The 57,671-nt window shown below is 50.9% G+C and carries 51 protein-coding genes and 6 pseudogenes (2 of these 57 running past the window's edge); 25 read left to right on the top strand and 32 right to left on the bottom strand.

Features of this window, described 5'->3' with window-relative positions; genetic code table 11:
* Together nagK and cobB are read left to right on the top strand one after the other, a co-directional pair.
* On the top strand, positions 1-65 hold the final stretch of the coding sequence (nagK, locus tag ROR01S_RS12900) for an N-acetylglucosamine kinase (RefSeq protein WP_004860559.1). 847 nt of this gene lie to the left of the window's left edge; only the last 65 of its 912 coding nucleotides appear in the window; its start codon lies beyond the left edge, outside the window; the stop codon is at positions 63-65.
* A 14-nt stretch (positions 66-79) separates the two neighbouring features.
* Entirely contained in the window at positions 80-904 is an 825-nt protein-coding gene (gene cobB / locus ROR01S_RS12895) for a Sir2 family NAD+-dependent deacetylase (RefSeq protein ID WP_004860561.1), read from the top strand.
* Positions 905-1,086: 182 nt separating this feature from the next.
* Here the strand turns inward: cobB and ROR01S_RS12890 are convergent, their stop codons facing one another.
* Together ROR01S_RS12890 and ROR01S_RS12885 are read right to left on the bottom strand one after the other, a co-directional pair.
* Positions 1,087-2,049: a sugar-binding transcriptional regulator gene (locus tag ROR01S_RS12890; RefSeq protein WP_004860563.1), complete on the bottom strand. Its 963-nt coding sequence runs from the start codon at positions 2,047-2,049 to the stop codon at positions 1,087-1,089.
* Positions 2,050-2,084: 35 nt separating this feature from the next.
* Positions 2,085-2,879: a triose-phosphate isomerase gene (locus tag ROR01S_RS12885; RefSeq protein WP_004860565.1), complete on the bottom strand. Its 795-nt coding sequence runs from the start codon at positions 2,877-2,879 to the stop codon at positions 2,085-2,087.
* A 245-nt stretch (positions 2,880-3,124) separates the two neighbouring features.
* On the opposite strand from ROR01S_RS12885, the gene pdxA reads away from it, so the two are divergent.
* The 7 genes from pdxA (at position 3,125) to tkt (ending at position 10,864) form a co-directional block, all read left to right on the top strand.
* Positions 3,125-4,132 (top strand): 4-hydroxythreonine-4-phosphate dehydrogenase PdxA, encoded by a 1,008-nt coding sequence (gene pdxA, locus ROR01S_RS12880; protein WP_064359566.1) that lies wholly within the window; start codon positions 3,125-3,127, stop codon positions 4,130-4,132.
* Between the two features lie 36 nt (positions 4,133-4,168).
* A complete protein-coding gene (locus ROR01S_RS12875) occupies positions 4,169-5,887 on the top strand; it encodes a four-carbon acid sugar kinase family protein (protein ID WP_004860572.1) in 1,719 nt (572 codons plus the stop codon).
* 92 nt (positions 5,888-5,979) lie between these two features.
* Complete coding sequence (locus tag ROR01S_RS12870; protein ID WP_004860575.1) at positions 5,980-6,999, top strand: 2-keto-3-deoxygluconate permease; 1,020 nt, start codon at positions 5,980-5,982, stop codon at positions 6,997-6,999.
* 1 nt (position 7,000) lies between these two features.
* Positions 7,001-7,375: a PTS glucitol/sorbitol transporter subunit IIA gene (locus ROR01S_RS12865; protein ID WP_032717213.1), complete on the top strand. Its 375-nt coding sequence runs from the start codon at positions 7,001-7,003 to the stop codon at positions 7,373-7,375.
* 28 nt (positions 7,376-7,403) lie between these two features.
* A complete protein-coding gene (rpiB, locus tag ROR01S_RS12860; protein ID WP_004860583.1) occupies positions 7,404-7,862 on the top strand; it encodes a ribose 5-phosphate isomerase B in 459 nt (152 codons plus the stop codon).
* 30 nt (positions 7,863-7,892) lie between these two features.
* Positions 7,893-8,843 carry a transaldolase gene (gene tal / locus ROR01S_RS12855; protein ID WP_004860586.1) on the top strand — a complete coding sequence of 317 codons (951 nt, stop codon included), beginning with the start codon at positions 7,893-7,895 and terminating at the stop codon, positions 8,841-8,843.
* A 74-nt stretch (positions 8,844-8,917) separates the two neighbouring features.
* A complete protein-coding gene (gene tkt / locus ROR01S_RS12850; RefSeq protein WP_064359556.1) occupies positions 8,918-10,864 on the top strand; it encodes a transketolase in 1,947 nt (648 codons plus the stop codon).
* Positions 10,865-10,968: 104 nt separating this feature from the next.
* Here tkt and ROR01S_RS12845 read toward each other — a convergent pair whose 3' ends face one another.
* From ROR01S_RS12845 to ROR01S_RS12835, 3 genes are read right to left on the bottom strand one after another with little or no spacing between them, the layout of a single operon-like run.
* The gene (locus ROR01S_RS12845) at positions 10,969-11,259 is read right to left on the bottom strand and encodes a pentapeptide MXKDX repeat protein (protein ID WP_064359555.1); all 291 of its coding nucleotides are present in this window, start codon (positions 11,257-11,259) and stop codon (positions 10,969-10,971) included.
* Positions 11,260-11,308: 49 nt separating this feature from the next.
* Positions 11,309-12,055 (bottom strand): molybdopterin-dependent oxidoreductase, encoded by a 747-nt coding sequence (locus ROR01S_RS12840; RefSeq protein WP_439951161.1) that lies wholly within the window; start codon positions 12,053-12,055, stop codon positions 11,309-11,311.
* Between the two features lie 52 nt (positions 12,056-12,107).
* Complete coding sequence (locus tag ROR01S_RS12835) at positions 12,108-12,719, bottom strand: cytochrome b/b6 domain-containing protein (protein ID WP_064359553.1); 612 nt, start codon at positions 12,717-12,719, stop codon at positions 12,108-12,110.
* Positions 12,720-12,863: 144 nt separating this feature from the next.
* Between ROR01S_RS12835 and ROR01S_RS12830 the strand changes: the two genes are divergently transcribed.
* Positions 12,864-13,583, top strand: a complete 720-nt coding sequence (locus ROR01S_RS12830; RefSeq protein WP_064359552.1) for a response regulator transcription factor — start codon at positions 12,864-12,866, stop codon at positions 13,581-13,583.
* A gap of 305 nt (positions 13,584-13,888) precedes the next feature.
* Complete coding sequence (locus ROR01S_RS12825; protein WP_064359551.1) at positions 13,889-15,526, top strand: long-chain fatty acid--CoA ligase; 1,638 nt, start codon at positions 13,889-13,891, stop codon at positions 15,524-15,526.
* Positions 15,527-15,550: 24 nt separating this feature from the next.
* Here the strand turns inward: ROR01S_RS12825 and ROR01S_RS12820 are convergent, their stop codons facing one another.
* The 5 genes from ROR01S_RS12820 to potA all read right to left on the bottom strand — a co-directional run bounded on the left by ROR01S_RS12820 (position 15,551) and on the right by potA (position 19,963).
* On the bottom strand, positions 15,551-16,072 hold the full coding sequence (locus tag ROR01S_RS12820) for a methyltransferase (protein WP_080636359.1): 522 nt from the start codon (positions 16,070-16,072) through the stop codon (positions 15,551-15,553).
* 106 nt (positions 16,073-16,178) lie between these two features.
* Complete coding sequence (potD, locus tag ROR01S_RS12815; protein WP_004860611.1) at positions 16,179-17,225, bottom strand: spermidine/putrescine ABC transporter substrate-binding protein PotD; 1,047 nt, start codon at positions 17,223-17,225, stop codon at positions 16,179-16,181.
* Complete coding sequence (gene potC / locus ROR01S_RS12810) at positions 17,222-18,007, bottom strand: spermidine/putrescine ABC transporter permease PotC (RefSeq protein WP_004860615.1); 786 nt, start codon at positions 18,005-18,007, stop codon at positions 17,222-17,224. Before potC ends, potD begins: the two co-directional genes overlap by 4 nt.
* Positions 18,004-18,861, bottom strand: coding sequence for a spermidine/putrescine ABC transporter permease PotB (gene potB, locus ROR01S_RS12805; RefSeq protein ID WP_004860619.1), 858 nt, complete (start codon positions 18,859-18,861; stop codon positions 18,004-18,006). The genes potC and potB overlap by 4 nt, the downstream gene beginning before the upstream one ends.
* A complete protein-coding gene (gene potA / locus ROR01S_RS12800; protein ID WP_064357164.1) occupies positions 18,845-19,963 on the bottom strand; it encodes a spermidine/putrescine ABC transporter ATP-binding protein PotA in 1,119 nt (372 codons plus the stop codon). The genes potB and potA overlap by 17 nt, the downstream gene beginning before the upstream one ends.
* 274 nt (positions 19,964-20,237) lie before the next feature.
* Between potA and pepT the strand changes: the two genes are divergently transcribed.
* A complete protein-coding gene (pepT, locus tag ROR01S_RS12795; RefSeq protein ID WP_004860623.1) occupies positions 20,238-21,467 on the top strand; it encodes a peptidase T in 1,230 nt (409 codons plus the stop codon).
* A gap of 299 nt (positions 21,468-21,766) precedes the next feature.
* Here pepT and ROR01S_RS12790 read toward each other — a convergent pair whose 3' ends face one another.
* From ROR01S_RS12790 to rluE, 8 genes are all read right to left on the bottom strand, one after another.
* A complete protein-coding gene (locus ROR01S_RS12790; protein WP_004860624.1) occupies positions 21,767-22,888 on the bottom strand; it encodes a ribosomal protein uL16 3-hydroxylase in 1,122 nt (373 codons plus the stop codon).
* Positions 22,889-23,012: 124 nt separating this feature from the next.
* Positions 23,013-24,479 (bottom strand): two-component system sensor histidine kinase PhoQ, encoded by a 1,467-nt coding sequence (phoQ, locus tag ROR01S_RS12785; protein ID WP_032717229.1) that lies wholly within the window; start codon positions 24,477-24,479, stop codon positions 23,013-23,015.
* Entirely contained in the window at positions 24,476-25,150 is a 675-nt protein-coding gene (gene phoP / locus ROR01S_RS12780) for a two-component system response regulator PhoP (protein WP_004860631.1), read from the bottom strand. Before phoP ends, phoQ begins: the two co-directional genes overlap by 4 nt.
* 692 nt (positions 25,151-25,842) lie before the next feature.
* Positions 25,843-27,213 carry an adenylosuccinate lyase gene (gene purB / locus ROR01S_RS12775; RefSeq protein WP_004860634.1) on the bottom strand — a complete coding sequence of 457 codons (1,371 nt, stop codon included), beginning with the start codon at positions 27,211-27,213 and terminating at the stop codon, positions 25,843-25,845.
* Between the two features lie 3 nt (positions 27,214-27,216).
* Positions 27,217-27,858 (bottom strand): high frequency lysogenization protein HflD, encoded by a 642-nt coding sequence (hflD, locus tag ROR01S_RS12770; RefSeq protein WP_004860640.1) that lies wholly within the window; start codon positions 27,856-27,858, stop codon positions 27,217-27,219.
* Positions 27,859-27,917: 59 nt separating this feature from the next.
* Complete coding sequence (gene mnmA / locus ROR01S_RS12765) at positions 27,918-29,024, bottom strand: tRNA 2-thiouridine(34) synthase MnmA (protein ID WP_015584630.1); 1,107 nt, start codon at positions 29,022-29,024, stop codon at positions 27,918-27,920.
* A gap of 56 nt (positions 29,025-29,080) precedes the next feature.
* Complete coding sequence (locus tag ROR01S_RS12760; RefSeq protein ID WP_004860645.1) at positions 29,081-29,539, bottom strand: NUDIX hydrolase; 459 nt, start codon at positions 29,537-29,539, stop codon at positions 29,081-29,083.
* Positions 29,540-29,559: 20 nt separating this feature from the next.
* The gene (gene rluE, locus ROR01S_RS12755) at positions 29,560-30,210 is read right to left on the bottom strand and encodes a 23S rRNA pseudouridine(2457) synthase RluE (protein ID WP_064359550.1); all 651 of its coding nucleotides are present in this window, start codon (positions 30,208-30,210) and stop codon (positions 29,560-29,562) included.
* Between the two features lie 233 nt (positions 30,211-30,443).
* Between rluE and icd the strand changes: the two genes are divergently transcribed.
* Positions 30,444-31,694: an NADP-dependent isocitrate dehydrogenase gene (gene icd / locus ROR01S_RS12750; protein WP_004860652.1), complete on the top strand. Its 1,251-nt coding sequence runs from the start codon at positions 30,444-30,446 to the stop codon at positions 31,692-31,694.
* 100 nt (positions 31,695-31,794) lie between these two features.
* On the opposite strand, the pseudogene ROR01S_RS26165 reads toward icd, so the two are convergent.
* The 3 genes and pseudogenes from ROR01S_RS26165 to ROR01S_RS12740 all read right to left on the bottom strand — a co-directional run.
* Positions 31,795-31,914: pseudogene (locus ROR01S_RS26165) on the bottom strand (integrase); the annotation flags it as partial.
* A 53-nt stretch (positions 31,915-31,967) separates the two neighbouring features.
* Positions 31,968-33,965, bottom strand: a complete 1,998-nt coding sequence (locus ROR01S_RS12745) for a GDSL-type esterase/lipase family protein (protein ID WP_155728887.1) — start codon at positions 33,963-33,965, stop codon at positions 31,968-31,970.
* A 251-nt stretch (positions 33,966-34,216) separates the two neighbouring features.
* Positions 34,217-34,600, bottom strand: a pseudogene (locus ROR01S_RS12740) (hypothetical protein); the annotation flags it as partial.
* 89 nt (positions 34,601-34,689) lie between these two features.
* On the opposite strand from ROR01S_RS12740, the pseudogene ROR01S_RS12735 reads away from it, so the two are divergent.
* From ROR01S_RS12735 to ROR01S_RS26160, 3 genes and pseudogenes are all read left to right on the top strand, one after another.
* Positions 34,690-35,238: pseudogene (locus tag ROR01S_RS12735) on the top strand (recombinase family protein).
* 158 nt (positions 35,239-35,396) lie between these two features.
* Positions 35,397-36,014 (top strand): hypothetical protein, encoded by a 618-nt coding sequence (locus ROR01S_RS27085; RefSeq protein ID WP_088884049.1) that lies wholly within the window; start codon positions 35,397-35,399, stop codon positions 36,012-36,014.
* Positions 36,007-36,486, top strand: coding sequence for an NUDIX hydrolase (locus tag ROR01S_RS26160; RefSeq protein WP_073972301.1), 480 nt, complete (start codon positions 36,007-36,009; stop codon positions 36,484-36,486). The genes ROR01S_RS27085 and ROR01S_RS26160 overlap by 8 nt, the downstream gene beginning before the upstream one ends.
* Positions 36,487-37,028: 542 nt before the next feature.
* Here ROR01S_RS26160 and ROR01S_RS12725 read toward each other — a convergent pair.
* Both ROR01S_RS12725 and ROR01S_RS27080 read right to left on the bottom strand, forming a co-directional pair.
* Positions 37,029-37,646, bottom strand: a complete 618-nt coding sequence (locus ROR01S_RS12725) for a helix-turn-helix transcriptional regulator (RefSeq protein ID WP_064359547.1) — start codon at positions 37,644-37,646, stop codon at positions 37,029-37,031.
* Between the two features lie 85 nt (positions 37,647-37,731).
* Positions 37,732-37,977 (bottom strand): hypothetical protein, encoded by a 246-nt coding sequence (locus ROR01S_RS27080; RefSeq protein ID WP_126509804.1) that lies wholly within the window; start codon positions 37,975-37,977, stop codon positions 37,732-37,734.
* A 586-nt stretch (positions 37,978-38,563) separates the two neighbouring features.
* Between ROR01S_RS27080 and ROR01S_RS12715 the strand changes: the two genes are divergently transcribed.
* Positions 38,564-39,829: a Y-family DNA polymerase gene (locus ROR01S_RS12715; protein WP_064359546.1), complete on the top strand. Its 1,266-nt coding sequence runs from the start codon at positions 38,564-38,566 to the stop codon at positions 39,827-39,829.
* Between the two features lie 231 nt (positions 39,830-40,060).
* Here ROR01S_RS12715 and ROR01S_RS27250 read toward each other — a convergent pair whose 3' ends face one another.
* Together ROR01S_RS27250 and ROR01S_RS12705 are read right to left on the bottom strand one after the other, a co-directional pair.
* Entirely contained in the window at positions 40,061-41,173 is a 1,113-nt protein-coding gene (locus ROR01S_RS27250) for a PIN domain-containing protein (protein ID WP_162268836.1), read from the bottom strand.
* A gap of 131 nt (positions 41,174-41,304) precedes the next feature.
* Complete coding sequence (locus ROR01S_RS12705; RefSeq protein WP_064359545.1) at positions 41,305-41,976, bottom strand: SOS response-associated peptidase; 672 nt, start codon at positions 41,974-41,976, stop codon at positions 41,305-41,307.
* Positions 41,977-42,708: 732 nt separating this feature from the next.
* Here ROR01S_RS12705 and ROR01S_RS12700 point away from each other — a divergent pair.
* Positions 42,709-44,412 carry a DUF1761 domain-containing protein gene (locus tag ROR01S_RS12700; RefSeq protein ID WP_064359544.1) on the top strand — a complete coding sequence of 568 codons (1,704 nt, stop codon included), beginning with the start codon at positions 42,709-42,711 and terminating at the stop codon, positions 44,410-44,412.
* 109 nt (positions 44,413-44,521) lie between these two features.
* Here the strand turns inward: ROR01S_RS12700 and ROR01S_RS27545 are convergent.
* Positions 44,522-44,824, bottom strand: a pseudogene (locus ROR01S_RS27545) (site-specific integrase); the annotation flags it as partial.
* Between the two features lie 119 nt (positions 44,825-44,943).
* Between ROR01S_RS27545 and ROR01S_RS26145 the strand changes: the two are divergent.
* From ROR01S_RS26145 to ROR01S_RS12695, 3 genes and pseudogenes are all read left to right on the top strand, one after another.
* A complete protein-coding gene (locus tag ROR01S_RS26145; protein WP_073972300.1) occupies positions 44,944-45,255 on the top strand; it encodes a hypothetical protein in 312 nt (103 codons plus the stop codon).
* Between the two features lie 499 nt (positions 45,256-45,754).
* A pseudogene (locus tag ROR01S_RS26140) lies at positions 45,755-45,919 on the top strand (NADP-dependent isocitrate dehydrogenase); the annotation flags it as partial.
* A gap of 101 nt (positions 45,920-46,020) precedes the next feature.
* The gene (locus ROR01S_RS12695; RefSeq protein WP_143520422.1) at positions 46,021-46,989 is read left to right on the top strand and encodes a hypothetical protein; all 969 of its coding nucleotides are present in this window, start codon (positions 46,021-46,023) and stop codon (positions 46,987-46,989) included.
* Here ROR01S_RS12695 and ROR01S_RS12690 read toward each other — a convergent pair.
* The 3 genes and pseudogenes from ROR01S_RS12690 to ROR01S_RS12680 form a co-directional block, all read right to left on the bottom strand.
* A pseudogene (locus ROR01S_RS12690) lies at positions 46,979-47,702 on the bottom strand (tyrosine-type recombinase/integrase); the annotation flags it as partial. The gene ROR01S_RS12695 and the pseudogene ROR01S_RS12690 sit on opposite strands and share 11 nt — an antisense overlap.
* Positions 47,703-47,856: 154 nt before the next feature.
* Complete coding sequence (locus ROR01S_RS12685; RefSeq protein WP_064359542.1) at positions 47,857-48,540, bottom strand: class I SAM-dependent methyltransferase; 684 nt, start codon at positions 48,538-48,540, stop codon at positions 47,857-47,859.
* Between the two features lie 365 nt (positions 48,541-48,905).
* Complete coding sequence (locus tag ROR01S_RS12680) at positions 48,906-50,132, bottom strand: MFS transporter (RefSeq protein ID WP_048024552.1); 1,227 nt, start codon at positions 50,130-50,132, stop codon at positions 48,906-48,908.
* Positions 50,133-51,425: 1,293 nt separating this feature from the next.
* On the opposite strand from ROR01S_RS12680, the gene ROR01S_RS12675 reads away from it, so the two are divergent.
* Complete coding sequence (locus tag ROR01S_RS12675) at positions 51,426-52,064, top strand: LysE family translocator (protein ID WP_004860693.1); 639 nt, start codon at positions 51,426-51,428, stop codon at positions 52,062-52,064.
* On the opposite strand, the gene ROR01S_RS12670 is transcribed toward ROR01S_RS12675, so the two are convergent.
* Positions 52,055-52,252, bottom strand: a complete 198-nt coding sequence (locus ROR01S_RS12670; RefSeq protein ID WP_015584626.1) for a hypothetical protein — start codon at positions 52,250-52,252, stop codon at positions 52,055-52,057. The genes ROR01S_RS12675 and ROR01S_RS12670 overlap by 10 nt on opposite strands.
* A gap of 323 nt (positions 52,253-52,575) precedes the next feature.
* Here ROR01S_RS12670 and ROR01S_RS12665 point away from each other — a divergent pair, with 323 nt between their 5' ends.
* The 3 genes from ROR01S_RS12665 to ROR01S_RS12655 all read left to right on the top strand — a co-directional run bounded on the left by ROR01S_RS12665 (position 52,576) and on the right by ROR01S_RS12655 (position 55,648).
* Positions 52,576-54,120 carry a sensor domain-containing diguanylate cyclase gene (locus ROR01S_RS12665; protein WP_004860698.1) on the top strand — a complete coding sequence of 515 codons (1,545 nt, stop codon included), beginning with the start codon at positions 52,576-52,578 and terminating at the stop codon, positions 54,118-54,120.
* A gap of 406 nt (positions 54,121-54,526) precedes the next feature.
* Positions 54,527-55,066, top strand: coding sequence for a DUF2058 domain-containing protein (locus tag ROR01S_RS12660; RefSeq protein ID WP_004860702.1), 540 nt, complete (start codon positions 54,527-54,529; stop codon positions 55,064-55,066).
* Between the two features lie 105 nt (positions 55,067-55,171).
* Positions 55,172-55,648 carry a GNAT family N-acetyltransferase gene (locus ROR01S_RS12655; protein WP_064359541.1) on the top strand — a complete coding sequence of 159 codons (477 nt, stop codon included), beginning with the start codon at positions 55,172-55,174 and terminating at the stop codon, positions 55,646-55,648.
* Between the two features lie 172 nt (positions 55,649-55,820).
* On the opposite strand, the gene ROR01S_RS12650 is transcribed toward ROR01S_RS12655, so the two are convergent.
* Complete coding sequence (locus tag ROR01S_RS12650; RefSeq protein WP_004860708.1) at positions 55,821-56,852, bottom strand: methionine synthase; 1,032 nt, start codon at positions 56,850-56,852, stop codon at positions 55,821-55,823.
* Between the two features lie 27 nt (positions 56,853-56,879).
* Positions 56,880-57,671, bottom strand: partial view of a DUF1852 domain-containing protein gene (locus ROR01S_RS12645; protein WP_004860711.1) — the 3' portion only. Its footprint extends 192 nt past the window's final position; 792 of the gene's 984 nt are visible here — the last part of the coding sequence; its start codon lies off the right edge, out of view; it ends in the stop codon at positions 56,880-56,882.

The raw sequence follows: 57,671 nt of genomic DNA, 5'->3' as shown, positions 1-57,671 counted from the left end.
AACGTGCGCGCCATGGCGATGCCGGAGGTATGCGCGGTGCGGCCTTCCTTCATTTGACTCATTAACCACAGGGGGAGCTATGTTGTCGCGCCGCTTACACCGATTGAGCCGTTTTCGTCGCAATAAACGTCGCTTGCGTGAACGTCTGCGCCAGCGGATTTTTTTTAAAGAGGATAAGGCGGCTGTGGAAACAGTAGATAAACCCAGGGTTGTGGTGCTGACCGGGGCCGGCATTTCGGCGGAGTCAGGTATTAAAACGTTTCGCGCGGCCGATGGTTTGTGGGAAGAGCACCGGGTGGAAGATGTGGCGACGCCGGAAGGCTTCGCCCGCGATCCTGCGCTGGTGCAGGCATTTTATAACGCCCGTCGCCGGCAGCTGCAGAGCCCCGAGATAGCGCCGAATGCGGCACATCAGGCGCTGGCGCGGCTGGAAGCGGCGTTGGGCGATCGATTTGTGCTGGTCACCCAGAACATTGATAACCTGCACGAACGCGCGGGAAACCGCCGGGTGATTCATATGCACGGCGAGCTGTTGAAGGTGCGCTGTTCGTGGAGCGGACAGGTGCTGGAGTGGACCGGAGACGTCACGGCGGAAGATAAGTGCCACTGCTGTCAGTTCCCGGCGCCGCTGCGCCCGCACGTGGTCTGGTTTGGGGAGATGCCGCTGGGGATGGATGACATTTACAACGCGCTGGCCGATGCCGATATCTTCATCGCCATTGGCACTTCCGGGCACGTTTACCCGGCGGCAGGTTTCGTGCACGAAGCCCGTCTGCAGGGAGCGCATACCGTGGAGCTCAACCTCGAACCCAGCCAGGTCGGCAGCGAATTTGCCGAAAAACACTACGGTCTGGCGAGCGAGGTTGTACCGGCATTCGTCGACCGGCTGTTGAAAGATCTCTGATTCCGTCGCGCGATGGCGTTGATTGCCGGGCGCGAAAGACACCAGGCCGCTCTATGTTTTTCATAGGCGGCCTGTTTCATATCGGCCCGATCGTTCCCGCCGGGTATGACAGCAGAGCAGGCGGCAAACCGGAGCAACGGCCAGCGCTCCCCGGTTATGCAGGCCGCGCCACGCGCCACGTTTTATAACGCTTTGTGCATATTGATGACCGCGCGGGCGTTGGACGCGCTGGTGGCGAGGACATCGATGACGCCAGTGCGCAGGGCGCCGAGTATCGCCGTTGCTTTGGTACTTTCCGAGGCGATGGCAATGACGCAGGGGATGGACCGCAGTTGTTCAAGACTCAGGCCGATAACCCGATCGTTCATAACGGTATCGACCGGTTTCCCCTGGATATTGAAAAAACTGTATCCGGCGATATCTCCCACCACTCCCTGATCCTGCCGGGCTGTCGCAATCTCTTTGGGGGAAAACCAGCCGAGCTGAACCATAAAGCTGTTCTCATTCATATCGCCGAGACCAATTATCGCAACGTCAGCTTTGCTGGCCTGCTCAAGGGTCGCTTTGATGAGGCGGTTTTGCATAAATGCCGCTCGCAACTCCGGAGTTTCAACATATGCAGGGGCGTAGAGCGTTTCACTGAAGCCGTTAAACTTACGTGCCAGGTTACGGCTGATGTGATCGGCATCTATGAGCTGGTTGTCGCGTTTGGTTCCGCCGATTCCACAGATAAAACGGCAGTGCCGCTCCGGGAAGATCCCAACGTGGTTGGCGACGGCAGCCACATTGCGCCCTTGTCCGACGGTCACCGTCATATCATTCTTTAAGATGCCGGCAAGGTAGTTACTGACCAACGCCGCCACCTGCTGACGCTGTTCGTCTTCATCATGGTGGTCCAGGGCGATTAAGGCGCGTTTGATGCCGAAATGGGAAATAAACTGCTGCTCTATCTGCGAGCTAAAGACCGGGTGATATTTCACGCTGATCTCCACAATCCCTTCCTGTCGGGCTTTTTTCAGCAGCCGACCGACTTTAATCCGTGAAATGCCGAATCGCTGGGCAATCTCTTCCTGAGTTTGTTCCTGGTCATAATAGGCCACGGCAATTTCGGTCAGCAGTGCATAATCTGGGTCTTGTTCAGTCATCGTTTGGTGTTTCCATCTCTGATGTCCGCCTAATATTACTGCGACTTAAGAATAAATTCCTGTGTAACGCGTTGAACGATTTCACAATAGCCAGTGGCGTCCCAGGCCGCCCGGCCAATGAAGAGACCGTCGACATCCTCTTGTTGCAGTAATTCCACCGCATTTTGCTTGTTAACGCTGCCGCCGTAGAGCAGGGGGATTTGCAGCCCGGTTTCCTGACCAAAAAGTTCACATAGCCCCTGGCGTAGCGCCCGATGGATCTCTCCTGCTTGCTCCGGACGGGCCGGCGTACCCTGTTCGCCAATCGCCCAGATTGGTTCATAGGCAACAAGCGTGTCTACAACCTGCTGCCGGCTTAAGCCATGAAGGGCGATTTTCATCTGACGGACGACCGTTTCGCGCGAGACCTGCCAGCTTTTCTCTTCGGCGCTGTCGCCAATACATATCAGCGGACGCAAGCCATGACGCAACGCGCTATGGACCTTTCTGTTAATGGCGGCGTCGGTTTCGTTGAAGGCACCGCGTCGTTCGGAATGACCGAGCTCAACAAGCGTCGCTCCCGCTTCCAGCAGCATGTCTGCGGATATTTCACCTGTCCATGGACCGCTGTCGGCTTCATGCATATTTTGCGCGCCGGTCAGACAGCGAATATGTCGCTCCTGCAAATAGCGGCTGACCGGATGAATGGCCGTAAAAGGAGGGATGACAAAAGGCTGAATATCCGGATGAACAACCTGCCCCAGACGCTGCGCCAAAATCTCGCACCATTGCATCGCTTCGGAAAGCGGCTTGTTCATCTTCCAACTGGTGCCTAACCAAATTGTCTTCATCTTTCGTTCTCCATCGTAAGTAAATCAATGCGTTGTGAACATGGTTTATTCACCGCTGTGAAAGATTGAACTTTTTATCACTGTGTGAACATATGTTAGATCACATTTTTTTATTAAATAATTCGGTTGATTTTTTTATGTGACAAAGATCACCAATATCTTCTTAATCCTCAGGTAATGTTTTGCTCATATGATTAGCAAGTGAACATATGAACAAAATGACGTTCAACTACGAGAGGCCCACGATGTCACAAGAAAAAAAACCTGTTGTCGCAATCACTATCGGCGATCCTGCTGGGATCGGCCCGGAGATCACCGTTGCCACCATGATGGATAAAAGCGTGTATGACGAGTGCCAACCTTTTCTGATTGGATCGATCCCCATTGTCGCCCGGGCGATGAAGATCATGGGATGTGATTTTGCGTTGAACAAAATCACACACCCGGAGGAAGCGCTGTATCGCTGGGGAACCATCGATGTGATGGAAACCGGCGATTACGATTGCGACAGCATTGAATGGGGAAAAGTGCAGCAGTTGGCGGGAAAAATGTCGCTAGATTATGTGATGAAATCCATCGAATTAGGTAAAGCAGGCCTGATTGATGTGGTCTCGACGGCGCCGATTCATAAAGAAGCGATTAAGCTGGCAGGCTGTAAATTACCGGGTCATACCGAGATCTATCAGGTTGAAACGCAGTCAGATTATGGCCTGACGATGTTTCATGTTCAAAAATTGCGGGTGTTCTTCGTCAGTCGCCATATGGCGTTGAAAGCGGCGTGTGATTATGCCAACAAAGAACGCGTGCTGGCCTGCGTACAGCAAATTCACCATGAGTTCACCACCCTCAAAATTGCCAATCCGCGTATCGCGGTTGCGGCGCTTAACCCGCACGCTTCTGATAACGGCCTGTTTGGTCACGAGGAAGCGGACAACCTGATTCCGGCGGTGAAGGCGGCGCAGGAGATGGGAATCAATGCGATTGGCCCGGTTCCGGCGGATTCGGTATTCCATCTTGGCAAGCAGGGACGTTATGACGCGATCCTTTCCCTGTACCACGACCAGGGGCATATCGCCTGCAAAACCCTCGACTTTGAACGCTCCATTACTATCACCTTCGGCCTGCCGTTTATGCGCAGCTCCGTTGACCACGGGACCGCTTTCGATATTGCCGGTACTGGCAAAGCAGGAACCGTCAGCATGCTGGAATCGACGCTGGTCGCGGCGCGTTACTGGAAAATGAAACATCAATAATCGCGGGCGTTAATGCGAATCAATGAGGACAAAGAGATGGAAAAGCATCTGTTGATTAGCAAAGGCAGTAAAGGCTGGGGTGGGCCGCTGACGATTGATATCCATCAGAGCAAAAAGATTGCTTATATCACCGGGGGATTGGTTCCCCCGGTTGTTGAACGACTGAGTGAGCTGACCGGCTGGCCTTCCGTTGACGTCTTTAAGAACGGCGAGCCACCGGAAGACGAAATTGGTTTGATGGTTATTGATTGCGGCGGTACGTTGCGCTGTGGGCTCTATCCGAAACGGGGTATTCCGACTATCAACCTGCATCCAACCGGTAAAAGCGGTCCGCTGGCGGAGTTTATTCATGAAGGCATCTATGTTTCCGGCGTGACGCCGGCCTGCATCGAAATGGTCTGGCCGCAAGGGGAAGGCGGTAAGCTGGGGATCGTCGCCGACGATCTGACCGGTGCAACCACCGTTGGGGTATTACTGGCGCGCAGCGGTTTAAAAACCGCCGCGTTCTTCGATACCGAATCCTTCGCTCGCAATGAGGTGGAGTATCCGGCGATGGTGGTCAGCAGCGACAGCCGTCCTCTGCCGAAAGCGGAAGCCCAGCAGCAGGTCAGCGCCGCGGTGAAACAGCTGCAGACCCGCGGCGCGCACTACTTTACCAAGCGTATCGATACCACCCTGCGCGGCGGCATAGGTTTTGAAATCGACGCCATGCTGGAGCAACTGCCGCTGGAAACGGTTGCCGTTGTGGTGCCGGCTATGCCGCAGTCGCGGCGTATTCTGGTTGGCGGCTACTCGGTGATTGACTCCGTCGCGCTTTCACGCACAGATGTGGCACGCGATGTACGCACTCCGGTTACCGAGTCCTGGGTGCCGGGGCTGCTGGCGGCGCAGACTCATCATCAGGTTGGACATATCGCGCTGGCCTCGGTGATGAAAGGCGAGGGGCAGTTGCAGGAGGATCTCCAGGAACAGCAGCAGCGCGGCGTGCGGGTGATTGTGGTCGATGCCATTACCGTGGAAGATGTCGATGCGATTGCCGGGGCGGTGGTTGCGCTGAACTGGAACGTACTGGCGGTCGACCCGGGCCCCTTTACCGAACGACTGGCGGTGCGTCGTGGCCTGATGCGGGAGACGCGAAGTAGCGTATCAGCGACGACGGCAGCGGAAAGCCAGCGCGGATCGATTCTTGTGGTTGCCGGCAGCGCAACGCCGGTGACGAAAAAGCAGCTCCAGCATCTGATCGCCAATGATGAAAGGGTTTGCCACATCCCCGTTGACGCCGAGCTGTTGGTCGACAGGAAAAACGCCGCTGAAATCGAAGTTAATCGCGTGGTACAGCATGCCCGGCAGTGCGTACCGGCGCAGCAGAACGCCATATTCGTTTTTGAATCAGCGTTAACCGGACGACTGCTGGATCTACAGGAAGAAGAACAGCGCTTTGGTCTGGCGCACGGTCAGGCTGCGAAAAATATTAACCAGGGATTGGGGAATATTGTCCGTGAAGTGCTTAGCTGCGCGTCGGGAGAAATTAAAGGTCTGTATATGACCGGTGGCGACACGATGGTGAATGTTCTTAAAGAACTCGGCGCCACGGGAATTGAAATGATTGACTATGTGATACCGCAAACCGATATGGTGCGTATTATCGGCGGCGATTATGCCGGCCTGATTTGCATTGGCAAAGGCGGTTTAACCGGGCCGGAGGATATTATTAGCACCATTGTCGAAAGAATTTATAAAGAAGCACAGCAATAATTAATAATTCATATAAATAAAAATCGGCGTAATGGTCGTCTGGGTAGTATTGCGTCGTTATCTCTGTCAAATCATAATTTATGAGTTACCCTATGAACATAAATATACTTGAAAAGATGAATAAGGTGCCAGGCGGTTTAATTATTATCCCACTGCTTGCGGCGATTTTTATTAATACCCTGGCCCCCGAAGTGCTGGGCATCGGCGGCCCGACAACCGCATTATTCAAAGTCGGTTCCAGCGCGATGATGGGGATTTTCCTACTCATTTGCGGCACCTCGATTAATATCCGTCAGGCCGGGCTGCCGCTTTATAAAGGTGCGGTACTGCTATTCCTTAAATGTCTCGCCGGCGCGCTGGCAGTGTGGGCTGCGGGGGCGCTGTTCGGCCCTAACGGTTTCCTCGGGATTTCCACGCTGGCGCTGATTGCCTGTTTAACCAGCTCCAACAGCTCGCTGTATATCGCGCTGTGCAGCAACTACGGCGATGCCAGCGACGCCGGGGCGATCTCCGTCTTCTGCGTCAAGGACGGCCCGTTTGTTACTATGATGGTGCTGGGGGTCAGCGGCCTGGCCAATATTCCTTTCGCCGCGCTGCTGTCGATGCTGATTCCGCTGCTGATTGGGATGCTGTGGGGCAACCTTGATGAGCGCTTTAAACAGCTGTGCGCCGCCGCTCAGCCGCTAATCATTATTATTATGTCGTTTGCTATCGGCGCCAATTCCAGTATCAACACGGTATTTACCGCCGGTCTGTCGGGGATCCTGCTCGGCATTATCTCTGCGGTGACCGGCATTGTGTTCTATTTTATCTACAACCTGTTCCTGAAGAAGAAAACCGCGCTGGGAGCCGCGCTGGGTACGACGGCAGCCAGCTCGGCGCTGACGCCAGCAATGGTCGCTCAAGCCGACCCCTCGCTGGCGATGTACGTTGATGCCGCCACCGCACAGCTGGCGACGGCGAGCATCATCACGATGATTACCGCGCCGGTACTGGTGGCCTGGTTTGATAAACGTCTGAAAAAGCGCGCGCCGGTGGTTGAACCGGTGAAAGAAAAGAGCAGTGAAGAGAAGGTGGCATTATCTTCTCATGCCGCAAAAGGAAACAAATAATATGACTGTGCCGTTGTATTCATTACTTATCACGGCTGTCGGGGAGTATGTTGAAAACTATCTGCAGGAACAGAAGCTAATCTTATTCTCTGAGCCCGTTCCTGACGATATTGCGATGTATTGCGCGGTACACCGGGGCAGTGAGCTAACGGCTGAATTATCACCCGGGCAGATAATGAAAATAAATCAGGCTATTTATCGGGTGACGGCGGTAGGTAGTGTTGCAACGGCAAATTTAAAACAGCTTGGCCATATCACTTTAAATTTTGATGGTGCTGCAACGGCTGAATTACCGGGGATGGTACATCTGTGTGGTCAATCACCACATGATATCCAGCGTGGTGACCGAATATCTTTCTATCAGGATCTAAATTAAGACCTGGAGCTAAATTAAGGAAATTATCATGAAAACAATCGCTATTGGTGCGGATGATGCCGCCTATGCTTTCCGCGACGCTATCGTCGCTTATCTGAATGGGCTCGGGATGAAGGTCGCGGATTACAGCAGCGATAAACGCCAGGGCAGTACGGTCTATCCGGATGTTGCTCATGCGGTGGCGATGTCGATAAAGCAGGGCGAGCACGATCGCGGCATCCTGATTTGCGGCACCGGTATTGGGATGAGCATTGTGGCGAATAAAGTACCGGGAGTACGTGCCGCCCAATGCCACGATACTTTCTCCGCCGAGCGGGCGCGCAAAAGTAATAACGCGCAGATTATTACCCTTGGCGCGCGCGTGATTGGCCCGGAGCTGGGCAAAAAAATTATTCAGGCCTGGCTTGAATCCGAATATGAAGGCGGCGGCTCCGCGTCAAAAGTGGAGCGTATCGACTATTACGAACACCAGCACGCCAGAGATTAATATCCGCAGTCGTAATATAAGGAACAGACTATGAGCCAGTTAGACGAGCTGAAAAAATATACCACCGTGGTGGCCGATACCGGTGATATCGAATCGATTAAAAAGTTTGCCCCGCAGGATGCCACCACCAACCCTTCGCTGGTGCTGAAGGCCGCGCAGCTCCCGCAATATCAGGCGCTGATTGCCGACGCAATCGGCAAGGCGCGTCAGCAGGGCGGCAGCGCAGAAACCCAGCTGATTAACGCCTGTGATCAGGTCGCGGTGGATATCGGCACTGAGGTGCTACGTCACGTGCCGGGGCGTATTTCTACCGAAGTCGATGCCCGTTTTGCCTGGGATCGCGGGATGTGCGTGTCGAAAGCGCGCAAGCTTATCCAGATGTATGCAAAGAACGGCATTGGGCCGGAGCGCATCCTCATCAAACTCGCCGCCACCTGGGAGGGCATTCGCGCCGCAGAGGAGCTGGAGCAGAGCGGCATCAACTGTAATCTGACCCTGCTGTTCTCCTTCGCACAGGCGCGGGCCTGCGCCGAAGCGGGCGTCTTTTTAATCTCGCCGTTCGTCGGGCGTATTTATGACTGGTATCAGAAAAACCAGCCGCAGGCTGAGTATCAGGTCGACAGCGATCCGGGCGTGGTTTCCGTGCGCCAGATTTATCAGTACTACAAATCTCACGGCTACGACACCGTGGTGATGGGGGCTAGCTTCCGCCGCATTGAGCAGATCCAGGCGCTGGCGGGCTGTGACCGTCTGACCATCTCCCCGGCACTGCTCGATGAGCTGGCCGCCAGTGCAGGGACGCTGAGTCGCCAGCTGGCGCCAGGCTGCGTCACGGAAACTCGCCCCAGCCCGATGACGCAGGCGGCGTTCCTCTGGCAGCATCATCAGGATCCGATGGCGGTGGAAAAACTGGCGGAAGGTATCCGGCTGTTCGCCGTCGATCAGGTCAAACTGGAAAACCAGATTCAGCAGATGCTGTAAGGGCAGGGAAAGAAGCTCATGAACACCACGAAAACCCCCGCCGTCTGTGCGCCAACGCGCTGCGTGCGCTGAGCATGGACGCGGTACAGAAAGCCAAATCCGGCCACCCCGGTGCCCCGATGGGGATGGCTGACATTGCGGAGGTCCTGTGGCGGGACTTCCTGAGACATAACCCGAACAACCCGGCCTGGGCCGACCGCGACCGCTTTGTGCTGTCCAACGGCCACGGCTCGATGCTGATTTACAGCCTGCTGCACCTCACCGGTTATGATCTGCCGATCGAAGAGCTGAAAAACTTCCGTCAGCTGCACTCTAAGACGCCGGGCCACCCGGAAGTGGGCTACACCGCTGGCGTAGAAACCACCACCGGCCCGCTGGGTCAGGGGATTGCTAACGCTGTGGGCATGGCTATCGCGGAAAAAACGCTGGCCGCGCAGTTCAACCGTCCGGGCCACGATATCGTTGACCACTTCACCTACGCCTTCATGGGCGACGGCTGCATGATGGAAGGGATCTCTCACGAGGTCTGCTCCCTGGCCGGTACCCTGAAACTGGGTAAACTGGTGGCGTTCTATGATGACAACGGTATCTCCATCGACGGTCATGTGGAAGGCTGGTTCACCGACGACACCGCTAAACGTTTCGAAGCCTACGGCTGGCACGTGGTGCGCGGCGTTGACGGTCACGACGCAGACGCCATCAAACGTGCGGTAGAAGAAGCGCGTGCGGTCACCGACAAACCGTCCCTGCTGATGTGCAAAACCATCATCGGTTTCGGTTCGCCGAACAAAGCCGGTACCCACGATTCCCACGGCGCGCCGCTGGGCGATGCAGAGATTGCGCTGACCCGCGAACAGCTGGGCTGGAAATTCGCGCCGTTCGAAATCCCGTCTGAAATCTACGCACAGTGGGATGCGAAAGAAGCCGGTCAGGCGAAAGAAGCGGCCTGGAACGAGAAGTTCGCTGCTTATGCGAAAGCCTTCCCTCAGGAAGCCGCAGAATTTACCCGTCGCATGAAGGGTGAAATGCCGGCTGACTTCGACGCCAAAGCCAGTGAATTTATCGCTAAGCTGCAGGCTAACCCGGCGAAAATCGCCAGCCGTAAAGCGTCGCAGAATGCGATTGAAGCGTTTGGCCCGCTGCTGCCGGAATTCCTTGGCGGCTCTGCTGACCTCGCGCCGTCCAACCTGACTCTCTGGTCTGGTTCGAAAGCGATTAACGAAGACGCCGCCGGTAACTATATCCATTACGGCGTGCGTGAATTCGGCATGACCGCGATCGCCAACGGGATCGCTCTGCACGGTGGTTTCCTGCCGTACACCTCCACCTTCCTGATGTTCGTGGAATATGCCCGTAACGCGGTGCGTATGGCGGCGCTGATGAAACAGCGTCAGGTGATGGTCTACACCCACGACTCCATCGGTCTGGGCGAAGATGGCCCGACGCACCAGCCGGTAGAGCAGGTGGCGTCCCTGCGCGTGACCCCGAACATGTCCACATGGCGTCCGTGTGACCAGGTGGAATCGGCGGTGGCGTGGAAATATGGCGTTGAGCGTCACGACGGCCCGACCGCGCTGATCCTCTCCCGTCAGAACCTGGCGCAGCAGGATCGTACTGCAGAGCAGCTGGCGAACATCGCTCGCGGTGGCTACGTGCTGAAAGAGTGCGCCGGTCAGCCGGAGCTGATCTTCATTGCCACCGGCTCTGAAGTGGAGCTGGCGGTTGCCGCGTGGGACAAACTGACTGCCGAAGGGGTGAAGGCGCGCGTGGTCTCCATGCCGTCTACCGACGCGTTCGACAAGCAGGATGCGGCGTACCGTGAATCGGTGCTGCCGAAAGCGGTCTCTGCTCGCGTGGCCATTGAAGCCGGCATCGCCGACTACTGGTTCAAATACGTCGGCCTGAATGGCGCTATCGTTGGCATGACCACCTTCGGTGAGTCTGCGCCGGCAGAGCAGCTGTTCGAAGAGTTCGGCTTCACCGTCGACAACGTGGTCGCGAAAGCGAAAGCGCTGCTGTAGTCATAGCGTCGCAGAACGCGCGGGCTTTGGCTCCATGAAATGAAAAGGGGGTTACCTGACCAACCGGCAGGCAACCCCTTTGACCTCGTCGCCGGGCGGCGCGGTTATTGTTTACCCATCGCGTCTTTGCCCATTTTGTCTTTCGACATTGAATCTTTGGCCATACCATCTTTGCTCATGGCGTCCTTGCTCATACTATCCTTCGACATAGCGTCCTTTGACATCCCATCTTTCGACATACACTCTTTTTTCATGCTATCTTTCGTGCAGTTGTGAGACATCTTACCCATATTATCTTTGGCCATGTTATCTTTCGCCATATTATCGTCAGCGTAGACGCTGGATATACCGAAAAATAAAGCAGAGCACATCAGTAAGGTATTCATTTTTTTCATTTGGTAATTCCTTCATGTTGTATAAATAACGGATGATGACGGCCATAAATTAACTACCCGCGAACCAGTTATAACCCTGGTCTTCCCAGTAGCCGCCGGGGTAACGATTGGTCACTTCAATCGCCATAATATGTTTCGGGTTTTTATAGCCGAGCTTGGTTGGAATTCTTAACTTCATCGGAAAACCATATTTACGCGGCAATAGCTGGCCATCGTAGGTTAATGCAATAATCGTCTGGGGATGGAGCGCAGTGGCCATGTCAATACTGGTATAATAATTATCAGCACAGCGAAAACTGACGTAGCTGGCGCGCAGATCGGCACCGATCCTTTTGAGGAAGAGGGCAAAAGGAACCCCACCCCATTTACCAATGGCGCTCCATCCTTCCACGCAAATATGCCGTGTGACCTGGCTGACCTGCACCATTGTATGGAGTTCGGCCAGTGTCCAGGGGCGTTTGTCCGTTACTAATCCCGTAATTTCAAGGCGATAATCGCTGGCATCGATCGTAGGCGCCTGATCCTCGCTATAAAATGCATTAAACGGGAAAGGGCGAGCGATCCTACTTTCGGGATAAACCGGCGCAAGGTTATCAGGATTAAATAACCAGTGTTGAATACGATCGTTAAATCGGGAGATCTGGCTTAAGGTTTTTTCGACCTCGCTGTTATTGCTGATATCGCAACCGGTTAACAGCATCAGGCCGCCAAAGGTTAATCCCTGCCTGATAAAGCGGCGGCGGCCTTCCGATGAGAGCTGCTTGTTAATTTCCCGGCTCGCCTCCTGAACGACGATTGTCTTGTCGGCTGCGGAGAGTAAATTTTTATGATTGTTCACTGTATTTTCCTTATCGTCCGCGGAGTATCGCCAGTAACGTTTTCGGGACCAGCAGCACCATCAGCAGATGAATAACGACAAACCCCATCAGTGCGGACATCGCCAGGAAATGAATCACCCGTGCATTGTCATATCCCCCGAGTAAGGTTCGTAGCAGCGGAAACTGCACAGACTTCCAGATAACCAGACCGGATAGCGCCAGAATAATGCTATCGAGCATGACGAAGAGATAGGCCAGTTTCTGGACGTAGTTATAATGGCCGGGATTGTCATGTGTCAGCCTGCCGCGTAATGCGGAAATAAAATCGTGAATGACCCCTCGTGGCGACAGCGGCCAGAATTGTTTTTTTAAGCGTCCGCTGACAACATTCATCAGCAGGTAAAATACACCGTTAAGAGCAAATAACCACATTGCTGAAAAATGCCATTGCAATGCGCCGGCCAGCCAACCGCCAAGAGTCAGTGCATCCGGAATATCAAAATTAAACAACGGTGATGCGTTATAAATACGCCAGCCGCTGGTCACCATAATTAATATCGAAAGCGCATTGACCCAGTGGCAAATTCTTAACCACAAAGGATGAACGATAGCGGGTTTCACCTGACCTGAGGGGCTGTTCATCATGATATTCCCGGTTATTGCGTTAATCACAGTGTGGCCTGAATCTGTTCGCCGATGTATCACGAAAAGTTAAATTAAATGTGATAACTCGCGATGCAAATGTCGTATAGACTTTCTCTGAAAGCGATCAATAAGGCGGCAGCGATGAAGCCCAAAAAAGTGTTAATTATTGAAGATGATGAAAATATCGCGGAGCTTCTGCAGCTACATTTATGCGAAGAGGGCTATGAAATCAGCCATGCTGCTGAAGGCGTCGGTGGGCTGGCGATGGTCAGGCAGGGCGGCTGGGACGCGCTGATCCTCGATCTGATGTTACCGGGCATCGACGGTCTGGGGATCTGCCGGCATGCCCGCACTATGGCAAGCTACATGCCGATAGTGATAATCAGCGCGCGCTCAAGTGAAGTCCATCGTGTCCTGGGGCTGGAGCTCGGGGCAGATGACTACCTCGCGAAACCCTTTTCAATGCTTGAACTGGTGGCGCGAGTGAAGGCGCTCTTCCGCCGTCAGGAGGCCATGACCCAGAATCTGATGCAGGACGCCGGCATGTTGCATATTGACCGGCTGGCCATCGACCCGCTTGCGCGCGAAGCGCGCCTGCGCGATCTCCCGCTTGACCTGACGCCGCGCGAGTTCGACCTGCTGTGGTTCTTTGCCAGGCATCCCGATAAGGTCTTTTCCCGCATCAGCTTGCTCAACCAGGTCTGGGGCTATCAGCATGAAGGGTATGAGCATACGGTCAACACGCACATTAATCGGCTGAGGATGAAAATAGAAGATAATCCGGCGGAGCCGGAGTTTATCCTGACGGTTTGGGGAAAAGGCTATAAATTTACGGCCCCGTACCCCGAGCCTGGCCGCTGAAACATTCCGCCGGCGCGAGTCGAATGCGGCGCGAGTACCACTCGTACTTTCTTCGCTGCGCGCCGCTGTCCCGCTCGCCGTTCACCGGCCTCTCTTCTGCCGATAGCGCGCGCTGTCGCGGCGGGTGAAAAGCCATTTCCCATCACATTCCCCGCCGCCAGACGAGAATTGTTGTGCGTGAACGCTAAATTTTGCACATCTGTTTTGGTTGGCTGCCCGGGTTGTTGCCAGATTTAGTGAGAGTTCGCGTGCACACCGGACCGCATCACTTACACAACATATCAGCCAGTCGCGGAGTATCAGTCATGCATCCACCGATGATGTATCAGGATTTAACGACCCGGGCGCTCATTGAACATGCCGCGCGATATCATAGCGATACGGGAATTGTCTCGGTCGGGACGTTGGGGGGAAGGGAGTACAGTACCTGGGGAGAGGTGGAGGATAACGCCCGGCATCTGGCCTCCGCCATGCATCGGCTGGATCTCCCGGCAGGCGCCCGCTGCGGCACGCTGGCGTGGAATAATCGCCGTCATCTGGAAATCTATTTTGGCATCAGTTCTGGGGGATGGGTGACGCATACCATCAATCCACGCCTGTCCGCGGAACATCTCGCCTTTATCATCAATGATGCCGCGGACGAGATTCTGTTTTTCGACTACACCTTTCTGCCGCTTATCTGCGCGCTGCGGCCCCAATTGCCAACGGTAAAGCATTTTGTTCTGCTGGCGCCGCGGAATGACGAAGCGCTCGCCGCGCTGGACGCGCTGCTGTTTTTTGATGAGCTGGTCGCTGAAGCGGATCCGGCGTATCGCTGGCCCGAGGTGAGCGAAGATTCTCCAGCCTCGCTGTGCTATACCTCCGGGACCACGGGGAAGCCGAAAGGGGTGCTGAATACCCACCGCTCGCTGGTACTGCATACGCTGAGCGGCAATCAGCCGGATGCGGCCGGTATATCGGCACAGGACACGCTGCTGCCGGTGGTGCCGATGTTCCACGTCAATGCCTGGGGCACGCCTTTTATTGCCGCGATGGCGGGCGCTCGCCTGGTTCTGCCGGGGCCGAATCTGGACGGCGACAGCCTGCTGCGGCTGCTGAGCGAAGAGCAGGTCAGCGTCGCCTTCGGCGTTCCGGTCATCTGGGCCGGTTTGCTTGCCGCGCTGCGTAAATCGGATATTCGCCTGCCGCATTTTAAACGATCTTTTGTCGGCGGGTCGGCGCTGCCGCCGTCGATGATTGAAGTCTTCCGCCGCGATTATGATATTGCGCTGATTCATGCCTGGGGGATGACCGAGACTTCGCCCATCGGCACCATCAACACGCCGCTGAGCAAACATAAGGCCCTGACCCAGGAGACACAGGAAAAACGGGGGCACGGTCAGGGACGCGTCATTTTTGGCATCGATCTGCGGGTGGTGGATGCGCAGGGCCAGACGCTGGCCAACGATGGCGAAAGTCAGGGCTATCTGCAGGTGCGCGGCCATTGGGTGGCGGCAAATTACTATGGTCGTCCCGATACGGCGTTGACCGATGACGGCTGGTTCGATACCGGCGATATTGGCACTCTTGATGAGAATGGCTACCTGGTGATTCACGATCGGGCGAAAGATATCATTAAGTCCGGCGGAGAGTGGATCTCGACGGTGGAGCTGGAGAATATTGCCCTTGCCCATCCGGCGATTCGCAGCGCGGCGGCGATTGCGGCGCAGCATCCGCGCTGGGATGAGCGTCCGGTGCTGCTGTGCGTCAGGGCGGAAGGGGGCGAAATTGAAGAGCCGGAGCTGCTGGCCTGGTACCAGGCACGGGTGCCGAAATGGCAGCTGCCGGACCGGATTCTGTTCATCGATGCGCTCCCCGTCAGCGCCACCGGTAAAGTCCTGAAAAACCGACTGCGCGCCGAGTTCGGTCAGATTCTGATGGCGGATGGGCGCGAGGCGGGCTAAATCGGTTTCTGGCCGCCCTAAGGTTTATGCCCCGTGAGCCAGGGGCATAAGCATTTTGCTTTCTCTGTAAGCGGCGAACAGTAAAAAAATGATGATATAAAGACAACAGATCAACGCCATCGCGCTGATGTAAGCCGGCAGGTGGGTGACGTAAATCAGGCTGCACGAGAGAATGACCAGAACGATGCCGGTATACATAGGGTGGGGAAGCCATCTAAAAATGCCGGTTCTGATAGCCGACACGCCGGGCAGATAGTAACCCGCCCAGGTATGGCACCGGCCTAAATCAAGTTTGCCTTTTATCATCAGGATATTACCGATCACGGCAATCGCCAGACATCCCCATTCAATCAGGCTAATGGTTGCCACCAGAGACAGGCTATAGCCAAAAATAAGGATCGGAACCAGCCACATGAACCTTAAGAGTTTGATCGCGGCGACAGGAAACAGAGGAGATGCCTCGGCCGGCTGCTTGCGCGGAATGATAAAGGCGGTAAATACGACCAGATTGAGCAGTGCCAGAAACAGCCATACCGTCGCCATCATGATTAACCTCGAGCCGGACATTCAGCGGTGTCATGAGGAAAAGTGTAGCTGAGCCACGCAGAGAGAGGACAAAAAAACGGCGGAGCCGGGGCTCCGCCTGACGGGATTAACGGCCCGCTTTTAGCTTCTGATAATACTCTTCATACAGGGTGCTGGCGCTGCCGACATCGTTTTGCCATTCGCCTTTGGCGATGGTGTCGGCATCCGGGTAGAGTGACTTATCATTGGCGACTTCCGGGCTGAGCATTTTACGCGCGGCGAGGTTTGGCGTCGGGTAGCCGATGGTTTCCGCCACCTGTTTTGCCACTTCCGGGCGCAGCAGGAAGTTAATCAGCTTGAGCGCGCCGTCGACGTTTTTCGCATTCGCCGGAATCGCCAGGCTATCCATCCAGAAGATCCCGCCTTCTTTCGGCCAGACGACCTCGAGCGGCGTGCCTGACTGGCGGGCAACCCATGCCGAACCGTTCCACACCATGCCGAGATTCACTTCGCCTTCCATATAGGGGTTGGCCGGGTTATCGGAGTTAAACGCCGCCACGTTAGGCATCAGTTTTTTCAGCTCGTTGTAGGCGGCTTCAATCTCTTTCGGGTCGGTAGTATTGCCGGAATAGCCCAGCTTACGTAAGGCAACCTGGAACACTTCCCGCGCATCGTCGGTCAGCAGCAGGCTGCTCTTATACTCTGGTTTCCACAGGTCGGCCCAGCTGGTGACGGTTTTCGGGTCGATAGCATCGCTATTGACGCCAATGGCCGTAGCGCCCCAGATGTAGGGAATGGAATAATCGTTGCCCGGATCGAACGGTTTATTCAGCATCTGCGGATCGAGGTTATTGAAGTGAGTCAGCTTGCTCTTATCGATCTTCTGCAACATGCCTTCTTTACGCATCTTGTCGACGAAATAGGTGGAAGGCACCACCAGATCGTACGCCCCGTCTTTATAGGTTTTGAGTTTGGCATACATGGTTTCATTCGACTCGTAAGTGGAATAGATAACCTTGATGCCGGTCTCTTTGGTGAACTGCTCCAGCAGACCCGGCGGCACATACTCGGTCCAGTTATAGAAATAGAGCGTTTTGCTGTCGTCCGCATGCGCGGCGCTGATACCCATTACCAGAGCGCCCGCTGCGAGCAGGTGGCGTGACCATTTTTTCATTTTAACGTCCCCTGAGTTTTATCACGTGCAATCAATTGGCTGGCGATGACCATCACCAGCGACAGAACTAACAGAATCGTCGCCAGGGCGTTCACTTCCGGCGATACGCCCACTTTGACCATCGAGTAGATCTTCAGTGGCAGGATCTCGTAACCCGGGCCGGTTACGAATGACGATACCACCACATCATCCATCGATAGCGTAAAGCTCAACAGCCATCCGGCGGCCACGGCAGGCAGCGCCAGCGGCAGAAGAATTTTACGCAGAATGGTCAACTCGCTGGCGCCCAGATCTTTCGCCGCCTCCAGCATCCGCACATCAAAACCTTTGAGACGCGAATAGACCGTCACCACCACGAAAGGCAGGCAGAAGGTGATGTGCGAAAACAGCAGCGACCAGAACCCGAGCTGGATGCCGATCAGCATAAACAGCACCAGCAGGGAGATGGCCATGACGATATCCGGCGACATCATCACCACGAACAGCATCCCGCTGACGAACGGTTTACCACGAAAACGATAGCGATACAGCGCGACGGCGGTCAGCGAGCCGATCAGCGTCGCAAAGGTGGCCGATAGCACCGCCATGGTCAGCGAGTGCTGTGCTGCCTGCAGCAGGCTATCGTTGTTCATCAACAGGCTATACCACCGGGTGGTGAAGCCCTGCCAGTTAATACCAAAGCGCGAACTGTTAAACGAGTTGACGATCAGAATAATGATCGGAATATAAAGGTAAGCATAAATGGCGGTCATAAAGCCGCCGCGCAGCAGTCGACCGATCATTCGAGCTCCACCTTCTTATTCAACAGACGCGCCGCGCGCCAGTAAATTAACAGCATCAGGCCCATAACCAGCGTCAGAGTAATGCTGGTTGCGGCGCCAAACGGCCAGTCGCGGATATTCAGGAACTGACTCTTGATAACGTTACCGATCAACAGGTTTTTAGCGCCGCCCATCAGATCCGAGACGTAGAACAGCCCCATCGCCGGCAGCATCACCAGCAGGCAGCCGGCAATAATGCCCGGCATCGTCAGTGGAATAATGATGCGGATAAAGGTTTGCAGCTTGCTGGCGCCCAGATCCCTTGCCGCTTCCAGCAGAGGACGATCCAGCTTCTCAATACTGGAGTAGAGCGGCATCACCATAAACGGCAGCAGAATATAGACCAGTCCGATGATGACCGCGGACGGGGTGTACATGATGCGCAGCGGCGTATCAATCACCCCCAGCCACAGCAGAAACTCGTTGAGATACCCTTTGGTGCTGAGGAATATTTTCAGCCCGTAGATACGGATCAATGAGTTGGTCCAGAACGGCACGATCAGCAGAAACAGCAGCAGCGGACGCACTTTTTCCGGCAGCCTGGCCAGAAACCAGGCGAAAGGATAGCCGAGCGCCAGGCAGGCCAGGGTCGCCAGCAGCGCCATATTGAGCGAGTGCAGCAGCACGTCGTAATAGAGCGGATCCAGCAGGCGCGTGTAGTTATCCAGCGTGAAGACCAGCTTGACGAAACTGGCGTCGTCGCGGGTCAAAAAACTGGTACCGATGATCATCAGGTTGGGCAGGAACACAAACAGCACAAGCCAACCCACGATAGTGGCGATCACCACATTCTGGAATTTACTTGTGTTCTTCATCTGCCAGCACAACCTCCCAGCTTTCTACCCAGTTAATGGCCATTTTCTGGTCAAGCGGGTGGTCAAAGTCCGGATCGTCTTCGTTAAAGAATTCACTGACCATCACCATTTTGCCATTTTCCAGTTCGACAACCGACTCCAGCGTCATGCCTTTGTAGTTGCGCTCGCGGATGTAGCCGATCAGTCCGTCGGCATCGCTGCCGTCGTGGACTTCATCGACGCGCAGATCTTCCGGGCGCAGCAGAACGTTCAGCCGCTGGCCCCGCTTGACGGGGAAGTTGACGTAGATATTGCATTCACGGCCTTCAACACTGGCGCGGACGCGCTGCTCGTCAAGGCGTTCAATGACCGTTGCATTAAACAGATTAATCTCGCCGATAAAACTGGCGACGAACAGGTTTTTCGGCTCTTCGTAGATTTCACGCGGCGTGCCGTCCTGCTCGATTTTCCCATCGCGCATGACCACGATGCGGTCGGACATGGTCAGGGCCTCTTCCTGATCGTGGGTGACGAAGACGAAGGTGATGCCAAGCTTACGCTGCAGCGCCTTCAGCTCGTTTTGCATCTGTTTACGCAGCTTGTAATCCAGCGCCGACAGGGACTCATCCAGCAGCAGCAGGCGCGGTTTGTTGACCACTGCCCGGGCGATAGCCACCCGCTGCTGCTGGCCGCCGGAGAGCTGATGCGGTTTGCGTTGGGCAAACTCCTCCAGCTGGACCATGCGTAGCGCATCGAGGACGCGAGGCGTGATTTCCGCCGCCGGCGTTTTCTGCATCCGCAGACCGAAGGCGACGTTTTCGAATACGCTCATATGGGGAAACAGAGCGTAGCTTTGAAAGACGGTATTGACGTGGCGGTTTTCCGCCGGAACATGAGTGATGTCCTGATCTTCGAGATGAATTCGCCCGCTGTCGACGTTTTCAAGCCCGGCAATAAGACGAAGAACGGTGGTTTTACCGCAGCCAGAGGGGCCAAGCAGGGTGAGAAACTCACCGTTGTTGATGGTCAGATTCAGATCTGAGATAACCGTTTTTCCATCAAAGCTTTTGCGAATTCCCGCCAGTTGCACCAGCGGCGAAAGCGAACGCGGTTGTATATTCAATTTTTAACTCTGTCCCATGTAGACGCAGCGGACGATTGACCGTTGCGGGGTTTGTGGTTAACCACCTTTGCGGTTGCGCATAATAAACGAGGGCAAGCATTCTACGGCAATCGCTTGCGATCGCCAATGCCTGTCTCATATGGATGCACGACCTTTACAACAATACGTCGGTTCATGTATTAAATTTTTATTTGCCGGGCTAAAAATGACCTGACGCAATATTTGTCTTTTCGGGCTTATGAATAATGTTGTCACAAAAGATGAGGGTGGCTACATGGATAAATTGCTTGAGCGTTTTTTACAGTACGTTTCTCTGGACACACAGTCGAAGCCTGGCGTGCGTCAGGTTCCAAGCACGGAAGGTCAGTGGAAGCTGTTACGCCTGCTGCAGGCGCAGCTGGAAGAGATGGGACTGGTTAATGTAACGCTAAGTGAGAAAGGGACGGTGATGGGAACCCTTCCGGCCAACGTTGCCGGCGCTATTCCGCCCATTGGCTTTATTTCCCACGTCGACACGGCGCCGGACTTCAGCGGCAAAAACGTAAACCCGCAAATCGTTGAAAACTACCGTGGCGGTGATATCGCTCTCGGGATTGGCGATGAAGTGCTTTCCCCGGTGATGTTCCCGGTACTGCACCAGCTGCTCGGGCAAACGCTGATCACCACCGATGGCAAAACGCTGCTTGGCGCCGATGACAAGGCCGGTATTGCCGAGATAATGACCGCGCTGGCGACGCTGAAGGCGAAAAACATTCCTCACGGCGATATTCGCGTGGCCTTCACGCCGGATGAAGAGGTCGGGAAAGGGGCGAAGCATTTTGACGTCGCCGCGTTTGACGCCCGCTGGGCCTATACCGTCGACGGCGGTGGCGTGGGCGAGCTGGAGTTTGAAAACTTCAACGCCGCGTCGGTGACCATTAAGATCGTGGGCAATAATGTCCATCCGGGCACCGCAAAAGGGGTGATGGTGAATGCGCTGTCGCTGGCGGCACGGATTCATGCGGAAATCCCTGCCGACGAGGTGCCGGAAACCACCGAAGGCTACGAAGGTTTTTACCATCTGGCGAGCATGAAAGGCAGCGTTGACCGGGCCGAAATGCACTACATCATTCGCGACTTTGACCGTAAGCAGTTCGAGGCCCGCAAGCGCAAAATGATGGAAATTGCCAAAAAGGTCGGTAAGGGGCTGCATCCGGATTGCTATATTGAGCTGGTGATTGAAGACAGCTATTACAATATGCATGAAAAAGTGATGTCGCACCCGCACGTCGTCGAGATTGCCCGCCAGGCGATGGTGGATTGCGATATTGAACCGCAAATGAAGCCAATTCGCGGCGGTACCGACGGTGCGCAGCTCTCCTTTATGGGACTCCCCTGTCCGAACCTGTTTACCGGCGGCTATAACTATCACGGCAAGCATGAATTCGTCACGCTGGAGGGGATGGAGAAGGCGGTTCAGGTGATTGTGCGCATCGCGGAGCTGACGGCAAAACGCGGCGTCTGATCGCGGAGAGCCGCCGGATAGCGCGGCACTTATCCGGGCTATACGTCCGGTAAGGCGCGAGCCGCCACCGGGTAATACATGCGGTGCGATACACCATTCCGGCGCCCGGTCCGTAGGCCCGGTAAGGCGTGAGCCGCCACCGGGCAATATATGCGGAGCGATACACCATTCCGGCGCCCGGTCCGTAGGCCCGGTAAGGCGCGAGCCGCCACCGGGCAATATATGCGGAGCGATACACCATTCCGGTGCCCGGTCCGTAGGCCCGGTAAGGCGTGAGCCGCCACCGGGCATCGCGCGGTTTAGTCCTCGAAGAACCAGTAGCCGCAGTTGACCAGCGCAGCCAGCATCGCGAGGAACGACGGGTCTTCCAGCGCATCGCCAAAATGTTCCGCGTTAAGCGACAGATGCGTTGCCAGCGCGTCCAGCGCCGGACGGTGCGGCGAATTAATTTTCTCGCCGTTGACGAACACCTCGCCATCGATACGCAGCACGCGTAGCCCGCCCAGCCGCACCAGGCGATCGCCCTGTTGCAGCGCGTCGTAAATCTCATCAGGCTGATACGGCGGCTCGGCAGGAGCCACGTCCAGCTCGTGGCGGGACTGGGTGATAAACTCGCCAAACCACTGCTTAAAATGCTCTGGCTGGTTAATCAACCCCAGCATCATATCGCGCAGGCGGTCGAGTTCAGCCGGCAGAATATCCGCCGGGTGATCGCGGGAAGGCACATCCGGATCGGCATAGCGCTGGCTGCCCAGTTCACGCTGCAGAATATAGTCGGCAAAGCCGCTGAACAGCTCGCGGGCATTTGGCGCGCGATAGCCCACCGAATAGTTGAGCGAGTTTTCCAGGGAATAACCCTCATGCGGGAATCCCGGCGGAATATAGAGAATATCGCCCGGCTCCATCTCTTCATCAATGATGGCGTCGAACGGATCCACCTGCAGCAGGTCCGGATGTGGACAATGCTGCTTCATCGGGACTTTATCGCCCACGCGCCAGCGACGCCGGCCGGTTCCCTGGATGATAAACACGTCGTACTGATCGAGATGGGGACCTACGCCGCCGCCGGGCACGGAGAAAGAGATCATCAGATCATCAATACGCCAGTCGGGGAGCGCGCGGAAGGGCTGCATCAGCGCGGCCGTCGGCTCGTGCCAGTTATTCACCGCCTGTACCAGCAGCGACCAGTTGTTTTCGCTCAGGTGATCGTAGCTTTCGAAAGGGCCATGGCTGACCTGCCATTTCCCGTCCTGGTGGCTGACCAGGCGGCTATCGACTTCGCTTTCCATCGCCAGCCCGGCCAGTTCATCCGGGCTAATGGGATCGACGAAATTAGCGAAGCCGCGCTTGAGGACTACCGGGCGTTTTTGCCAGTAGCGTTCGATAAAGTCAGGCCAGTTGAGCGTTAATTGATAATCCATTTTATTTATTCCACAGCAGGTGTCTGTCTGGGATTATACACGCCATGCTTCAAACTGCCTCTTTGTTGACGGCGATTGTGCTTCGCAGTCACAGAGTTTGCCCAGGCGCGGGAAGCGGGGCGGTTCAGCTTTCCGTATCGTCGGGCAGCTGGCGGCCGAAAACGACCTCCATGCAGGCTCCGCCGAGCAGACTTTCGCCGGTGAGAATGTCGCCATCGTATTGCTCAACGATCTCCCGGGCGACGGAAAGTCCTACGCCCTGGCCTGGTCGCAGCGTATCGGCTCGTTGCCCGCGATCGAATACGGCAGTCCGCTGGTTCAGCGGGATACCGGGGCCATCATCTTCCACCAGAATATGCAGGTGGTTGTCGTTGGTCTGACGCACGGAAACTTCGACAAATTCCAGGCAGTATTTGCAGGCGTTATCCAGCACGTTGCCCATCACTTCCATAAAATCATTCTGTTCGCCGACAAAGCTGATCTCCGGAGAGATATCGAGACTGATATTGACCCCTTTGCGCTGGTAAACCTTGTTCAGCGCCGAGGTCAACTTGTCGAGCAGCGGCGCAATGGGGTGCAGTTCGCGGCTGAGCAGGGTACCGCCGCTGCGCATACTGGCGCGATGCAGGTAGTAGCCAATTTGCTGTGAGATGCGGCTGATCTGCTCCAGCATGATCGGTTCTGCTTCATTGAGGTCAATCTTCTCGCCGCGTAAAGAACGCAGGGTGCTTTGCAGCACGGCCAGCGGCGTTTTCAGACTATGGGTCAGATCGGTCAGCGTGGTGCGATATTTGTCGTAGCGCTCGCGCTCGCTTGTCAGTAGCCGGTTAAGGTTGCTGACCAGTCGGGTCAGTTCGCGGGTGGTATTCGGATTGAGCATTTCGCGGTGATGCTCTTCCAGCTCGCGGACCTCTTTTGCCAGCGACTCGATGGGGCGTAGGCTCCACCAGGCCGCCACCCAAAGCAGCGGGATCACCAGCAGCAGGTTGGCAACCAGCACATAGATAAACCAGCTCCAGACCATATAAGAGCGTTTCAGTTCGACAGGAATGGTGTCGATCACCACGATGCTCAGCTGCGGCAGCTTATCGGTTGCCGGGTAGATATTGATCGCCACCGAGTGGGTCATTTCGGAACCATCATCCTGCTGGCGAAGAGCGTCCAGCTCCTCCTGGAACTGATGATTGTTGCGCAGCAGCATGCTACTGCTGTCAACGTCGGACTCGATTTCGTGGAAGCCGTTTCTTTTCAGCCATTCAGGTTGAATGCGTTTTGCCAGCCAGCCGACATCGCGCTGCATCCACAGCAGTTTGCCTTTGGCATCGTATATCAATGTCACCGTCGGGCTCTGCATGTTGAGGTTTTCGGGGATATCCACGTCGATATGGTTGTTTTCCCACTTTGCCAGCATATAGAACAGGTTACTTTCGCCGCGCAGCAGGCGGAAGGTGGTTTTATCAAAGCTGACGCTGTAGCCCACCAGCGCAACCATGCCGTAGGCCAGCGAAAGCACCAGCACCACTGCCGCCGTCGCCAGCAGAAAACGAACGCGTAAAGAAAGCGGCAAAATATGCCGGAGCGGGCTTTTCATTCGCGTAGTTCAAATAAATAGCCCTGGCCGCGCACGGTCGTAATGACGTCATGCGGATGCTGAGTCTGAATTTTTTTCCGCAGCCGTCCCATCAGTACGTCGATGGTGTGACTTTCGCGCAGTTCAGCATCGGGGTAGAGCTGGAGCATTAACGAATCTTTGCTGACGACTTTGCCACGGTTACGGATCAGCGTTTCCATAATGGTGTATTCAAATGCGGTCAGCTTGATGGGCTGTTCGTTAATCGATAGCTCGCGGCGTGACAGGTCAACCTGGAAAGGCGGCAGAGAAATAACCTGTGACGCCAGGCCGCTGTTGCGACGCAGTAGCGCCTGCATGCGCGCCGCGACCTCTTCAATATGGAACGGTTTGGTGACGTAGTCGTCCGCCCCGGCGCTCAGCACCTCGACTTTATCCTGCCAGCCTTCACGGGCGGTCAACACTAGTACCGGAACCGACACGTCATGACTGCGCCAGCGGCGAATCAGTGAAAGACCGTCTTCATCGGGCAGACCCAGATCGACAATGGCGATATCCGGCACGTGCTCACCCAGATAGTAATCGGCTTCCTTTGCATCTTCTGCTGCGTCCACCTGATGGCCTAATTCCTGGAGCTGAACTTTCAGGTGATGGCGCAGTAAAGCGTTATCCTCAACGACGAGTACGCGCATGCCTTTTCTCCCGTTTATTTTGGTTTCGAATAGTGTAGCGCTGAATAGATATACTGAATTTAAACGGCTGTAAATGAAAGGCTTGCGATGTAACTTCGCCAGCCGTTCTGCTTTCTGGCCTGCCACGCCGGTAGAGAGAGGGCGGTAGCGCCAGCGCCCGATATACATCCGGCAAGAGAAGGGGCATATCGTGGGCATATATTGGCAAGTTTATCCTCCTGTTGCCAGCCCGACGAACATTGTGTGGATAAAATGGTGGGGCTGCCCGGGAAGAGTATCCCGGCGCAGAGCGTTCAGGGATGAGACTGAGTGGGTTGGAACCGGCTTCCTGATGCTAACAACATGTTTAATCTTAGTTTTCTTTTCTTCAGCTTTGGCTGAAAATCCCGCCAGAAACGGCCGACAAAGAGCAACTACAAAAAATCCGCATCGTATCAGCGATGACGACGGAGCTCTCAGCAGCGCGCAGGTGAAGGAGAGGGGGAAACTCAGGCTGGGTTAAGAGACGATGAAATGGAAAGCGGCGCGACGATGGAGGATGTGACGAAAAAAGCAAACTCAGGCGGGTGACGGGGGGATTTATCGCCCTGACGACGTCATGACAAATTGATGGCCGGAATAATTCCCGGCCATCTGTTTCTCTGCATTCACTCACTCTTCGCCGATTCCCGCAGGAAGGCGAGACCAGGCGATTACTTCAGTTCGTCAACCATAGTCGTCGCGCGACCGATGTAGTTAGCCGGCGTCATGGCTTTCAGGCGAACCTTCTCGTCTTCCGGCAGCGGCAGGCTGTCGATGAACTGTTGCATCCCTTCCGCGTCCACGCGCTTACCGCGGGTCAGCTCTTTCAGCTTCTCGTACGGTTTTTCGATGCCGTAGCGGCGCATCACGGTCTGGATCGGCTCAGCCAGCACTTCCCAGTTATGATCCAGCTCGTCCAGCAGGCGATCGCCGTTCAGCTCCAGTTTGCTGACGCCTTTAAGGGTCGACTGGTAAGCAATCAGCGCATAGCCGATACCCACACCGAGGTTACGCAGTACGGTTGAATCGGTCAGGTCGCGCTGCCAGCGGGAAACCGGCAGTTTGCTCGCCAGATGCTGCATCATGGCGTTAGCCAGGCCGAGGTTACCTTCGGAGTTTTCGAAATCGATCGGATTCACTTTATGCGGCATGGTGGATGAACCGATTTCACCGGCGATCGTCTTCTGCTTGAAGTGGTTCAGCGCGATGTAGCCCCACACGTCGCGATCGAAGTCGATCAGGATGGTGTTGAAGCGGGCGATGCAGTCGAAGAGCTCGGCAATATAGTCATGCGGCTCAATCTGCGTGGTGTACGGGTTCCACTGAATGCCCAGCGAGGTAACAAACTCTTCGCTAAACTGGTGCCAGTCCACTTCCGGATACGCCGCGATGTGGGCGTTATAGTTACCCACCGCGCCATTGATTTTGCCCAGAATTTCTACCTGGTTCAGCTGACGATACTGACGCTCCATACGGTAAGCGACGTTAGCCATCTCTTTACCCATTGTGGACGGCGTGGCCGGCTGACCGTGAGTACGGGACAGCAGCGGTACATCGCGATACTGAACCGCCAGGTCTTTCACCGCGTCGATAAGCTTGCGCCAGTACGGCAGAACCACCTCATCGCGCGCGGTTTTCAGCATCAGCGCGTGGGAGAGGTTGTTAATGTCTTCGGAGGTGCAGGCGAAGTGGATGAATTCGGATACCGCATGCAGTTCAGCGATATCGGCCACTTTTTCCTTGAGGAAATACTCTACCGCTTTCACATCGTGGTTGGTGGTACGTTCGATGGTTTTGATGCGCTGCGCATCTTCAACGCTGAAGTCGGCAACGATTTTATCAAGGAAACCGTTTGCGTCGGCAGCAAAAGCAGGAACTTCCTTGATCGCTGCGTGCGCGGCTAACTTCTGCAGCCAACGTACTTCAACTTGTACACGGAATTTCAGCAAACCGAATTCGCTGAAGATACCGCGCAGCGCGCTGACTTTATCGCCGTAGCGTCCATCGACAGGGGAAACGGCGGTCAGTGAGGATAATTCCATAGATCACAACTCCGGGGTTAAATGAGCAAGAATTTGTTTTGCCTGGTTAACCAGACGATTACGAGAAAACATGAGCTGCATGCGCCCGCCGCCCACCTGATGCCAGAGCACGGCGGCACGAATGCCTGCCAGCAGGGAGGCGCGGACCTTGGCCTGAACCTGCGGGCTTTGCAACACGGCCGGTGAGCCGGTCACCTGAATACGCGGACCAAGTGGACTGATGACGTCAACATAGATGCCCGCCATGGCGCTGAGCAGCGTTTCAGACTGCAGGTCGAAATGTTCCAGCTGACGGCGCAGACCGGCGATGCGGTTGCCAAGGGTATCCATCGCCCCTTTGCTGCCGTCAAGCTTACGCTCGAGCACCATCAGGCTTAACGTGTAGCGGGTCAGCTCGGCATTGAGGCCCTGGCGACTGCCGCTGTTGAGCACGCCAAGCAGCGTTTCCAGCCCGAGGCGAAGATTGGCTTCACTACCACCGAACACCGCCAGCGTTGAATCCGGGTTGAGATCGATGATGCTGTTCAGCGAAACGTGCAGGGCATCGCTGTCGCAATGGCCCTGGTGCGCCAGCTGCTGAACCAGACGGGCGGCCTGGCAGATGCCCGCCAGCGCCAACGTGATGTCATAATAATTCTTCGCCACACCTACTCCTTGTAAACCGTCGGGGAGGGTTTTGTCTCACCGGCGGTAAAAACTGTCTGTCAGGACTGCAGCGGCAGACGCTGCTCGATCACGCCGCCGCCGAGGCACACTTCGCCAAGATAGAAGACCGCCGACTGGCCCGGCGTCACCGCCGCAACCGGTTCGTCAAACAGCACTTCGATGCGCTCGTTATCCAGCGCGTTCACGGTGCACGGGATATCGGTCTGGCGATAGCGGGTCTTCACCGTGCAGCGCAGAGTGCCTGTAACCGGTTCGCGATCGACCCAGTGCAGCTGTTGGGCAATCAGGCCCCTGGACATCAGACGCGGGTGGTCGTGGCCTTGAGCTACGACCAGAATATTGTTTTCGACGTCTTTATCAACCACGTACCACGGGTCTTCGCTGCCTTCTTTGGTGCCGCCGATGCCGAGGCCTTTACGCTGGCCAAGGGTATGGTACATCAGACCCTGATGCTCACCGATTTCGTCGCCGTCAACGGTGACGATTTTGCCCGGCTGAGCAGGAAGGTAGCGCCCGAGGAACTCGCGGAATTTACGTTCACCGATAAAGCAGATCCCGGTAGAGTCTTTTTTCTTCGCGGTGATCAGGTCGAGATCTTCCGCGATCTTGCGCACCTGCGGCTTTTCCAGCTCGCCAACCGGGAACAGGCTCTGGGCAATCTGCTCATGGCTGAGGGTGTACAGGAAGTAGCTCTGATCTTTGTTGCCGTCCAGGCCGCGCAGCAGCTGGCTTTTACCGTTGACATCGGCACGGCGCACGTAGTGACCGGTCGCAATATAGTCGGCGCCCAGATCTTCTGCGGCGAACTCCAGGAAGGCTTTAAATTTGATTTCTTTGTTGCACAGAATGTCCGGGTTCGGCGTGCGCCCGGCTTTGTATTCGGCCAGGAACAGTTCAAACACGTTGTCCCAGTACTCTGCGGCAAAGTTAACGGTATGAAGCTCAATCCCGAGCTTATCGCAGACGGCTTGCGCGTCGGCGAGGTCGGCAGCGGCGGTGCAGTATTCCTCACCATCGTCTTCCTCCCAGTTCTTCATGAACAGGCCTTCTACCTTATAACCTTGCTGAAGCAGCAACCAGGCAGAAACAGAGGAGTCGACGCCGCCGGACATGCCGACGATCACTTTTTTTTGGCTTTCTGACATTGGAATATTCACCACATTGAACTTCAAGGCGGCATATTCTAGCACGCACGAGCGGCTCAGGCACCCCCCAGGAGCGGCCAGTTAAAGGCACCAATTAATGACAGCGGATAGCGCGGGTCCTGTTGATAGCTGCGGATGCTTTCGGCAACCAGCTGAGAGCGCAGATTTGATGCCGTCAGAATCTCTTGCGCACTCAGCCACAGGCAGCGGTCGATATCGCTGTCATGCGGCTGTGTGGCGCACGTATCGTTAAGTTCGATGGCGAACAGGAAGCGTAAAAACGGCGTATTGTCCGGCGCAATCCACTGATGCATGCGGATAAAATGCTGTGGCGTGGCGCGAATGCCGGTCTCTTCCCACAGCTCTCGTTCGGCGGCCTGCACCAGCGTTTCATCTGCTTCGAGGTGTCCTGCCGGCTGATTCCACAGCGCTTTGCCGTTGATGGTTTCCTCAACGATCAGAAATTTGTCTTTCGCGTGTACGACGCAGGCGACGGTGACGTGCGGTTTAAACATACTTCCCGTTCCTTGTGTGATTAGCCGACCTGGCGCCACTCGCCGTTGGCCAGTCCGTCGAGAGTATAGCCGCCCATGGCGTAACGAATAAGCCGCAGCGTGGGGTAACCTACGTGAGCGGTCATGCGTCGCACCTGGCGGTTGCGTCCTTCATAAAGGGTGATTTTCAGCCAGCTGGTGGGTATGGATTTGCGTTCGCGGATAGGCGGGTTGCGCGGCCACAGCCAGTCCGGTTCAGCGACCCGCTCAATACCTGCGGGCAGGGTAGGACCATCGTTGAGCGTGATGCCGGCGCGCAGCGAGGCCAGCGCATCTTCTGTTGGCAGGCCTTCAACCTGAACGTAGTAAATTTTACCGGTGCGCTTGCCGGGTTGAGTCAGCGTAGCCTGCAGCGCGCCATCGTTGGTCAGCACCAGCAAGCCTTCGCTATCGCGGTCAAGACGACCCGCGGCGTAGACCCCGGAGACGGAAATAAAATCTTTCAGCGTGCTGCGCCCGGCTTCGTCCGTAAACTGCGGCAACACATCGTAGGGTTTATTGAACAAGATCACGCGTTTTGGCGCGTGTTCTTTGCGTTGTCTGGCGACTTGTTGTGAGCTGAATCGCTCAACGCGATGTTTTCTAAATGAAGTTTTCTGCATGGTATTTTCAGGTCCTGACAATTGCCGCATTATAGCCTAATTACGAATGCCTTTCATGGACGCAAACATTCAGGTAGTATTGACATGCTCATCACAATTTTTTAACAAAAATATTGCTCAAACTGATTCGCGCTACTAGAAGGCGGCACGGACGCGAATCTCCGGTTAGCGGGATGACCCGGTGGCGGAGTGGGCGGATAAAGCCAACGCTCGGTTAGTGTGAAAAGGAAGAGCAGAACCAGAAGCGCTCGAAGGAGAGGTTAATGGAAAGCAAAGTAGTAGTTCCGGCGGAAGGTCAAAAAATCACCCTGCAAGATGGCAAACTGAATGTCCCTAACAACCCGATCATCCCGTTTATCGAGGGTGATGGTATCGGTGTTGACGTGACTCCGGCGATGCTGAAAGTGGTGGATGCCGCCGTTGAGAAAGCCTATAAAGGCGAGCGTAAAATTTCCTGGATGGAAATTTACACCGGCGAAAAATCGACCCAGGTGTATGGCCAGGACGTCTGGCTGCCTGCCGAAACTCTTGATCTGATTCGTGACTATCGTGTTGCTATCAAAGGCCCTCTGACGACGCCAGTTGGCGGCGGTATTCGTTCTCTGAACGTAGCGCTGCGCCAGGAGCTGGACCTCTACGTCTGCCTGCGCCCGGTTCGTTACTACCAGGGTACTCCGAGCCCGGTTAAACACCCTGAGCTGACCGACATGGTTATCTTCCGTGAAAACTCCGAAGACATCTATGCGGGCATCGAGTGGAAAGCGGACTCTGCTGAAGCAGAAAAAGTGATCAAATTCCTGCGCGATGAGATGGGCGTGAAGAAAATTCGCTTCCCGGAACATTGCGGTATCGGTATCAAGCCGTGCTCTGAAGAAGGCACCAAGCGCCTGGTTCGCGCGGCGATGGAATACGCTATCACCAACGATCGCGATTCGCTGACCCTGGTACACAAAGGCAACATCATGAAGTTCACCGAAGGCGCGTTTAAAGACTGGGGCTACCAGCTGATCCGCGAAGAGTTCGGTGGCGAGCTGATTGACGGCGGCCCGTGGCAGAAGGTTAAAAACCCGAATACCGGTAAAGAGATCATTATCAAAGACGTGATCGCCGATGCTTTCCTGCAGCAGATCCTGCTGCGTCCGGCGGAGTATGACGTCATTGCCTGTATGAACCTGAACGGCGACTACATCTCCGATGCTCTGGCAGCGCAGGTTGGCGGTATCGGTATCGCACCGGGCGCGAACATCGGTGACGAATGCGCGCTGTTCGAAGCGACCCACGGCACAGCACCGAAATATGCTGGTCAGGATAAGGTGAACCCGGGTTCTATCATTCTGTCCGCTGAGATGATGCTGCGCCATATGCAGTGGTTCGAAGCCGCAGACCTGATTGTTAAAGGCACCGAAGGCGCTATCGCCGCTAAGACCGTGACCTATGACTTTGAACGTCTGATGGAAGGCGCTAAACTGCTGAAATGTAGCGAGTTTGGCGACGCGATCATCGCGAACATGTAATCAGCCATCGCTGATTAAAGACAGAAGGGAGCCTGGTGGCTCCCTTTTTTACGATCGTTCAAAAACTTTCCCCAAAATCCTCCCCGAAACTGGCTGAAAATCATACGGTTTTTTGACCTACAACGAGCCAGTCTTTACCCCGGTTATCGTTGTATTTATCCGTCATTTTTTTGGATTTGTACCCCAATAATTTCTGAGTATCTATACCTTGTTCCCGGTATCCTCATCATGGATGATCCGATTTTCAGGCAGGGAAAAGAGGACAATATCGGGTTAAGAAATTTTTCCAATACATCCCATGCACGCCCGGCTGAACTGTTCAGACCAGAAACATCTGGAAACACCAGGAGTTTTCTTAGAGTATGGACTGTGCGCAAAGACGCACACAGCAATAATGTCATTTAGTATTTTTTCCCCGGTGTGCCTCCGGGGGCTTTTTTTTACCTGTTTGTTAAAGCACGAAAAACAGCATCTTTGATTAGATAACCACCTGTTGCTGGATCCGGGTGGATGCCATCCTCGGCAAACCAGGAGTGAATCGAGCCATAAGCATAATCTGCCGGATTTTCTCCAAAAATGTTCTGCAGATTGATAAATGCGCAGTTCAGCAGCCACTTTTTTGGCCCGCTTCGCCATTGCCACCATTGAAACAGGGTTATCCGTTCGCTCATTCTCACATGGCATAACAAACAGAATGTCAGAACCAGGCAACGTCGCACGGATACGGGCAATAAACGACCGCAGGTTTGCTTCAAATGTTGATGCTCCGCCGGTGATACGCTGATCGTTTGTTCCGGTGAGGATAATGACGGTATCAAGAGCTAACTCGGTTAGTGCGGCGGCGAATGCCACAGAGTCCATACTCAGCCAGCTCGCTAGGCTGGAGCCCGAGGCGCCTAATTTGTGGACACGAACGCCTGCGCCGGTAGCCAGGCAGTTAAGTCCACACAATGAAACCGTTCCGGATACAACTTCGATGTTCAGCACGTTCGACGCGTTCACCACTGAAGGCGGGTTGATATTGGTAAACAGCAACTCACTACCCTGTACGTTGAGCGTCGTCCACGCACCACCGTCCCAGTTATACCGAATAACGCCGTCAGCCGTACCCACGTAACCCAGACGGCAGGTTGACCAACCGCCGTCTGAAGTGCCAGGTACCGTGGCCTTCAACGCATCCCCTGGTGTAGAGGACGTAACTACGGCAGTATCAGGGCTGGAGTTCGTGGGGTTTTTAGTCCCGCTGTAACTGAATAACCAGTTACCAGTCCAGGTGAACAACGTTTTCAATACGTCCGAACTGCCAGGAGAAAACACGTTAGCGTTGATTATGCTTTCTGAGGTGGCATGTCTTCCAAGCGACGTCCATCCAACCCCCGATCCAGCGCCATACTTTGCTCTCAACGCCTTCGCTAATGGCTGTGAAAACCGGTTTGGCTGTGTTGGCCAGGAGTCGCCAAAGATACCGACGGTTAGAATGGTTGATGCTCCTGATTCCAGCTGGCTTAGCTTCATGCGACCAACACGGATTTGATACGCGCGCTCAACGTAATCCGATACGGTGTCGATCTGGGTCGCCGGGAGCAGCGACGGGTCTAGCTGGAGAGCGTACGGCTGATGGGGCGTTGCCTCGCCACCCTTTTCGAACTGCATCGTATCTATAACCGAGTTAGCAACTGACATCCTGATATAAGCAGCGCCTTCCGGAATTGTCAGGGTTCGTGCGGTTGTTGGTATACCCTGCGCTGCCGTGCCCTTAATGTAGGTTTTATTAGAATCATAGTACGCAGTCTGGTGGGAATAGCTCTGCGTATACTGATTACCCGCCACTACCGGAATAAAATCAGATGCGGAATACGAGACGTTAGCAATGAGATTTCCGGTTGTAGAGTTTACGTAATAGCCCGCGGTCACCGCTGCTTTATCGAACAGATTTACACCCGGAACAAAAAAGGCAGCTTTTTCTACTGTCACCGCTTTTTTCTGTATCGCATCGGTCGAAACCGCTCCCGTGCTGAGAGGGACGGGATAAGGAGAAAGAGGACGGCCAGGAACGACCAGGTTAGCGGAGGAGCTTGCAGTAATTACGAACACCGCGGACAGCTCAACCAGTCCAGCATTAGCCGTATTTTCCACCCGGATATCTAACCTGACTGCCCCGGCGGGAATAGACAACGTGTTTGTAAAACTGTTCACGCCCGTCGCAGTGGCATATTGCAATCCCTGTGTGCCAATCTGTGTACCAGAGGCATCCCTGAAAACATAAGCCACGCGACCGCCTACGTTGCCATACCATGCAGTAACCCGCGTACTGATTACATCTCCCTCCTTCAAACCGCAATCAGCAAGCCATGCCGTTCTCGCTGCCACCCCCCCGCCACAATGGCCGGGAACCCCATCCTTGAATTTGTGTTCGCCGCTGCTGTGATTGACCCCAGAGGAATATGTGTTTTCCCACCGAGCGAAGGGTAAAGAAGAAGCAATTCGCAGAGCGGATCAAACAACACATTAAGACCGCCGAAAACTGCCCTGAAAATGGCATCCACGGTCTGCTGGGAGGGCATTTTTCGGCCGGTTGGCTGTAGCGTTCCGGCGTTATTGATAACCTTAACTGCGAGCGCACTGTCTTCCGGGCTGCGGTAATACGTGGTCGACCCCACCGGTATATTCGCGATATCCGCCTGCGCCGCCGCCAGCGTCTGGTATTGCTTGCTGAGCGGGATAAGGTTCTGCCTGACCTCATCGTTTTTCGCCATCATCTGGCGCCAGGTTTCCAGCGGTTTCCCTCCTCGGTCATCGACCGTCGCCTCTGGCCCGTTCACCAGCCGATCGGCCCGTTTAACGTTATCCAGGAAAATTTCAGGCGTGGTTGTTCCCAGCGGCGGATTCAGTTCATCTGCTGCCATGTTTTTGCTCCAAAAGTCATTTCGCCTAAACGAGGGTTTGTGCGAAAGGCAGGAGTTTTTTACAATCAACTATTTCAATGGGTTACGTTATGCTGATTGGTTATGCACGGGTGTCCACCGGGGATCAGAACCTCGATTTACAGAAAAACGCACTGATTCGCTCAGAATGTGAGCTGATTTTCGAAGATACAGCGAGCGGGAAGAATGCCCGGCGCCCGGGATTAAAGCGCGCGCTGCGGCGACTCCGCCCGGGTGATGTGCTGGTGGTCTGGAAACTGGATCGGCTGGGGCGCAGCGTGCGGGATTTAATCACGTTGGTGTCAGAGCTGCAGGCGCGTGGGGTGAACTTTCGAAGCCTGACCGATAGCATCGATACCAGTACGGCAGCCGACCGCTTCTTCTTTCACGTCATGAGCGCCCTAGCAGAGATGGAACGAGAGCTGATCGTCGAGCGTACCCGTGCCGGCTTAGTTGCGGCGAGGGAGCAGGGGAGAGTCGGCGGCCGCTGACGGGTCATGACCCCAAAAGTCATTGAGCGATGCCGCAGAATGCTGGATACGGGAGCAAACCGGCAGCAGATAGCAGATGTCATCGGAGTAGGGGTAAAGACTATTTATAAATATTTTCCTGCCCAATAAAGAGGCTCACCTGCGAACTGTTTGTGAAGTTTGCAGGTGGTTAACTAGCTTTCTTATGTATAGTATGTTGAAGACACTGAACTTTTAATGTGACATTAAGCGGCAGTGGTATAGAATTATCTAAACTGGACATAACATGTTTATAAATAGGGGGGGTGATGTCAGTCTCTAAAGATTTTCTGCTTTCTGTATATGAGCGGTGCAATGAACATTTGAAAGAACAGTCGACCAAACGCGATCAGGCGATAGCTTTTTATCTGGTTGTTATATCCTTTTATTTTGGGTCATACTCAGCAATTAGTAAGTTACTGGTAAGTCCATACTCCCCTATTTTTTTTAATGTGGTTATATGTCTGATTAGTGGCATGACAATCAGAACGTTGTCTGGTTTACGTTCTTGGCATATGCAATATGCTAACTCGGCGTTAGTGCTTAATAAGGTAATATCGAAAAACATCTTCGAATTAGATGCTCTTAATTTAGAGGTTAAGTCTTTTTTCTCTAAGAAAGAAAAAGAATATCATGAAATGTCGCTTGCTAAAATGTTCTCTGGTATTGAAAATCGAGTCATTTTGGGGATGACGTTTATTTCCGGATTTCCGGTTGTGATGTTAGTTAAAGAGGTTATGTCTTTACTCAAAGTAAGCAATAAAGAAATCATAGTGTTAGTTGAGTGTGCGTTTTACCTGGCATATGTTGTATATTATTTCTACAATACTATAATGATAATTCGTGAGTCAGCAAATCATAAAACTTGGATTGTGAATTTTGAATAAAATCATTCTTGAAAATCATTATTTAACAGTGTTAACTAATGAGTCTGGGCACTTGCGCATAATCCAAAAACATGGAGGGGCTGTTGTTATCCCTGAGTGTAATGGGAGATATGCATTGATCCAACATTCAAGAGATGGGACTGATCTCATTGAATTTCCAAGAGGGTTTATTGAAAGTGGTGAATCTCACATAGATGGTGCCGAAAGGGAGCTTAAAGAAGAATTAAATTTTTCTTCGATAAGTAGTTATATATTAGGTGAGTTGGTTACTGATTCAGGATTAATTAATGACAATGTAAGAGCAGTTGTTTGTGAAGTAAGAGACCCATCACAACTATCACTGCAATCAAGCGAAGGTGTTATGGGGTGTCACTTTTATACTTATGACGAAATTATTTCATTGGTAAAGGATGGAAGGATTAAAGATAATTTTACTCTGGCATCCTTGATGTTGTTGCAAGCAAAGCGATAATAGTTGTTAATACTATTTTCTTCAATTGTCGTTACGATTTTCTAAATTACATCATGCGCGTTTAAGCCATTGTACGCTGAGTAGCCTGGAAGCTCGCCTGCGAACCGTATGCAAGAGCTCGCAGGTGAGCAATGGCTACATTGGCAGAATGTAGCCATTGGATATTTTACCGTTGTCCGCTTTGAGAAAGCATTACAGACATTTCTCAAAAGAAGTTATAGCCAATCTTTTACACCGATTCACACCGCGGTCAGACTGACCTGACCTGACCTGACCTGACCTGACCTGACCTGACCTGACCTGACCTGACCTGACCTGACCTGACCTGACCTGACCTGACCTGTCTCTGCGTAGAAGGCGGTTGTCGCCAGTTGCCAACTGAACGTTAACAGGTATCCTGATATAAAATCCGGATCCTTCATTACATCGAAGGTTATTATGTTTGCAGGCTGTGTGTAGTGTGCTTGTTTTCATATTACTTAACCCTGATTTTGTGCATAAGAAGAGCTAATAAATTTGTAATGGTTGATAGTATGAGTGAGTTATTTTTTCTTTTTTAATAAATTGGCGAATTCATTAAACTCATGTTTGTTGGTTATATGAAACTTGTTCATTATGTTTTTTTTGTGAGAAAATATGGTTTTATAATTTATGCCTAATTCTTCTGATATGTCAGTTGTATCAAAACCCATGCTTGTAGCATATAATATTTTAAGCTGAAATGAAGTTGCTGTTTTGAATTTACAGTTTAGGCATTTATGTATTTTATCTATCTTGGGTTCAGACATATTTTTATCTTTGCTTAATCTAATGTTTTTTAGTATCTTGTTTTTTATACTGATAACATCATCTTGGTTGTGAAGGAATATTGAACTATTAATACAGTTCGGAAGAGCGCTTTTTGAAATGTTGTTTTTTTGTGAGTGGAAAATAAAGATGGTTGTTTTGTTTATTTTTTTGTTTAATGCTTCGTGACATAAGAAAAACTCTCCTGCCACCATTTCTGTGAAAATAATATCTGCATTATCGACTTTGTTTAAGTTATAGTGAAAATGAAAGTTGATATTTTCAAAATCTGCTGCTATTTCATTTAATAAACTAATTATAGCAAGATTAATGTAATTGTTTTTTAAATTTAATACAACGATGTTACTGATCATTTTGCGTTCACAGGTGATAGGTTTTTATTATATGACAGTATTAACCAGACCTATTGGGTTAATGATGTGTTGTAATTAAGATATTTCACATTTTGTTTACTTGCAATAGATAAATTAAAAATGAGCTTGCAACTGGTTTTTGTAAGAAAAATCCTAATTTATCGAATTTTGATATGGTAGAGCATGTTTTTATATTTAAGAAATGCAAATAAGCAGCAAGGTTATTGGCATAATTTGGAATGCTGTCAGATGTTGTCCCATCATCATTAGCACAAGCTCGGCCTCCTAAATTATTAGGTTCGCAGTCAGACGCATATGAAAGTTTGGCCATGCAAAGATAGCCACTGCCGTCGTGGATGGGTAAAGATGATTTATTGTGGGATGAAGATGCCCAACAGCGAGTCGCATGCAAGCAAGTCACTATGGTGGCAGACCATAGCCAGGAAATATTATCCTGCGCTGCTGGCAAAACCATCAATCAGTTCAGAGCAGAAACCACTTTAGGACTTACCTGACTCAATACATCAATATGTTACGGCAGTGGCGATAATTGATAGCTGTAACCAATATTGACCGGGCGGATCGATAAAACTGCTGTATATGTAAACAGTATTTATCGGAGGCCACTATGCTCCATTCTGAACCAATTTATGCAGCTAGCGGCATAAGCCAGCACGCGATGTTTATCGATACACAGCGCGGAATTGCGGTTGTTGAGCGCTCATCATCACCCATCGCTACTGCGGTTTGGCTCGTTTCGTTTTGTGGATGCCAGCAGTTCGCCCGCTTTCTCGGCGCGTGCTTATTACTGAAGATGGGGAGTCGATTAAAGGTGATGCGCTGGTAGATGTGGAGCTGATCGGTGTGGTTACGCACATAATCAATAAGCCTGGCTTTGATGACTGTCCGGTGGTGTGATGTTTGCGTTGTGCGATGTGAATTCGTTTTATGCCTCGTGTGAGACCGTGTTTCGCCTGGACCTTAAGGGGCGGCCGGTGGTTGTCCGCAGCAACAATGATGGCTGCGTGATAGCACGTTCTGCTGAAGCAAAGCCGTTCGTGAAGATGGGGGTCCCATATTTTAAGCAGAAGGATATTTTCCGCCGGCATGGCGTGATCTGTTTCAGCAGTAACTACGAACTTTATGCAGATATGTCGAACCGTGTGATGACAACGCTCGAAGAACTATCCCCGCGGTGCGAAATTTACAGCATCGATGAAGCATTTTGCGATCTGACTGGAGTCCGTAACTGTCGTGATCTCACTGAGTTTGGCCGTGAGATTCGCGAGACGGTATTGAGCAGAACATATCTCACAGTTGGCGTCGGGATTGCTCAAACCAAAACACTGGCGAAGCTTGCAAACCACGTGGCGAAGAAGTGGCAACGGCAGACCGGTGGGGTAGTGGACCTGTCAAATTTCGAAAAACAGCGTAAATTAATTGCCGCACTGCCGGTTGATGAGGTCTGGGGTGTTGGGCGCCGTATCAGTAAAAAACTGGAAGCGATGGGTATCAAAACGGTGCTTCAGCTGGCGGATACCGATATCCGTTTTATCCGGAAGCATTTCAATGTGGTGCTGGAGCGAACCTTGCGGGAGTTGCGTGGCGAGCCTTGTCTTGGTCTGGAGGAGTTCGCGCCGGTAAAACAGGAAATCGTCTGTAGTCGGTCCTTCGGCGGGCGAATAACTGAATACCATGAGATGTGGCAGGCGATATGCAGTTATTCAACGCGCGCAGCGGAGAAACTCCGCAGTGAGCATCAGTATTGCCGGTTTATCTCCGCATTCGTCAAAACCAGTCTATTTGCACTGAATGAGCCTTATTACGGCAAGAGTACATCGGTTAAGTTGCTGGCACCGACCCAGGACAGTCGGGATATTATAACAGCAGCGATGCGTTGTCTGGATGCTGCCTGGAAAGAAGGCTACCGGTATCAAAAATCAGGAGTGATGCTTGGCGACTTCTACAGCCTGGGCGTGGCCCAGCTAAATCTGTTTGACGAGAATGCACCGCGACAAAATAGCGAAAAACTGATGGAAGTACTGGATCACCTCAATGCGAAGAACGGGAGAGGGGCTCTATATTTCGCAGGTCAAGGTATACAGACGGGATGGCAGATGAAGCGGGAAATGCTTTCACCTCGATACACTACAAGGTACTGCGACTTGCTTAAGGTAAGATGAGATTTAATACATATAATTAAGTACATCTGATTTGGTTTGGCCGTTATGAAAATACACTAGTGCGGTGCGGTATTGGAGTTACCAATTGATATTTACAGAGATGCCCTCATGGGATATTAATTTTTGTACAAGCTTGTTGAGGGGCATGCAACCAAAACTCTGCAAAGTTTATGTGTTACAGAATTTTGGTTGATAATTATTTTATTTAAATCAATCAGTAGTTAGGGTTTTCTAATGTTCATCGTCTTCGTCGAAATAATTATCAATACGACTAAGTAGTTCTCCATACTCTGCGTCTAAAACAATATAATTGTCATCTAAAGTGATATCAATAATTTCTGCATTCTCTCTTATACCATCGTGAAATCCTATTTCAATATTTAAATTCACCAATTCATTAAAGATAAGGCGAGATTTTGATTCAAATACAAACGCATAAGCTTTATCTTCAGGATCCCAAGGCGAACGTTCATAATCAGGAAAACGGAAGACTGCATCAATTGTCACAGCAGCTGATAACTCGTAGGTTGCTGAATCCCGAGAAACATCTGTAAGATTTGACGCTGTTAATTTAATGTCATTTAATTGGACTTCATCGATTTCAACATCTTGGCATTCATTACTTTCAGCAATAAACTCCATTTCATCAATGTGTTGTCGGATGGAATCAATGATGGTTGGACGTATTTTGTTAAAAACCCCATCAGCGAAAGCTACCATGTCTTCTAACGCCTCATCATTACGAAGGAGAAGGTCGATAAGGATTTGGATACTGCTAAGATGTATGAAATTTGGGTTCTGATTACAAGCGGAAATTAAATCATTATCTTCGCTGACGATGTAAACTTTATGGTTGCGATTTACTGCTATCTCGTTTACTGCTTCAAGTGTGAATGCGTCAGGGAATTCTTTCTTTTTACCAGGTTGATCAAATGGCGGGGCGTTAGTAAAATATTTTTCGAATACTAACAACGGGCTAACGTTGTTGGTGGTTATTTCTTCAACACCTACACTCCCTAAGAAATCTGAAAAACTAGCCAGGGCATCACTTGTGATATTTTCTAAATCAGGCGTGTTGAATAAGCTCTGCCCAATATTTTTTGGTGATGTTCTCAATATAGGGGCATGTTTTTTTTGGAAATTTTCAAGTTCCTTTAAAGCCCCTTCAACTTTTTTTTGTATATGTGCTTCGATTTCTTTTCGCGTTATGTCTGTAACAAGGACATGCACTTTACTATCGGATGCAAAAGACTGTAGTTTTTCAAGAATGTACAGGCCAAATTGAAAATGCTTTCGTTCGTAAGCTGATGTATCGATATAAACAAGGCGAGTTATTAGTTCCATAGGTATCTTCTTAGCACGGATTAGGAAAGAATTAATATAGTTAGTATCTATACGGTAATCAAAAAATTGAAATCAAGATATAAATTATTTTGGGAAATCCTGGTTCGTATAGGGTGACGTGAACACGCTCTTTAGGTGATTTCTTGTATCAATTCTTGGCTCTGATTCTTCACATTGCCTACCGCATAAGAAACAGGATGCCAGGTAAAATGGTCTGCAGATACTGAACCGTCGGCGATAATCTCGGCGGCTTCCTTACCACTGATATCTTTTCTCATCCATTCTCGTGCAGTTTCCGGAACAAGGACGAGTGGCTGGCGGTCGTGAATATCGAGCAACCCTTGGTCGGCAGCAGCAGTCACTATCATAAATCCTTCAGCTTCATCTCCGCGCTCGAAAGGTACACTGCCGATCGCCGCCATGAAGATGGGCTTGCCGTCTTTCCTGTGGATGAAATAGGGCTGTTTCTTGTCACCTTCACGCTTCCACTCAAACCAGCCATCAGCAAAATAAATCGCACGTCCATGTTGCCAGAGGGGTTTAAACATTCGGCTTGTTGCCGCAGTTTCTACGCGAGCATTTATAAGAGCAGGTTTATCCCACCACCAGGGCGCGTATCCCCAGTGGACCGGATCGAGATGCAGTTCTTCATTGCGCTCGCTCAGCAGCAGCACACGTGTACCTGGCGCGACGTTGTATCGCCCGATCGGTTCAGGGTCAAAGGCGATATTCCGCTCAGCCTCTTCAGAAAGATAGGTTAGGTAATCTTCTCGCGTTTGTGATTGAGCAAAGCGTCCACACATGGTTACCTCCAGTAGTCAGACTGAAAGTATAGAAGACTGAAAATTGAGCATTTCTTTGGGAGAAAAACACTCCCGGAAAGGTAGTTATTGACGGGGGGTTCACCCCAGTTTCACCCCAGTTTCACCCCATTAACTCCCCGTACAAAAAACAGGCATAAAAAACCAGCCGTAAGAGGCTGGTTTATCAGGGATTTTTGGTCGGCACGAGAGGATTTGAACCTCCGACCCCCGACACCCCATGACGCTGTTGGTAAAACGCTGTAAGCCGTGTCATTACTGGTGGTGCGAGAGATTCGCGTGTATAAACAAACATTGCTTTTTAGGCAAAATCTGCGCTATATACATCAATGAGTTAGGGGGGATCTCTCCCCATCCATCTAGACATTTTTTACCTACCATTTTCAACATATTCCAACGATAGAGAACAGTTGAAACGTATGCACCCATTGAGTTCCACACTTTAAAAAGTTATGCTTTTGCCACATTCGAGTCGCAATTACCCACGGGATACGGGATATTGTTCTGAGAATCGTGTCGGGTATGAACAAAAATCCAAAGTGATTCTTTCAATAACTTGATGGTCTTACCCAACAAGATAAGATTCAAGCTAAAACCTTCACATATTTACGGCGAAGGTGTATTATTGCCGATGCAGTTTTATATTAACGCTTTACATTCCTTAAGTAGTTATAAATTCTTTATTACTAGCTATCGGATGAAAATGGATAAGTTATGATGCTACCTCTGCAAAGGGATGTTTTTTCGAGTATCCTTAAAAATAAAACAAAAGCATTTGTTTTTTTGTTTTTTTATACGTTATCTCTTTACCTTATTTTGAGGGGTGGGGTGTTTTTTCAATATTTTACTGCTGCCTTTAATCCAGGTAATTGTTATGAATGCTCTATGAAAATTGACTATATAAAACAATTTTATTTTGCAGATGATACGTTTTTTTATTTTGCTCCTGCTTTTATTATCTCACTGGCGGCTTTATTTATTAAACGAAGACTTCAAAGTTATCTTTATCTATTGACTGTTATTTGGGTTACTTTAACTATAACGGACATGATTGTATCTTATATATATCAAAGATTAACTTTGAATGATTTTATACTTAATTTAATTTATAATTTGTCCGGGGCATTAATTCTGTCATTTATTTTATGTGCAACAAACTCTATTGTTAGTTATTTGCATAAGAGGAAGGGAGTGTCGATATTTTTATCCTGTATGGCGCCCTTTATTATATCAATAGTTATAACTTTGTCGCTTACTGTACTTGTTTATCTTGTATATGCGAGGCAACCTGTTGAGATCGAACTCGATGTTTCTGAAGGTGCTAATATTGCTTATGCTGGAACCACAAACAATGAGGATTCATTTGGATTCTTAAATGACAAACTAACTGGCACTCCAACCTATATGGATATTATGCGCAAAGGAGAATATGCTTATAATGATAAAAAAGGATTGAGTGCAGCGAATATATTTATCATTTCAGGTTGTATCCCTACGCCTAAACTTATTGGAAATCCTCCGATTGATAAAAACAAAACCATACTAAATGCTAAATCTATCGTATTGAAACAAGATTTTCCAATGATAGGTTATATTCAAGGTGATTCCGTAAATGTAGTGCCACATGGAGCCTCACAGTTGACGCTGACTAAAGATGATAAAGAATACATGTTGGCATCGCGTATAACCGAGTCAAAAATTGAATTTAAAACAAATAATGCTCAAACAGTTTCCGCCTTTACTTTTATGCCAATTCAAAAAGATGATTATATTAATGAGTATAGTTACAATATTATTGTGAATGATAAGAAGTATACAATAAAGAATTTAATTGAGCCAATGTCAAGGCTAGATGGAAATAAAAAAATGAAATGTGAGTATCAACAATTATCTGCTGATAATCATACCTATGAGGTTAAGGGGAAGTATTTGACTGGCATTCTAATTTCTATTATCCCTGATGATATAATTACCTTTAAGAAATCCCCAGTCATAACAATAAGTGCCGATTACGCTTTCTATAAAAAAACATATCCAAATATCGATAAAATATATGATGATATTAGTAATGGTAAGCTGATTTCTTTGAGGGGGGAAGGGCTTAGTCAAATAATTATAAACGGGAAAAAACAAGAAATTAGACCTGAATCGGAAGTGATTATTTCAAGTGGAAATCTCGTTGGACTTGTTAATAAAAACAAAAAGATAAAAATATATGGCACTGCTGATTTGTTGTTCGTGGATAATAAAATGTTAAATATAAGGAAAATAACATATCTTAAATCTAAATTGGAAATATTTGGCTCATCAATATTTGATTTTATAAAGTACTTGTTTAGTGCTGGGTTTATAGTATTAGTAGGTCGTTTCATATATTCCTACTTTCGCAATGAATCAAATGAGAATTTATTTGTTTAATATGGATGAAACTATTGATGATTTCAGTTAGTGGCACGGAGCACTTTATCATAATTGATTTAGCTCTGTGCCTTAACAATGCTCACAACAGGTTTAAGTTATTATAAATTCAATCAGCCTTAATTTCTCCATGTCGCACAACAACCCAATTGATATTGTTTTGTGTGTAAATCTTTGTCGACTTTGCATCACTGTGCGCCATTCGTCCTTGAGGAACGATGCCTTGCTGATCGAAGAGATGGGCTGCAAGAGCTCGAATTTTGTGGAAGGTTGCTCTTTCATCCAGTGGCATTTTGTCGCTGAGACTCAACTTGTCACGTACCTCAGAAAATGACCGGATCAAGTAATCAGGTGCAACTCGGGTCGGTTAGGAAACCTCTTTGCTGCATTTCATCTGCCTTTCTGGGATCCTGACAGTGTATTTACGGAGCATTGTTATCTATTTTCTATTGACCAAGATCACAACTTTACAAATTATTTAGATTTACATTAATTTACAGTGTCTAGGTGATCCCTTAGGTTTTAATAAAAATGAAGATTAAGTTATTGATGATAGCTGCAGTTTCCTTAGTTGTACTCAGCGGTTGTACAAATGACCCCAATAGTATGTGGAACAGTCGTTATGCTTTTAAATCAGTTGGTCAGGTAATGGCGATGTGTGATAGCGGTGATAAGGCGGCTTGTTACGCTGCCGCTGATATGCAAGGTCTTACGAATGGATTGAATGCGGCTAATCAGCAAATGCAGCAGCAACAAGCAGTGCAGCAGCAGCAAGCAGCACCGACTATGACTACGACAACCTGCAACCCTATGGGTAATAGCGTTGTGTGTAACACCTATTGATTTGTACTCCATTCAATAATGTCAATGCCGCCCCATAGAAATGTTCCTGTGGGGTTCTTCGGTTTTGGTTCTCCTCAAATAAATTCCCTTTTACAGCGTCCTGTTCTTCACAGTGATGAGGGCTGAAAAGCTCGATTGATTTTTCCTGCATGTAGCCCAGCCTGGTAGCAAAGCGAAAAGCCCGTCAGGGCTGACACGGCTTTAGCCGTTGTTCGCGTCTCAGGCGTGAGACTTGCACGTCATGGTGGCGTATAACTTTTTGTGATTAACGTTACATCGTGGAAAGGTTAGAGTAAGGAAAGTTGAATCAAGGGATGCTACTAAAACGGAGAGAAGGTCAGGATAAATTCAACGCGAATACGCGAAAGCCATTCCCCAAAACTAAAATTAACTATATGTAAAACAAAAGGATGCTAGCATAGTGTTTGGTATCGATTTTAGATTTCTTGGGGTTATATTTCCAATGAATTCAATATAGTAGATATTTTTTGTTAATGTACTGCTGCGCCATATGCAGTGGTTCGAAGCCGCAGACCTGATCGTTAAAGGCACCGAAGGCGCAATCGCTGCCAAGACCGTGACCTATGACTTTGAACGTCTGATGGAAGGCGCTAAGCTGCTGAAATGTAGCGAGTTTGGCGACGCGATCATCGCGAACATGTAATCCACTTGATGGGTTAAACAATAACGGGAGCCTCGGAGCTCCCGTTTTTTTATTATGTGTTTTCTGACGGTTATCAAAATTAATTATCAAAAAAGGGTGTGATGATGACGATGAGCAGGAAAACTTTTTTTATTGAAACACAAAATATCAATGAGCAAATGGGTGAGTTTTTGAACTTCACTTGGGCAAGTTATGCTGGGCTCCGAGAAATGTGGTGGCAGGTTAAAGGTTTTACACATTGTTTCCCCGAGATGAATAATAAAATTTTAAAAGAAAAATTTTTGACAGGTTTGGAAATACCCGGTGGAATTGATCTAGAATCAGTTTGTTTAAGCCAGGAATGGGATGCACATGTACACCGTTTTAGTAAATCACTCATCTTTGAGGCTTGCACTATGTATGAAGCTTGGGCCGAAAAAATATGTGATTACGTGCTACCAGGAGATGAGAAAGCAAGAAAATCACTTCAGTTTCCCACTACGAACGGAAGTGACGGATATATGAAGGTTGTTAACAAGGTCAATTTGAATGCCTCAGGATTTATAAAAAATAATTTTTTCGGTATTGTTTCTTCTAATAAAATGAATCGGTGGGTTAGGATTAACGATTTCCTAATAATGTACCGATACTTCAAAGAACTCAGAAATTCATTCATACACGGTTCAGGGAATGTCAACCAAGAAATAATAGATTGTTATAGTGAGGTTGAATCTATGCATAATGCTCGTGGGCAATTGACAAAATTCCCTATAAATTTATCTCGGCCCACGATAGACAGCAAAATCATAATTCCCATAAGGGATTCTGTAATTTTTTATAGTTACATTAAATATATTATAATTACTTTCGATGCGGCCCTTTGTGTTTCATTGAGCTCAGAAAATTATATGAGTCATCGAATAAAAGAATATATAAACTCTAATAAAAAACAAGTGTATCATATTCCTCATAATACTTCCAAAAAGGAAAGGGTGGTAAAGAAAATATTATCAGGATCATTCTTCCCATTTAGTTCTAGTATAGATCCTATTGTCGATTGGTTGGTTCAACGGAACCTGGTTATTCGTTAAATAAACTACTTGCTCGTTCGATATGGCTCCAATCTTTACCTCTATCATCATGATATCTAGCTGTTTGCTGGGGTGATTTATGCCCCAGAAAACTTTGAGTATTTACTCCTTGTACATCATACAGCCGCTCGGCTAAACACCGTTGTTTATGGAAAGTTGCTGGCGTGCCATCCCCCCAATTAATCTCTGCTTTATCCCGCGCTTTACTAAAATTTGTTGTTATTGGGTTAGACTTCACTTGTGAACCACGTTCAGCCATTGAGGTCGCACGGAAGAAATGAACTAAATAAGAGCTCACCACATTATCACGGCAACGCGCAACTACATCCCTCAAACTCCAGTCAATCGCGTTAAGTCTTAGGGATAGGGGGATCGCCAGCTTGCTTCCCGTCTTCTCCTGAACGACATGAAGATGGTCATCCCAAATATCGCTGTACTTCATATTCGAAATATCACCGAGGCGCTGACCAGTAACGAGCGCCAATAGCATTGCATTGCCCATATACTGATGGCGGACGTCAGCTATCGCGAAAATCTTTTGCCATTCATCGAGGTTTAAACGCTGTCTGGCGATTCGGCGGCGAGGCTGTTTAGTAGCAAGAGCTGGATTATATCCAGGCGTCACCTCACACATAATGTTGTGCTTCTTTGAACACATCAATTAACACTGAGCGTATGACCTGAGCCATTCTCGGCTGGCCCTCTGCAACATAGGACTACTGACCCTTGCAGCGGTCATTATAGTATCTGTCTGTTAGCTGTTGAGCCTTATGTCCCAGTAAATCCTTCATGCTTATGCCCTGCGCTTTATAAAGCCGTTCCAGGGCGGTCGACGTCGCTGGCGGATGGCTGGTGTGATTAGAATGATCAATCCGCCGCAGACTGATTCACTGAACATACCAGGGTGGCATGATCCCACCATGGGTTGCTGTTCACGCGGGTCGCAAGTACATCAAATTGCGCCTCCCTGAGCTCATTGATTAAGGCCGGGAGTGGTCTCAGCGTTCGCCAGGGCTGACCATTTTTGAGTAAATGATGCTTCGCAGCGTGATATGTCGCTCTGTCTTCAGGGTAACGAGGGGTTCCACACATGGAGCCGACGACAAATCGTCCTCCGGGTTTGAGTAATCTTCTCACCTCCGCAAAGCAGCGGGTGCGGGCATCATCAATCAGGCAATGCAAACAACTACCATCAATAATGAGCTCAAACGTGGCATCCTGACATTGATGGATATCACCGACATGACCGACAAGAAAGTGTGCTGAAAGACCGACGCGCAGAAAACGCTCTTCTGCCCATCTGATGGCGGTTTCTGATAAATCTATCCCCCACACAGCAAATCCCTGTTCGGCAAGATACTGGGCGGCCATGGCTCCGTTCCCACACCCCAATTCAAGTATCGGCGCGCCGGGATGAGGAAGGTAGTGATGTAAGTTGAGCCAGTGAAAGATCTGTTCCTGCTGTTTTTTGGCCCTGAGATAACCGTCCCCAGCCCAGGCGGTAGCGCCATTAGCCCGCAGTTGCCGATATGTTTGTTCATAGGGATTCATAGTGAAAATGCCTTTTTGTCAGCGGCCATAGTCGCCAGTTTATATGCCATAGGGCTATGGGATGAAGCGTTTGTGTGGCGAAAACAGCATGCGCGGCATGCAGTAACAGGGCTGTATCCGGCATAAAGTCGAGATTGTTGGCGAGTGACACCAGACGCTGTCGTTATAAAACCCGTAGCGCAGGGCCGGTTTTGCACGAACCCTGAAGTCCCCTGATGAACGATGAGGCCTCTCTCTGATAAGTCACCTCACATCCGGCAAACCTGTGTTATTTTACGCTCGTAGCGTCCGCGTGTTCCTTGCGCAAAAAACGGGCCGGCACTCAAGAATGCCCAATATGTGACATCCGGCCGGAGTGTGCGGATTTAAGAACCGTCTTCAGCAGTACGCGACGCCGTTCGGCGTGCTTTCCTGATAGCCTGATCGTACTGCCAGGTGGATACCAGACATATCAGTAAGACTGGTAACATCATCAGGCCCAGCAGCTTCCAGCCCAGCAATGCCAGCATCACACCCGCCCCTGATGTGGCGATCGCGGAGAAAATAAAGCGGCTGGTTTCGGCCAGACCCTGCGCTTTTTTTCGCTCATGATCACGATAAGAGAGACTGAGCAGCGTAGAGCCCCCCACAAACATAAAGTTCCATCCGACCCCCACCAGAAGCAGACTTAAGCTGTATGCCAGCATCGTTTCCCCGGTCAGGTTAACCACGATAGCTGACATGTTGAGAGCGATCCCGCTATATAACAGTACGGTGAGCCCCACCTTTCGTATCAGGAGACCGGTAAACAGCGAAGGGACATACATTCCCAGCAGATGCAGCTGAATGACCAGGGCACCATCATTCATTGAATGGTGGTGCGTCACGGAGAGCGGGGCCGCCGTCATGAGAAACAGCATCACCAGGGAGCCAACAACCAGGTGAAACCAGGCGGTGCGATAATCCGGGCGTTTCATTAATTCCCGACTGGTCGGTGACCGTTCTGAAGGCGCAGCGGTGTCCGGAGTAGGGGAATATTTTTTCGCATGACCGAAGAACAGGGCCAGATTAAGTGCAGACAGAATACCCAGCGCGGCCACCACGAGATAAACGCCGGCAAAGCGAGGTAGCCCCGGGACATCCCGCGCAACAATCGTCAACAGCGGCCCCAGGATTGCCGCTACAACACCGCCAACCATGACCAGAGAGATAGACTGCCCCTTCACTTCCGGCGGGGAGTGATCGGCGGCAACCAGACGATAGTACTGGCTGAAAGCCTGATAGACGCCAACAAGAAAGCAGCCGGTGCAAAAAAGTAAAAAACTGCCCTTCAGCACAGCGAGAAAAGACAATAATCCACCGGCGGTACCGCATCCAGACCCCAACATAAACGCGAGTTTCTCGTTTCCCCGCCCGATCATGCCGGCAGCAAACAGACTCGAGAACGCGCCGGCAACAGTGATGAGCGCAAATGGCACGGTGGCCAGTTCATCCGACGGGGCCAGCTGATAGCCCACCAGAGTGGCAATTGTCAGGTCAACAGAGACCGCACAGGTAAAAAACAGATTACTGACCGCAAGGATAACGGGGATGCGGCCTGGTATGTATCGCATGATGCCCTCCTGGAGGGATGAACTGAACGGAAGTAAAGCGCAAGCATCCTCCGTTAAATGCTGCATTAACTGTTCCAGGCTGATGCCGGGAGGAACTTTTCCCCGCACATTGCGTTTATAAGCCGCAACGTCTTCCTGTGATGTCTCGATATGTTCACCGACAGACAATAAAACTCGCCGTAATCAAGCGGCAGCTCCTGAGCATAAATCGCATGGCGTGGACAGGGAAGAGCAAAGAGCAGCGGTTGCCGGCGGGCGTCTCTTTTAACGCGAAGGTTCCGGTGTGCATTTTTTGAGCTTCCATCCGTTATCCCTTCACTCAGTCCGCTATAGGTATTGCCTCTCCATTGCCTGAGCAATAAATAAAGCAATATGGATGCCATAAAAAATGCGGATTTGACCCGTTATTCATGGCGCTCCTGCACCGTCCGCAAGCAAAGTTATCATTCTCGGGGCAACGCGCTTAATGACACAACGTTATTATTAATTATGAAATAGATAAATTATTTACCGATCGGGATTTAAATTAAAAAAGTCATTGGCAGCTCGCGGCGGCCTTATCATAAAGTTCAGCCGTAATACAATGTATCCGAAGCCAACCGGTTTAGCGGTCATTATCCTTCCCCTGCGTTCCAGCCTCAACCAATGACGGCATGCTCAGTCAGGCCTTGAATGAGTATGGTCAACTCCTGCGGGAAATCATGTTGAGCTCTACCGCATTTAAGGACGAAATATGCCGGATGTTTACGAACACCCTGAAAGCGCTTCTCGTAACGAAGCGGCGCAACGCTGTGTCTGTCGCATCATGATCGCATCGATCGCGCAGGCCGCAGAGAAAACGCAGAGCATCCTCCTGCAATAGCGTTCTGCCGGAGTTAAAGGCAGTGATTTTTTTGCAGGCTGCAAGAGTCAATAACATAAAATACGGGAATGAAATTCGGAATATTTATCATCGCTGGTTCCGAAATAGACTTCATCGTCATCGATGTGATTAAAGTAGCAGCAAATAGGGCAAAATTTGTAAGATATAAAATTTAATCAATTGATTTTTAAGGTATCAGCAAAATTTTGTGACAAGAATAAAATGTTACTATAAAGTAAAATTTAGTGTATTCACTGTTCTGTTGTATCACGAATACTTCTGAAAAAAGGGGCTGGATCCGGCGGGAAATTGACGCTGCCAGTGAGTGCCTGTCAGATAGCACCGTATTTGTCGACTCACTATATCGGGATCATTCCCGCTGATCTTACCGGGGTGCAGAGGCGCCCTTGCAGCTGACAGGATGTATCCTCATGCAACAAATCGCTTTTTATATTCTTATCGCCAGCCTGACCATCGCCAGCCCCGGCCCGGGCGTTTTGTTCACCCTGACGAACACGCTCAACTATAACTTGCGCCATGCCATGGCCGGGATCATTGGTGTCGCCGCCGGAATGGGGGTGATATCGATCGTCGCGGCCAGCAGCATTGGGGCGATCATTACCACCTCCTGGCTGGCCCTGCTGGCAGTGAAAATCATCGGGGCCGCTTACCTGATTTATCTCGGCAGCAAATTATTCCGTTCAGTACCCCGGGCGATGAACAATAACGCGGCCACAGCGGGAAGCGATGTCGCGCCGTCCACCGGTAAAAGCTTCCGCCAGGGGATGCTGGTTTCTCTGCTGAACCCTAAAGCCATCGTCTTTTTTATGGCCCTGTTCCCGCAGTTCATTAACCCGCAGCAGCCATTTGCCCCCCAGTTTTCGATACTCTCGGCTATTTTCTGTCTTTTGGTGATCGTCATCCACTCGCTTTACGGATTTTTCGCACACTCCGTAAAGATGAAGATGTCTTCCGGTCATCTCTTCAGTAAACTCAATAAAACCGGTGGGGTGGTGTTCATGTGTTTTGCTGCAGGCCTCATCATTTCCGCTCTGCAGCCTTACATCTGAACCTCTGCTCCCTTATCGCCCAGGGCGTCGTGAACATGGATATTTTGTTGGCTATCGCTGATGACCCTGCGATCCATCTTGTTGACCACCTCCCATTGAATATCCCGGCCTGGTGGGGGGAGAATGCTGGACTCATCGTGACAAACCTGGCTATCCGCAGAAACCAGGGCGATAACGTTTCTGAACATATCTCGCTGACCCTGGCCGTATGCCGTGATGCCGGAATTTATTAAACCGGGTACACCGACACAGAATAGTGACACCTGAAAAGCTGCGGCTGATGACCAGGAAGGCGCAATGATCAACAATAAGGTGGAGCGAAAACAGAGTAGTGATAATACCTGCTCAGGTATTTGCTATCATCCCCACATGAACACGTGAATGTTGTCTATGACGGCAAAACAGCAGCAATGAAAATCCTGTCAGAAGGGAAGCCCTTAGAGGGCTGCGCCAGCTACATAAGATAAAATTGACGGCAGGTCGCCAGGATGTTCTGAAATACAGGTGATAAATGTTTCAAAAAAAACCGTTTCTCCTCCCTCTGCTTATTGCGCTCTACTCCGGAGGAGCTATCCTGACAACTATTCTTCTCCTTGCCGGTATCTATTTCTTTCAAAAGAAAGAAATAGAAGATTCTCTCCGTGAGAGCAACCTGGCTTACGCGATGAAAATTGCGGATACCACAGACCGATATCTGGCCATGGCCCAGCGTGAATTAGCCTGGACAGCGTCTGAGTTACAGAGCACCGATGCATCCGTGGCCAGGGATGAGGTCGAGCGTCTGCGGATCCGGTCAGCGGTATTTAACTCGGTTGGGGTGGTTGATGCGAAGGCGGTGATTGTTGCCACGTCACCTTACTTGCCCGCACTGACAGGCGTCAGAGTACATTCCGAAGCAAGCCAGGCTGCTCTGGTTGCGCGAAAACCACTGATTTCTGGTCCGTTCACGTCGATTGCCGGAAATGACATGATAATGCTCTCGCATCCACTCCGTTCGCCAGATGGTCACTATCTGGGGTATCTCGGCGGCAGCATTTATCTGAAAAAACAGAGTATGCTCAGCGATCTTATTGGCCTTCATTTTTATAAAGATAATGTCTCTGTCACTATTGTCGATCGCGATGGCAAGGTTATATTCAATACTGTTCCCACGATGACCCGCTCGCCCGTCAATCTCACGCCGCAATTGAAAACGTATATGAGCAACAACTTAAACGGTTCTTTTGTCGGACGAGATTATTTGGTTGGCTATGCGGGTCTTAAGAAATCTGACTGGAATATTATTGTGTCGACGCCGTCAGAGGTCGTCACCAGTATGTTGCTCAATACTGTGAAGAAAATTTCCGGACTGGTGCTGGCGATACTGTTCTTTATTACTACAGGGGTGGCTTTTCTTTCTTCCCGTATCGCAAAACCGCTGGAGCAGCTTGCGCGGCTGGTTCAGGCCAATGACAGTCTCATGTCGCCAGAGAAACTCTCTTCGATCAGGGCCTGGTACCAGGAGGCGTATTTACTCAGAGATGCGATGGAAAAACGTTTTCGTTTAGTCTCTGCACAATTTGCAGCGCTCAGTGATGAGGCGATGACAGATCCTTTGACGGGTTTATATAACCGGCGTGGTTTCTATGAGCAATTAACGTATATCAAGAACCTTAAAAATCAGTGCGCAATCGCAGTAGATATCGATCATTTTAAAACGATTAACGATCGTTTCGGGCACAGTGCGGGGGATACCGTGCTGGTTCATACCGCGGATTTGCTCAGACTGACATGTCGAAAAGAGGATGTTATCAGCCGCTTTGGGGGCGAGGAGTTCGTTATCCTTTTGGCGGAAACCACGCTCGCCGAGTCTGCTGCGATAGCCGAACGGATCCGCCAGGTCATATCGGATACCGAGTTCTCTGAGGCCGGACACCTTACGGTCTCGATCGGTGTGGCGGGGCTAAAAGATTATGAGGGTGACTACGAGCGGCTTCTCATGGAAGCTGATTCCGCGTTATATCAAGCGAAACGACAAGGACGAAACAGAGTCGTGGTCAGTGGGCATAGCCAATAGCCAGGATTGTCAGAAGGTAATGCTCTCAAGTGGTGAGTGTTCGTTTGTTTCTTAATGAACACAGCGTTGCTGGCCCGGACTTTTTCCGACGCATGTCCAGTAATACCGTCGGTGAATCGGGTAAAAGCCTGCGGACGCCATGTTGGTTTCCAACGTCTTTAAATCCGACATGTCGCGGATGTTTACGCATATCCTGAGAGTGGTTTTCAGACCGGAACCGGCGCAACGTTCCGTCTGCATCACCCTTGACCTTGCCCCATTTCGAAATGGAATTCTGCCATGCTTCCCTCGACCTGTAAGGCCGCCGTCTTCCATAAACCAGCTCGCCTTCCGGCGATGCAATCTGGCACAGCCGCCAACATTCCCGCTATAATCGCAGAAATTTCTCAACGGGTTCAGAGACGAAATGACAAAACTCACCTTACAAGAGCAGCTGCTGAAAGCCGGGTTAGTGACCAGCAAAAAGGTCGCTAAAGTGCAAAGAACGGCCAAAAAATCACGGGTTCAGGCACGTGAAGCGCGAGAAGCGGTGGAAGAAAACAAAAAAGCGCAGCTCGAGCGTGATAAGCAGCTGGGTGAACAGCAAAAGCAGGCCGCTTTAGCCAAAGAATATAAAGCCCAGGTGAAGCAGCTTATTGAAATGAACCGGATTGTTCCGGCAAAAGGCGACATTGGCTTTAACTTTACCGACAACAACCTCATCAAGAAAATTTTTGTCGATAAGCTGATTCAGGCTCAACTGATTAGCGGCCGTCTGGCGATCGCGCGTCTGGTGCCAGACAGCAGCGGCGAGAGCGTATACGCGATTATTCCGGCTAACGTCGCAGATAAGATTGCGCAGCGCGATGCGGACAGCATTGTGTTACACAGCGCGCTCAGTCAGGAAGAGCAGGATGAAGACGATCCGTATGCTGACTTCAAAGTACCTGATGATTTAATGTGGTAGCTGGCCTTGCCGCTCGTCATCTGTCGCTGTGGATAGCCGCGTCAATGAAAAGGGATGAATGCATCGTCTCGCTGCGAAAATATCGCCCCCTCAAAGGATGAATCAATGATGATGTTCCGCCCCATGCGCGAAGAAGAATATCCGGCATATCTGGAATACTTTATTACGGATTATGCGCGTGAAATTGCCGCCAACTATCGGCTTAGCGCAGAGGATTCACTGACAAAAGCGACGCGTGAAATCGCCGAGGATCTTCCTGAGGGGGTGAATACCCCCGGGCAGGTTTTGCTGTCTCTTTTTAGCCAATCAGACAATCGCGACGAGCACGTCGGCTACCTCTGGTACAAACCCGATACCGCCGCGCGAACCGTGTTCATCTTTGATTTTTATATCTTCAACGCCTGTCAGGGGCAGGGGCTGGGCACGCAGGCGCTACGCGCTTTTGAGCGGGAGATGCGGGACCAGGGGATCGAACAGATTCGACTTCGCGTGGCCGGAGATAACCAACGCGCCCGCCACGTCTACGAGTCCACCGGCTTTTGGGTGACGGGAATCAATATGAGTAAGACGTTATCCGATTAACGCCCGCGGAGACAGCGTTCCGACGGGCTGCACGGCGGTTAAAGGGAGAGATGAACGCACGGCACCTCAGGCTTTCTGTGCGGTCGTATTGCGCGCTGTTCGGTCCGGCCAGGGGGATAGCGATCCGAACGCCTGACCCGGACTTTCTTTCAGCGCGCTGGCTCCGCCAGCGTTATTTCGCCAGCAGCTCCTTGCGGACGATCTCTGCGCCGGCACTTAGCGCATTGAGCTTGCCTCTGGCGACCTGACGAGACAGGGGCGCCATCCCGCAGTTGGTCGAAGGATAAAGCTTATCGGCATCGACAAACTCAAGCGCTTTACGTAGCGTACCGGCGACCTCTTCCGGCGTCTCAATCGCCTGGGTTGCCACGTCAATCGCTCCCACCATCACCTTTTTGCCGCGAATCAGCTCCAGCAGATCCATGGGGACACGCGAGTTATGACACTCCAGCGAGATGATATCGATATTCGATGTTTGCAGCCTTGGGAACGCCTCTTCATACTGGCGCCACTCTGATCCCAGCGTCTTTTTCCAGTCAGTATTGGCTTTGATGCCATATCCATAGCAGATATGTACCGCCGTTTCACATTTTAGTCCTTCAATGGCTCTTTCTAACGCGGCGATCCCCCAGTCATTCACCTCATCAAAAAAGACATTAAATGCCGGTTCATCAAACTGGATAATATCGACACCCGCCGCCTCTAATTCTTTCGCTTCCTGATTGAGAATTTTGGCGAATTCCCAGGCCAGCTTTTCACGGCTTTTATAGTGGTTATCATAGAGGGTATCGATCATCGTCATCGGTCCTGGCAGAGCCCATTTAATAGGTTGTCTGGTCAGCTGACGTAAAAACCGGGCATCTTCAACGAAAACGGGCTTCTGACGCGCCACTTCACCCACGACCGTCGGCACGCTCGCCTCATAGCGATTGCGAATTTTCACCACCTCGCGTTTCTCAAAATCGACGCCGCTGAGATGCTCAATAAAGGTGGTGACAAAGTGCTGGCGCGTTTGTTCGCCATCGCTGACAATGTCAATTCCTGCGCGTAACTGATCATACAGCGACAAGCTTAGCGCATCTTTTTTCCCTTCAATTAATTCCTGGTCGTGTAATTTCCACGGAGACCATAGTTTCTCAGGCTCTGCCAGCCAGGAAGGTTTAGGTAAGCTGCCAGCCGTCGACGTGGGTAATAATTTTTTCATAATAGAAAACCTTGTATGTTCGGTAAATTAAAGCGCGTAGCCAGCAGACCATTTCTCAAGAATATTCTGGTAAGGCTTGATAAAATGCTCTTCAGTAAATTTTCCCTGTTCAATCGCCAGTTGGCTGCGTTCTTCCCGATCATAAACAATTTTAGTTAATGAATGATCCTGGTGATTCAGGTTCGGTTGATAATATTGCCCTGCGGCGGCGTTGGCATTATAAATTTCAGGCCGATAAATCTTCTGGAACGTCTCCATTGTACTGATGGTACTGATAAGCTCAAGATTAGTGTAATCACTAAGCAAGTCACCAGAAAAATAAAATGCTAACGGCGCAACGCTATTCTGCGGCATAAAATAGCGAACCTTTAATCCCATTCTGGAAAAATATTGTTCAGTCAACGACGAGCCATTTTGCTGGTATTCGATACCCAGTACCGGATGCTGATTTCCCGTGCGCTGATAGGTGTCTTTGCTCGATACGCTAAGGCAGATTACCGGCGGTTTGTTAAAGTTCTGCTGGTATACCGTTGAATTAACGAAGTGTTTAAAGATATTTCCATGTAATTCACCAAAACCATCCGGGATGCTAAAGGCGGATTGCTGTTGGTTATGCTCTAACAGTCGCACGCTAAAATCATAATCGCGTACGTAAGAGGAGAAATTATTCCCGGCGAGACCGTCAATACGTTCGTGCGTTTTTTTATCGAGAATGTTCGTTTTTAATATCTCAATGACCGGAAAGCTGCCGCTGCGGTGCTGGTCAGTGAGTGTCATTTCAACTGAAATAATTTCAAGCTCAACAGAATAACGATCGCT

Source organism: Klebsiella ornithinolytica NBRC 105727 = ATCC 31898, assembly GCF_001598295.1.
Taxonomy (GTDB): domain Bacteria; phylum Pseudomonadota; class Gammaproteobacteria; order Enterobacterales; family Enterobacteriaceae; genus Klebsiella; species Klebsiella ornithinolytica.
This window is presented reverse-complemented; position numbering and strand designations above follow the sequence as displayed.

What these genes read in the sequence shown, in the direction of transcription:
- cobB (WP_004860561.1), top strand. Translation starts at nt 80, where the DNA reads ATGTTGTCGCGCCGCTTACACCGATTGAGCCGTTTTCGTCGCAATAAA.
- ROR01S_RS12890 (WP_004860563.1), bottom strand. Translation starts at nt 2,049, where the DNA reads ATGACTGAACAAGACCCAGATTATGCACTGCTGACCGAAATTGCCGTG.
- ROR01S_RS12885 (WP_004860565.1), bottom strand. Translation starts at nt 2,879, where the DNA reads ATGAAGACAATTTGGTTAGGCACCAGTTGGAAGATGAACAAGCCGCTT.
- pdxA (WP_064359566.1), top strand. Translation starts at nt 3,125, where the DNA reads ATGTCACAAGAAAAAAAACCTGTTGTCGCAATCACTATCGGCGATCCT.
- ROR01S_RS12875 (WP_004860572.1), top strand. Translation starts at nt 4,169, where the DNA reads ATGGAAAAGCATCTGTTGATTAGCAAAGGCAGTAAAGGCTGGGGTGGG.
- ROR01S_RS12870 (WP_004860575.1), top strand. Translation starts at nt 5,980, where the DNA reads ATGAACATAAATATACTTGAAAAGATGAATAAGGTGCCAGGCGGTTTA.
- ROR01S_RS12865 (WP_032717213.1), top strand. Translation starts at nt 7,001, where the DNA reads ATGACTGTGCCGTTGTATTCATTACTTATCACGGCTGTCGGGGAGTAT.
- rpiB (WP_004860583.1), top strand. Translation starts at nt 7,404, where the DNA reads ATGAAAACAATCGCTATTGGTGCGGATGATGCCGCCTATGCTTTCCGC.
- tal (WP_004860586.1), top strand. Translation starts at nt 7,893, where the DNA reads ATGAGCCAGTTAGACGAGCTGAAAAAATATACCACCGTGGTGGCCGAT.
- tkt (WP_064359556.1), top strand. Translation starts at nt 8,918, where the DNA reads ATGGACGCGGTACAGAAAGCCAAATCCGGCCACCCCGGTGCCCCGATG.
- ROR01S_RS12845 (WP_064359555.1), bottom strand. Translation starts at nt 11,259, where the DNA reads ATGAAAAAAATGAATACCTTACTGATGTGCTCTGCTTTATTTTTCGGT.
- ROR01S_RS12835 (WP_064359553.1), bottom strand. Translation starts at nt 12,719, where the DNA reads ATGAACAGCCCCTCAGGTCAGGTGAAACCCGCTATCGTTCATCCTTTG.
- ROR01S_RS12830 (WP_064359552.1), top strand. Translation starts at nt 12,864, where the DNA reads ATGAAGCCCAAAAAAGTGTTAATTATTGAAGATGATGAAAATATCGCG.
- ROR01S_RS12825 (WP_064359551.1), top strand. Translation starts at nt 13,889, where the DNA reads ATGCATCCACCGATGATGTATCAGGATTTAACGACCCGGGCGCTCATT.
- ROR01S_RS12820 (WP_080636359.1), bottom strand. Translation starts at nt 16,072, where the DNA reads ATGATGGCGACGGTATGGCTGTTTCTGGCACTGCTCAATCTGGTCGTA.
- potD (WP_004860611.1), bottom strand. Translation starts at nt 17,225, where the DNA reads ATGAAAAAATGGTCACGCCACCTGCTCGCAGCGGGCGCTCTGGTAATG.
- potC (WP_004860615.1), bottom strand. Translation starts at nt 18,007, where the DNA reads ATGATCGGTCGACTGCTGCGCGGCGGCTTTATGACCGCCATTTATGCT.
- potB (WP_004860619.1), bottom strand. Translation starts at nt 18,861, where the DNA reads ATGAAGAACACAAGTAAATTCCAGAATGTGGTGATCGCCACTATCGTG.
- pepT (WP_004860623.1), top strand. Translation starts at nt 20,238, where the DNA reads ATGGATAAATTGCTTGAGCGTTTTTTACAGTACGTTTCTCTGGACACA.
- ROR01S_RS12790 (WP_004860624.1), bottom strand. Translation starts at nt 22,888, where the DNA reads ATGGATTATCAATTAACGCTCAACTGGCCTGACTTTATCGAACGCTAC.
- phoQ (WP_032717229.1), bottom strand. Translation starts at nt 24,479, where the DNA reads ATGAAAAGCCCGCTCCGGCATATTTTGCCGCTTTCTTTACGCGTTCGT.
- phoP (WP_004860631.1), bottom strand. Translation starts at nt 25,150, where the DNA reads ATGCGCGTACTCGTCGTTGAGGATAACGCTTTACTGCGCCATCACCTG.
- purB (WP_004860634.1), bottom strand. Translation starts at nt 27,213, where the DNA reads ATGGAATTATCCTCACTGACCGCCGTTTCCCCTGTCGATGGACGCTAC.
- mnmA (WP_015584630.1), bottom strand. Translation starts at nt 29,024, where the DNA reads ATGTCAGAAAGCCAAAAAAAAGTGATCGTCGGCATGTCCGGCGGCGTC.
- ROR01S_RS12760 (WP_004860645.1), bottom strand. Translation starts at nt 29,539, where the DNA reads ATGTTTAAACCGCACGTCACCGTCGCCTGCGTCGTACACGCGAAAGAC.
- rluE (WP_064359550.1), bottom strand. Translation starts at nt 30,210, where the DNA reads ATGCGGCAATTGTCAGGACCTGAAAATACCATGCAGAAAACTTCATTT.
- icd (WP_004860652.1), top strand. Translation starts at nt 30,444, where the DNA reads ATGGAAAGCAAAGTAGTAGTTCCGGCGGAAGGTCAAAAAATCACCCTG.
- ROR01S_RS27085 (WP_088884049.1), top strand. Translation starts at nt 35,397, where the DNA reads ATGTCAGTCTCTAAAGATTTTCTGCTTTCTGTATATGAGCGGTGCAAT.
- ROR01S_RS12725 (WP_064359547.1), bottom strand. Translation starts at nt 37,646, where the DNA reads ATGATCAGTAACATCGTTGTATTAAATTTAAAAAACAATTACATTAAT.
- ROR01S_RS27080 (WP_126509804.1), bottom strand. Translation starts at nt 37,977, where the DNA reads ATGGCCAAACTTTCATATGCGTCTGACTGCGAACCTAATAATTTAGGA.
- ROR01S_RS12715 (WP_064359546.1), top strand. Translation starts at nt 38,564, where the DNA reads ATGTTTGCGTTGTGCGATGTGAATTCGTTTTATGCCTCGTGTGAGACC.
- ROR01S_RS27250 (WP_162268836.1), bottom strand. Translation starts at nt 41,173, where the DNA reads ATGGAACTAATAACTCGCCTTGTTTATATCGATACATCAGCTTACGAA.
- ROR01S_RS12705 (WP_064359545.1), bottom strand. Translation starts at nt 41,976, where the DNA reads ATGTGTGGACGCTTTGCTCAATCACAAACGCGAGAAGATTACCTAACC.
- ROR01S_RS12700 (WP_064359544.1), top strand. Translation starts at nt 42,709, where the DNA reads ATGATGCTACCTCTGCAAAGGGATGTTTTTTCGAGTATCCTTAAAAAT.
- ROR01S_RS26145 (WP_073972300.1), top strand. Translation starts at nt 44,944, where the DNA reads ATGAAGATTAAGTTATTGATGATAGCTGCAGTTTCCTTAGTTGTACTC.
- ROR01S_RS12695 (WP_143520422.1), top strand. Translation starts at nt 46,021, where the DNA reads ATGATGACGATGAGCAGGAAAACTTTTTTTATTGAAACACAAAATATC.
- ROR01S_RS12685 (WP_064359542.1), bottom strand. Translation starts at nt 48,540, where the DNA reads ATGAATCCCTATGAACAAACATATCGGCAACTGCGGGCTAATGGCGCT.
- ROR01S_RS12680 (WP_048024552.1), bottom strand. Translation starts at nt 50,132, where the DNA reads ATGCGATACATACCAGGCCGCATCCCCGTTATCCTTGCGGTCAGTAAT.
- ROR01S_RS12675 (WP_004860693.1), top strand. Translation starts at nt 51,426, where the DNA reads ATGCAACAAATCGCTTTTTATATTCTTATCGCCAGCCTGACCATCGCC.
- ROR01S_RS12670 (WP_015584626.1), bottom strand. Translation starts at nt 52,252, where the DNA reads ATGTTCAGAAACGTTATCGCCCTGGTTTCTGCGGATAGCCAGGTTTGT.
- ROR01S_RS12665 (WP_004860698.1), top strand. Translation starts at nt 52,576, where the DNA reads ATGTTTCAAAAAAAACCGTTTCTCCTCCCTCTGCTTATTGCGCTCTAC.
- ROR01S_RS12660 (WP_004860702.1), top strand. Translation starts at nt 54,527, where the DNA reads ATGACAAAACTCACCTTACAAGAGCAGCTGCTGAAAGCCGGGTTAGTG.
- ROR01S_RS12655 (WP_064359541.1), top strand. Translation starts at nt 55,172, where the DNA reads ATGATGATGTTCCGCCCCATGCGCGAAGAAGAATATCCGGCATATCTG.
- ROR01S_RS12650 (WP_004860708.1), bottom strand. Translation starts at nt 56,852, where the DNA reads ATGAAAAAATTATTACCCACGTCGACGGCTGGCAGCTTACCTAAACCT.